Consider the following 56,563-nt stretch of genomic DNA (forward strand, 5'->3'; position numbering starts at 1 on the left):
CACAACATGGCTGAAAGCTTAATACTTGAAGGGCGAAGGGAAAGAACATTCCCTAGAACAGTTAAGCCTAGACCACAACGGTATGCTAAGAACAAAAATGCCGTTCACTCTTAAGTGAACGGCATTACTGCAATGCAGGCCTTATTCGTTCCAGATACAGGATGACTTTGTCCTCCCCTCACAAACTGAACCTTTGTGGTGTTCTATTTCCAGCATGCGCTTGGGGCGGATTCGTTGGTTGATTTCAATGTCATGACCTTATCGCTGGTAAGGCACTCATCCTTGTCTTGGCCTCTGGTGCTCTGCGCCGTCGCGGTGATGGTGTAGCTACTGGTTGCGGAGCTGGTGACTGAAAACTGATAGCGTTCAGCATCGCTTTCACAGATGACGCAATTTCCCCCTGAAATGATCCCGCTCCAGTCATAACCCTTATCGTAGTGATGCTCCAGTTCCAGTTGAATTCTCCCCATATCGGCGAGAGCGGTGGTTCGGTGTCCTTTTAAAACGTGCTTGGTATAACTTGGATAAGCGATTGCAGACAGTACGCCAATAATCACAACCGCAATCAATAATTCGATCAATGTCATCCCGAACGACCGCCGGTTGTGGTTGTTGCATTTAGAATTTCGAATCATCACGTGGAGTTCCTTGTTGATTTACCCGCTATTTTTATTAGGTGATAGCATTCGCGCAAGGTGAATTTTGTTTCATATTTTAATTACATAGGAATTTGGGAAATGGCTCGCGGGTTTACTTTACTTGAGCTGCTTATCACGGTTTCCGTTTTGTCTATTTTACTCACGATAGCGGCTCCCAATTTCAAACAAGTCAGTGATACGCAAAAGATGCAACGTTTAGCGGGTGAGATTAATGGCTTGATGATGAGCGCCCGTTCGGAAGCAGTAATGAGAAAGCAGCCGCTATGGGCGCATATTGTCATGTCGGGTTCGGTTAATAGCCAAGGTGAATGGCAAATCGTGCTGACTAATTCAGGAACCTATCCCGGGGGGCAAGTGATTTCATCGCTATCGGGGCAACCTTATCGCAATATTGAATTGGGGGTGAATTACCCGTCAAATCAGATCCATTTTGAAGCCATTAATGGCCGAGCTGTAAATGGGAGCCTTGATTTTTCAACACACCAAGGTGCACTCAAATTCACGACCTATAGACCTTCAGGACGAATGCGCCTATGTGGTAATGGAGGAGACTATTTTGGTTTTAAGCAGTGCAGCTAACATACCGAGAGCAAAAAAGCATACCTATAAAGCTCATATCGCTGAAACCAAGCAGATGGGGGCAACGTTAATTGAGTTCATGGTGGCATCCATGCTTGGCTTGATTGCGATAGCCATTATCGGCTCTGTATTCATCACTGGGCAGAAGGTAGCGACCGAAAGAGGCAAGGAGCTACTGCTACTGCAACAAGTGACGGGCGCGCTGCAATACCTCAAACAAGATATTCAACGTGCAGGTTATGATGGCGGTCATGGTAACTCAGTCACGTTATTGGATAGCGATGATATCGTTTTTGTTTCGGCCGACCAATCAACGCTCGCGTATGCCTACCTTGATGATACAGGGGCAACGAAACAGATCAGAAATGTTGGGTTTGTCATGACTTCTGGCGCGTTGGGTGTCTGTGACAGGCCGACGTCTGTGATTTCAGGGGCCAAAACCGTTTCCCAAGCGACGGCTGGTTGCTCTGCTATTTTTGATACTAACCAGATTAATGTGACTCATTTTCAAGCCCAGCGAGCATCATTAGCGGCGAATGGTGTGAGCTCAGCCTACATGACGATCTCTATGGCAGCAGAGCTGGTGGGGGATAGCCGTGTATCAACATCATTTGGAGTGGCAATAAAACAAAGGAATTGGCAGTAATGAAGCAAGCTCAGCAAGGCGCTGTAACGTTATTGATCACCACGCTTTTGTTGGTGCTCGCTTTAATGGTGGCATTAGGCTCCTACCGTTCGCTCTTTTTTCAGATCAAACGAGCACAAAATGAGATGCAAGCGAGGCAACAGCACTGGCGAGCAGAAGGGGGGCTTGAGTGTGGTTATAGCCATATTGTGAACAATAAAAATAGTTCAATTCCAAATAACCTCAATACCTTGTGTGTCGATTTAGAGTTAACGTACCTCTCTGCAGACCCTACTAACGCCAGTACACTTATGTCCCAGTATCAAATGACGACGTTGAAAAAGAACATTCTGTTTCAACGTGGGAGAAGTCCAGGAGCCATTCGTTCTACTTCAGACTTAATAGTGTTTGGCTCTACACTTATTTCTCCACCAGATCCCGGGCCCAAAAATAGTGATGGGAAATATGAATGCGCGGCTATCGCCGTTGCTAAATATGTTATTGCTACGGCGGGAGTGACAAATAATGGTGTTGGGAGTGCTATTCAAAAACCAAGCGCTGTTTTTGACAATAGTGCCGATTGCGCGCCGACGCATAAAACGAACAGTAGTTCACAAAGCGGTATTTGGAAAAATAGTAGCGGTCTTTATGAAGCAGTCGATGTCAAAAATGATATTTACCGAGATGAAACGCTAAACCCATTTAAAGATCTCTTTGGTTACGAACGGGGAGAATGGGAAAAAGCACGCGACGATACTGAATTTAAGTTCTTGAGTTACACAATGACCAGTGGTGATGTTGATTGTGTTTCGAAATTTAAAGGTGCTTTGGTTCTTGGTCAGCCCAATCAAGTATGGATTGATGGCAGTTGTCAACTGAACCAAGCATCGATTGATACAATGTCAACCATACAAAATGCTCATCCTGGGACTTACCTTTTTTTGCTGGTGCATAATGGCGTGTTAGGGATTCGAGGGAGTGGCAGCATTCAAGGGGTGCTCTTTCATTTTAACAGTGGATTTGCCGCTGATACGGCAAATTGGAATGGATTTGATACTGAACTCATCGCGGATCTCAATGCTAATTTTGATGCACCGATAAAAACATTGTACGGCAGCGCTACCACCTTGACGCCAAAGCACGCTACCTACTTACAGTCGGGATCTTTTCAATTTACCGGAGGAATGGCCTTTGATACCCAAGGTCAGATAGCACTATTTTATAACTCGCTACGTTTGCAATATAACAGTGATATTGAAAACAGCTTTTCCTTTTCGGTTCCACCTAGATGGCAAAAAGGTTCATGGAATGATCTCTAAGCAGCAAGGATTTAGCCTAATAGAAGTGATGATATCGTTTGTTCTAATTGGTGTTGGGGTACTGGGTTTGGTCAAATTACAAGTGTTGGTTGAGCAAAAGGCGGATTTTGCCGTTCATAGTATCGAAGCACTACATTTGGCCGAACAAAAGTTGGAATGGTTTCGTAGCCGTGGCGCTTCTGCCGCGATTTCTACTCTCACGCCAGCGAATTTTGATAGTGATATTGTTAACGGACAAGATAACTCACATCCCTTTTATACACTCAGTTGGTCAGTACCAACGGTCTCTTTATCGGGCTCACTGAAAACCATTTATATTGAGTCCTATTGGCATGATCGTCAGGGAAATAAGCAGTCGGTTGAGCTGAAAACCATGATTTCGCAGTTCAGTGAGTTTGATTAGCGTCTCGATGCTTATATAAAAATGAAATATTTGATTTTGCAAATTGGTTACTGATTTGTAGGAAAAAAGAGCATAAGAATGTGTTTGGATTGTTGTGGTGGAATGCTATTTTTGCAAAATATGTCCCCGTTTTTGTAAAAAACTGTAGAAGCTTGTGCTTTGGTTGAGGCTTTTTTATAGAATAACCGACGATTAATAGGTCGGCTAAATAAATTGATATAGGCCTACAGCAGCAACATCACATATGGAGTTACGAATGAGTAACCAAGTCGTAAAACAAGCACCATTTCCGAAGCCGAGCGGTATGGATCGCTTTTTAAATTTTATTGAACGTGCAGGAAATAAAATTCCTGACCCTGCGATTTTGTTCTTCTGGGCATTGATTATTGTTTGGGTTTCATCGGCACTGTTATCGAATGTGACATTTGATTTGACCAACCCTCGAACGGGTGAAGCATTGCAGGTGAATAACCTACTGACAGGTAAAGCGCTCGCGAGTTTTCTAGCCAATATGGTGACCACATTCACCAGTTTTGCGCCGCTAGGTATCGTGCTGGTTGCCATGCTCGGTGTGGGAGTGGCTGATTCTTCTGGGTTTATCACTACAGGCCTTAAGAAAATGCTAAATTTCACGCCAGCGAAACTACTAACACCGATGCTGATTTTGGTGGCGATAGTGTCGCATACGGCTGCTGATGCCGGTTATGTATTGGTTATTCCTCTGGGTGGGATTATTTTCCATGCAGCAGGGCGCCATCCACTGGCCGGTATTGCAGCCGCATTTGCTGGTGTTTCTGGTGGCTTTTCAGCGAACTTTATCCCTTCTGGTATTGATCCTTTGCTCGCTGGTTTTACACAAACCGCCGCACAAATTTTGGATCCTCAATACATAGTGAATCCGCTGGCGAATATTTTCTTCACAGGTTTATCTTCGGTGATCATCGTCGCGATTGGTTGGTATGTGACTGAGAAAATTATTGAACCTCGTCTAGCGAATATGCCTGTCGATGAAGATGCGGAAATAGCGCCTGATCTAGGAACATTCAGCGCAACGGAATCGAGAGCATTTCGTTTTGCTGGCTGGGCAATGGTGGTAGGTATTGCATTACTAGTAGCGGCTTTGATCCCAGAAAACTCAGCGCTGCGTTCGCCTGATGGTGAGCTAACGGCCTTTTCTGCGCCAGTGATGAAGTCGATCGTTCCTTTGATTTTTATCTTGTTTATTATTCCGGGAATTGTGTATGGCCGAGTGGTTGGCACCTTTAAAAACAGTAATGACGTGATAAAAGCGATGTCTGGCACCATGGCTACGATGGGCGCATACATAGTGATGTCGTTCTTCTGTGCTCAGTTCCTATCAGCGTTTGGTCAGTCTAATATTGGTACTATGTTGGCATTGTATGGCGCTGAAGGCTTAAAAGCGATGGACTTACCCGGCCAAGCAACGATTGTGGGGATGATTTTACTCACGGCTAGCGTTAATTTGCTGGTGGGTTCGGCCTCGGCAAAATGGGCATTGATTGGTCCAATTTTGGTACCTATGCTGATGGCGGTAGGGATTTCTCCCGAGCTATCGCAAGCGGCTTACCGCGTGGGCGATTCAGTTTCTAATATTATCTCCCCACTGATGGTCTTCTTCCCATTAGTCGTGGTGTATTGCCAACGTTATGTAAAATCGACGGGCATTGGCACCTTGGCTTCAATGATGATGCCTTTCTCCATTGCGATGCTGATTGGTTGGACGCTGTTCCTGCTTGCTTACTGGGCTTTTGGTATTCCGCTAGGGGTGCAAGCGCCTTACACATACAGCTTGTAGCGTTAACGTTATTTATCGAGTCTGAATTTAAAGCCCGCGAGTGTATCGCGGGCTTTTTCAATCTCATTTGTGCAGATGTTGCGCGTGAAATGTTAAGTGATCATCAATGAAACTTTGAATGAAAAAATAACTGTGATCATAACCTTTATGCATTCTTAACGAGAGTGGGCTATTGCTCGTTTGTGCAGCGGCGAGTAAGCGTTCAGGTTTAAGCTGTTCGTGTAAAAACGGGTCTTCCTCTCCTTGGTCAACCAAAATGGGTAAGGATGATGAGTGAGTGGTGAGCAATTCAACCGCATCGTATTGTTTCCAATCTTGCTGGTTATTACCAAGGTAGTGGCGAAATGCTTTTTTCCCCCAAGGGCAGTGTATTGGGTTGCTTATCGGGCTAAAGGCTGAAATCGAACGATAGCGTTGAGAGTTTTTCAATCCGATGGTTAATGCACCATGGCCACCCATACTGTGTCCTGCAATCGCTCGCTGTTGGTTTACGGGAAAATGTTGCTCTATTAAGGCTGGAAGTTCTTGCACAATGTAGCTGTACATTTGGTAGTGCTTATCCCAAGGCGCTTGAGTTGCGTTGAGGTAAAATCCTGCGCCAAGGCCAAAATCATACGCTCCTTGCGGGTCGTCAGGAACACCTTCACCTCTTGGGCTGGTATCGGCGGCAACAATCGCGATACCGAGCTTAGCCGCGCTTTGAAATGCGCCAGCTTTTTGCATGAAGTTTTCATCGCTGCATGTTAAGCCGGATAACCAATACAACACCGGAACCGATTGATAGGCCGCTTGAGGTGGAAGATAAATAGCAAAACGCATACTGCACCCTAGTACTTGTGATGAGTGCGTGTACTGTTTATGCCAGCCTTCAAATACTTTGGCTTGGCTAATGTTTTCAATGTGCATAGCAAGTTTCCCCCACCCAGCCCTTTAAGAAAAAAGGGCTGGCTATTAAGGCTTATTGGTCAAAATGAATCACAGAACGAATACTTTCGCCTTTATGCATTAAATCAAAGGCTTGGTTTATATCCTCTAAACCCATGGTATGGGTAATAAACTCTTGCAAACCAAATTCGCCCGCCAGATAGCGCTCGACAATGTGTGGCAGTTCCGAGCGGCCTTTTACGCCGCCAAATGCACTACCACGCCATACTCGGCCCGTCACTAATTGGAAAGGGCGAGTTGATATTTCTTGGCCCGCGCCAGCCACACCAATAATGACCGATTCTCCCCAGCCTTTATGGCAGCATTCTAACGCTTGGCGCATTACATTGACGTTACCGATGCACTCAAAAGAAAAATCAACACCGCCATCAGTCATCTCAATAATCACTTCTTGGATTGGTTTAGTCAGAGTTTTCGGGTTCAGGCAGTCCGTTGCACCAAGCTGAGTAGCAAGCTCAAACTTATTCTCATTGATATCAATGCCAATAATACGGCTGGCACCAGCCATTCTTGCGCCAATAATGGCGGAAAGCCCGATGCCGCCTAGGCCAAAGATGGCCACAGTATCACCTTGTTTAACTTTGGCCGTATTGAGCACCGCACCCATGCCCGTTGTGACACCACAACCGAGCAAGCAGACCTCTTCTAATGGCGCCGCTTTATTGACCTTAGCCAAGGAAATTTCTGGCAACACGGTATACTCAGAAAAGGTGGAGCAACCCATATAATGGAAAATGGGTTGGCCGTCTTTATAGAAACGTGTAGTTCCATCAGGCATTAATCCTTTTCCTTGCGTTTCACGTACTGCTTGGCACAGGTTGGTTTTACCTGATTTACAGAATTTGCATTCACCACACTCTGCGGTGTACAAGGGAATGACATGATCTCCTACCTCGACGCTGGTTACCCCTTCACCAATCCGCTCAACGATACCGCCGCCTTCGTGGCCGAGGATAACCGGAAAAATCCCTTCAGGGTCTTCACCAGATAGCGTAAAGGCATCGGTATGACAAACGCCGCTCGCAATAATACGCACCAACACTTCGCCTTTTTGGGGCAACATAACGTCAACCTCCTCGACTTTTAGTGGTTGATTTGGCCCCCACGCAATCGCCGCGCGAGATTTAATGAATTGATGTGATGACATAAGATTTTCCTTTGCACATTACTTGAAGTTTCAAGTGAGTTGGGGAGAGTGACAGTATATTCCCTTCTTGAAATTTGATAATCGGTCTAAAATAAGAATCACTTTTACTTATCAGTAATAATTAAGATGGCGAGTTGGGAAGGCATTCATGAATTTGTTGCGGTGGCTGAAACTGGAAGTTTTACCGCAGCAGCGCACAAACTATCGACATCAGTGGCGAATGTCAGTCGACGTATTGCGCTATTAGAAGAGCGCTTGGCGGTAAAGTTGCTGCAACGTACCACGCGGCGAGTCTCCCTGACCGAAGCGGGTCAACTCTATTATCATCAGTGTCGGCAATTGGTTGAAGGCTTAGCGCAGGCTGATCTTGCTGTCACGCAGATGCAGCAAACGCCGTCAGGTTTACTGAAAGTGACCGCTCCGGTGACTTATGGTGAGCAGAAAGTCGCGCCTTTGCTGCATGAGTTTTTACAGTTACATCCTCAATTGGAGTTGGAACTGATACTCACTAACCAAAAATTGGATCTGATTGCGGAAGGAATTGATGTCGCCGTACGATTAGGGCAGTTAGATGATTCGAGTTTTATTGGCAAAAAGTTATCCAACCGACAACTGTTTGTCTGCGCTAGCCCTGACTATTTGGTGAAATATGGCACTCCCTATTCATTGTCAGAGTTGGTTCATCACCAATGTTTACAAGGCACTATGAACTATTGGCGATTTAAGGATCAGCAACGCTCCCGTGAAATCGGTGTTAAAGGAAAAATTAAATGCAACAGCGGTGTGGCGTTATTGAATGCCGCGTTGCAAGGGATTGGAATCGTACAATTGCCCGACTATTATGTAGAGCCGTATTTGCTCTCGGGTGAGTTGCAAGAAGTGCTACATCAGTACCGAGATGATCGTGAAGGTGTATGGGCCTTATACCCACAAAATCGCCATTTGTCCTCAAAAGTTAGGCTGCTGGTGGATTTTCTGGCAGAACGGCTATCGTCCGCTAACGGCAAAGGCTAGTGAAAGAGAAAATAGGATATATGAATACACAGTTTACCGTTCAAGATCAAAAGTTTATGCGCCGAGCCATCGCGCTTGCCAATCTTGCAGAACAAGCAGGTGAAGTGCCTGTGGGCGCAGTGCTTGTTAAAGATGGCGAAATCATTGCTGAAGGTTGGAATGCCTCTATTGGTCAACATGATGCAACAGCGCACGCTGAAATTCAGGCTTTGCGTCAAGCAGGTCAACGGTTACAAAATTATCGTTTGCTTGATACTACCTTATACGTCACTTTAGAGCCCTGTCCAATGTGCGCAGGCGCACTGCTGCATAGCCGAGTCAAAAGGATTGTCTTTGGCGCTCCAGATCTCAAAGCTGGGGCGGCCGGTACGGTGCTGAATTTATTTGAAAGCCAAGCCTCCTATCATTATGCGACGGTCGATAAAGGATTGTTAGAAGAGGAGTGTCGGGAGCAACTGCAATCTTTTTTTAGACGAAGACGCGCAGAGATACAGGCAGAAAAACAGCGGAATAAGCAACAGAGTGATGGGCTTTAGCAAACATCCACTTTGAGTAGATGTTTGCCGCTGAAGGTTAAGCAGAGATTAATTGCATAAATGCACGGTTACGCCAGATAATTTTCTTTTTATTATTGGATAACATACGTTTACGACGGTTCGCTGCCACCGTTTTATTAAGGTGTTTTGATAGCTTTTTACGTTTAAGCATAAACAACCTCCTACTGCTGAGTTTTGACAATGATCCCTAATGGTTTAGGGTGCCTTATGACAATCTTAATCTGCCTTTATAGTGCAGGATTGTTACCATAATATGAAACTTAGGAAACGATCTTTTTCACGTTTTGATGTATGGGCTGCACACTTGGAAATCAAGTGTGCAATTTTCGTTCAACGTGGAAGATTTAGCTATTGTTATGCTTATTGAGCTAAGGGGTCGAGATACTGATTATCCTGCGCCTCATCGGCCGATTCCATCGCTTCTAACGCGGCTTCCTCCTCCTCAATGCTGATCACAACCAAATCATCAGTACCTGAACTATTGTCTATCTGCTTTTGTTGATCAACATGGCCAATAATACTTTGATAATAGCGACGAATATTTTCAACGTAGGCCTTGGCTTCGTCACCTCGCGCGTAGCCATATCGAGTCTGGCTGAAGTATTTCTTTTGTCTCAGTTGAGGGAGGCGTTCTTTGACTTCAGTCCATGAATCAGGGTTCGCACCTTGTTGCTTGGTTAAGCGTCTTGCATCCATCATATGCCCATAGCCGACGTTATAGGAAGCGAGAGCAAACCAAATTTTCTCATGTTCTGGGATGGAGTCTGGTATACGCTGTACCATCCGACGCAGGTATTCGACACCACCACGAATCGATTGTTCCGGATCGAGTCGATTGGCGACACCAACACTTCTTGCCGTAGGGAGAGTCAACATCATCATACCGCGGACCCCGGTGGGGGATTTAGCTAACGGATTCCAGTGAGACTCTTGATAAGCTAAGGCGGCAATCAATCGCCAATCAAACTCGTCAGAATATTGTTGGAAAAGAGGGGCCCATTTTGGTAAGCGGATATCGAGTGCTCTAATAAAGGCGCGCGTATCGACATAATCAAACGTGCCCACGTGACCAATATATTTCTCTTCCAAGGCCGCTAATTGACCAGATTGTTTAAGGTTGCCAAAAAACTCAATCATCAAGGCGTATAAACTTTCATCTTCAGAGCGACGCATATACCAAGCGATAGGCTGATCTTCAGTTAATTCAAAGGCGACGGCTAAGTCAGGGTAGATTCGCTGCGACAGCGAGACTTCGACCGAATCAGCCATGGTAAATAGCAGTTCGCCATTCGAAACCTGTTTTAAAAGGTCGTTAACGTCGGCGTTATTATTCACATTGTACTGAAACTCTGGGTAGATCTGTTTAATGTCGCTGAGTGTATTCTCAAAGTGGGATTCATTCACGATAGAAAAAACGCTGTCACCTTCATGACCAGCAATCAGTTCCGGTTGTTTTTCCAGTAATTGTTTTAAATTTCTTGGACGCCAGTTGCCTTTCTTATAGACGACTTGTTGGCTGACATAGTAATAAGCGGGCCCTGTTCTGTACTCATTCAAGCGTTGATTCGATTGACTTAACCCCGCTGCAACAACGTCGATTTCCCCATTTTTCAGTGCAGGAAAGAGACTAGACAACCGATAAGCGGGTTTCATCTCTAGTTTAACCCCAAGCTGATTGGCAAATTCGCGTGCTAGTTCGTAGTCCAGCCCTGCAGGGCCATCTGGGCCAATGTAGTAGGAGAGTTGATTGTTCAACGTACCCACTCGCAATACGCCACGTTCACGAATATGGTCAAGCTCGCTTTTAGGATCTGAATCGATTTGGCAACCGACTACAAAAAGAGTGAGTAGGAAAATGGACAATGAGCGATGAAGCTGAATCAGATAATACTTTGGCATTTATGAGCGATCTCTTACATCAATTACTGCCTTTATATCAAAGGCGGCCATATTGGCAAAGTTTCAGATCAAAAACGGATGAAAAAGTGTCGGCGACCACGCTAATGTGGCTGTATTTCAAATTTGACAAAAAAAATGACGCAAACGGTTGCTTTTGGTGTTACGTCACAAAAAGAATTCCTTTATAATGCGTTCGAAATCACGAGGTGAAATTGGTATGTATTCAGTTTTCTTTTATTAACTTATTGTATTTTAATGATTTTGAATTCATTCCAATTACACCTCAACCCACTGTATAAGAGACCTAAGCACATGAGAATTTTGCGTGGCTCCCCAGCGCTTTCTGAGTTTCGTGTTAACAAACTCGTTGAACTTTGTCGTGAACAGCAACTGCCTGTATCGGGTATTTACGCGGAGTTCATGCATTTTGCTGATCTCTCTGCGGATTTAGACGCTCAATCCCTTGAAAAATTAGAGAAACTACTCACTTATGGCCCAACGATTCAAGAACATGAGCCACAAGGTCTTCTTTTACTGGTCACTCCTCGCCCTGGAACCATCTCGCCTTGGTCTTCCAAGGCGACGGATATTGCGCATAACTGTGGTTTGAATGAGGTGAAGCGCTTAGAGCGAGGCACGGCTTACTACATCGAATTAGATCGCGAACTTTCTCAACCGCAACTTGTTACGCTTTATTCCCTGTTGTACGACCGAATGATGGAAGTCGTGTTTACCGATTTCGAATCAGCAACCTCACTGTTTAAAGTCGCTGAACCTGCTCCCGTAGCGTACGTCGACTTGCTGAATGGCGGCCGCTCAGCGCTTGAAAAAGCAAACGTTACCCTTGGGCTTGCATTGGCTGACGATGAAATTGATTATTTGTTCGAAAGCTTCGTCACTAAGCTTGAGCGTAATCCAACCGATATCGAATTAATGATGTTTGCTCAAGCAAACTCTGAGCATTGTCGCCATAAAATCTTCAATGCCGATTGGACTATTGATGGCGTTAAGCAAGATAAATCGCTGTTTAAGATGATCAAAAACACTTATGAAGTGACTCCTGATCACGTGCTGTCTGCCTATAAAGATAATGCCGCCGTCATGGTGGGTTCAGAAGTTGGGCGTTTTTTCCCTGATCCAGAGACACGCCAATATGGTTATCACCATGAAAAAGCGCATATTTTAATGAAGGTGGAAACACACAACCACCCGACGGCGATTGCTCCTTGGCCGGGCGCTTCAACGGGGTCCGGTGGTGAAATTCGTGACGAAGGTGCAACGGGGATTGGTGGAAAACCTAAAGCCGGGTTAGTCGGTTTTACTACTTCAAACTTGCGTATTCCTAATTTTGTGCAGCCTTGGGAAACGGATTTTGGTAAACCGGGGCGCATTGTCACGGCACTCGATATTATGCTGGAAGGCCCGCTCGGTGGCGCGGCTTTTAACAACGAATTTGGTCGTCCAAACTTGTTAGGTTACTTCCGTACTTACGAAGAGAAAGTTAACTCTCACGCTGGTGAAGAAGTGCGTGGTTATCACAAACCAATCATGATTGCTGGTGGGATGGGGAATATCCGCGACGAGCATGTGCAGAAAAAAGAGATCCCAGTTGGCGCGAGCTTAATTGTGCTTGGTGGTCCGGCAATGAACATTGGCCTTGGTGGGGGCGCCGCTTCTTCTATGGCATCTGGTCAATCTGCGGAAGATCTTGATTTTGCGTCGGTACAGCGTGAAAACCCAGAGATGGAACGCCGCTGCCAAGAGGTGATTGATCGCTGCTGGCAACTCGGTGAGGCGAATCCGATCGCCTTTATCCATGATGTGGGCGCTGGTGGTATCTCAAACGCATTGCCTGAGCTTGTTGATGATGGTGAACGTGGCGGTATTTTCCAACTGCGTGATGTACCTAACGATGAGCCGGGAATGAGCCCGCTTGAAATTTGGTGTAATGAATCACAAGAGCGTTACGTACTGGCTGTAGCGCCAGAAAACATGGCGCGCTTTGACGCCATTTGCCAACGTGAGCGCGCGCCTTATGCTGTTGTGGGCATTGCCACTGAAGAGCGTGAACTGAAATTGGAAGATTCACATTTCGACAATACGCCAATTGATATGCCGATGGACGTATTGCTTGGCAAAACACCTAAAATGTATCGTGATGTGAAGACGCTGAAAGTTAATAATCCAGCACTTGATCGCCGTGATATCGAATTGAACGAAGCGATTGATCGTATACTGCGTCTCCCTGCGGTTGCAGAAAAAACCTTCCTCATCACCATTGGTGACAGAACCGTCACTGGTTTGGTCGCTCGTGACCAAATGGTTGGTCCATGGCAAGTGCCAGTAGCAAACTGCGCGGTCACTGCGGCAAGTTATGATACTTACCACGGCGAAGCGATGTCGATGGGTGAGCGCACGCCAGTTGCCTTGCTGGATTTTGGGGCATCGGCACGTTTAGCCGTGGGCGAAGCGATCACCAATATTGCCGCTACCCATATCGGTGATATCAAACACATTAAGTTGTCGGCGAACTGGATGTCACCAGCGGGTCACCCAGGTGAAGATGCTGGTTTGTATGAGGCAGTAAAAGCGGTCGGTGAAGAGCTTTGTCCTGCGCTCGGCCTGACTATCCCAGTGGGTAAAGATTCGATGTCGATGAAGACCAAATGGGATGAGAATGGCGAACAAAAAGAAGTGACCTCTCCGCTATCCTTGGTGATTACGGCATTTGCTCGTGTTGAAGATGTGCGTAACACCATTACGCCTCAGTTAAGAACCGATAAGGGCGAAACCTCACTGGTTTTGATTGATTTAGGTAATGGTAAGAATCGCTTGGGCGCAACGGCGTTAGCACAAGTCTACAAACAGTTGGGTGATAAACCCGCAGATGTAGATAATGCGGCGCAGCTTAAAGCCTTCTATGAAGCGATCCAAACCTTGGTCGCGAATCAGCAGATTATTGCCTATCACGATAAAGGTGACGGTGGTTTATTCGTTACTCTAGCTGAAATGGCCTTTGCGGGTCATTGTGGCGTGAAAGCCGATATCGCCGCGCTAGGTGATGATGCGTTGGCCGCGTTATTTAATGAAGAGCTGGGCGCAGTCATTCAAGTTCGTCACCACGATTTAGAGACGGTGCTCTCGACGCTAACGGCGCATGGTTTACAAGCGTGTTCACACGTTATCGGTCGTGTTGACGCTTCTGATGAGCTAGCCATTACTGCTGGTGAACAACCTATTGTTGTGCGTAACCGCACCGAACTTCGCACCATTTGGGCTGAAACCACGCATAAGATGCAAGCGCTACGCGATAACCCGCAGTGCGCGGATCAAGAGTTTGCAGCAAAACAAGATAACAGTGATAAAGGTCTTAACGTCAGTTTGAGCTTTGACGTGCAACAAGATGTTGCGGCACCGTATATTGCTAAAGGCGTGAAGCCAAAAATGGCTATTTTGCGCGAGCAAGGGGTTAACTCACACGTTGAAATGGCGGCAGCGTTTGATCGCGCAGGCTTTGAAACAACCGATATACACATGAGCGACATCTTAACGGGTCAAGCGGTGCTTGAAGAGTACCAAGGCCTCGTCGCATGTGGTGGGTTCTCTTATGGTGACGTATTGGGCGCGGGTGAAGGCTGGGCGAAATCAGTGCTGTTTAATGTACAAGCTCGTGAACAGTTCCAAAGTTTCTTCCAACGTGAAGACACTTTCTCGCTAGGAGTGTGTAACGGTTGTCAAATGCTGTCGAATTTGAAAGAGTTAATCCCCGGCGCTGATTTATGGCCGCGTTTTGTGCGCAATGAATCAGAGCGTTTTGAAGCGCGCTTTAGCTTAGTGGAAGTGCAGCAATCAGATTCACTGTTTTTTAATGAGATGGCTGGCTCGCGCATGCCGATTGCGGTTTCGCATGGCGAAGGGCGCGTTGAAGTTCGTGATACGGCACATTTAGTGGCGATTGAACAATCAGGCACTGTTGCGCTGCGTTTTGTGGATAACAACGGCCATGCCACACAGCAATATCCGAACAACCCAAATGGTTCACCAAATGCCATTACAGGCTTAACGACTCAAGATGGCCGTGTGACGATCATGATGCCGCACCCAGAGCGCGTGTTCCGCACGGTAGCGAACTCTTGGCATCCTGATTCTTGGGGTGAAAATAGCCCATGGATGCGTATGTTCCAAAATGCACGTAAGAACTTAGGGTAACTCACCTTGTCGCCAGTGAGAGAAACGACTTAGTCTTGTTATTCCAGCCGCTGCAACTCAGCGGCTTTTTTGTTTACTTTGAGGATGAATTTTTTGTAAAAAATGCAGAAAAAAATTGTGATTTGTGCTCTAATGCCGCGCTTACCAAGGGATGGTGTTCAACATCCGCCGCCATATAATATAATGGCGCGCGACAAACGTTGATGAGTAATCCCTTATTATTCCCTTAGGAAAACGAAAATGTCAGAAAGTAAAAAATTTACCATCAAAGTGACTGAAAAGCGCAATGGTTGGGCGGCGGAAATCGTACGTCAAGTGACCTCTCGCAGAAGTGTTGTTTCAAAGCGCGAAATGGGTTTTGAAAGCGAAGCACAAGCACAAGCTTGGGCGGAAAAAGAGCTCAGTGGCTTTATTGAGAACCAAGCGAAACGCAATGAGCGTAAGGCTCTGGCAAGAAAAGAGAAAAAAGCTTAGTACAAAAAATCTGAGTGCTGTGTTTTAAGAACTGTTATTTGAACGAAAACCCGCTTTAAATTAGCGGGTTTTTTATGCCTTAACGAAATTGACCGATTTGCGGTAAAAACTCAAAGCCTGCACTGGCTAAGCGAGCTTCTAATGCCGCCCGATCGATATCAAAGTCATCCGCCAGCTTATCAAGATCGCCATTAAAATCATCACGTAGCTTCATATTGATGATGCTCATCAGCATGATTGGATCCATTGTGGCAAAATTGGCTAAATTCATCACTTATCCTCGAAATCAGAAATCAGCAAGTTAGCTGCCGCAAAGGCTGCTTGCTCTCGAACCGCTTTTGGCAGCGATTCGTCTGCTGCGACATCATTCAAGGTTTTGATGGCGCAGGAGATTGCTTGAGGAATATAAGCTTGATCACCACTGCCTATCTGCGCATAAAGCTCGCGCACTAATTCACAACAACCGTAAACTTGCATAGATTAAATCCTAACTAATGATAATGGCTCTCAATATACACATTACGTTTGGCAAAGACAAAATCAGAACTTGCGTTTGCGCAAGCTCTGATTGCATGTGATGAAACTTTAAGCGTTCACTTGCTGCTCTAGCGCCATAACCAGATCGTCGGCTAGCTGTAGTTGCTTAGCGAGCTCGTTCAGATACGCTTTTTCCATGAAATTTTGTTCATCGGCGATAAGTAAAGAGGCCAGATAAAGCTCACTCGCTTGTGCGGGCGTTGTGGCTAACTGTGCAATAGCCGTGGGATCGAGCGGTTTATGCAGCTCATTTTTTACCAGTTGCTGCAATTGGTTATCTGCGCCCATTTCAGAGATGGCTTGCTCAATTTTCGCCATTTCTTGTTCATCCACATGACCATCAGCTTTTGCGGCGGCAATCATCGCTTTTAGGATCAGCGTGCTGTGGCTAGCATCATTAGGGTCAAAGCTAGACTGCGGTTGAGTGGTCGTTTGTTTTGCTTGCCAGTCATTATACGCTTTATAGGCTAGTGCGCCGAGCGCCGCTGCTCCACCAATCCCTATCACTTTAGTGCCTATTTTTTTTGCTTTCTTCGAGCCCATCAATAAACCGATTAGGCCACCACCGAGTGCACCAGCTCCTAAGGTTTTGAGTTTACTTGAATTTTGTGTGATAGCGCCGAGTTGGCTTGAACCTTGTTTTACGATGTCTGAATTCAATGCTTGGTTAAGTAAACTTTTTAGATCCATAGGTCACCTCCATTAATAATGGATTAAAGAATAGATCACCGTAGATGAATCGAAGATTAATATGCTTGAAAAAGCTTGTGTGGCTAGTGACAAAATAAAAAAGGTTGCCATTTAGGCAACCTTTTCAATAGCACACTTTATTAGGCGATTTGAGCATTAATAAAGGAGACTATTTCATTCATAGCGACGGCCGACTTCTCACCACTGCGGCGATGTTTATATTCGAAGTTGCCCTCATCCATACTGCGATCGCCAATAATGATGGTATGTGGTACACCGATCAGTTCCATATCTGAGAACATTACACCCGGGCGCTCTTTACGATCATCAAATAGCACTTCAATACCTGCTGCGGTCAGTTCCGCATACAGTTTTTCAGCAGCTTGTTGGACGCGCTCTGATTTGTGCATGTTCATGGGGACAATCGCCACTTGGAAAGGTGCGATCGCGTCAGGCCAGATGATGCCGTATTTATCGTTGTTTTGTTCGATGGCTGATGCTACAACGCGTGATACACCAATGCCGTAACAACCCATCTCTAAAATGGTGTTTTTACCATTGGAATCAAGAACGCCACAGTTCATTTTCTCAGAGTAGTTGGTACCCAATTGAAAAATATGACCCACTTCGATACCGCGTTTGAGCATTAGTGTCCCTTTGCCACATGGGCTTGGGTCGCCTTCAACGACGTTACGGAGGTCTTCCACTTTCGCTAGCTCAACGTCACGGCCCCAGTTGATGCCAAAGTAGTGTTTGCCATCGATGTTGGCTCCTGCGCCAAAATCGCTCATGACGGCTACGCTGTGATCAACGATAAATGGCAATTCAAGACCAACAGGGCCAAGAGAGCCTGGGCCTGCACCAATCAGCGCGCGAATCTCTTCTTCGCTAGCCATTTCTAGCGGAGCGGCAACTTCAGCGAGTTTCTCGGCTTTGATTTCATTGAGTTCATGATCACCACGGATGATCAGTGCCACGATAGAGGCATCGATCTCATCAGATGCTTTTACAAACAGTGTTTTAACTGTTTTCTCAATCGGTAGGCCATGCTGCTCAACCAATTCAGCGATGGTTTTGGCGTTTGGCGTATCAACCTGCGTCATCTCTTGAGTTGGCGCGGCGCGCTCAACGACTGGCGCAATAGCTTCCGCTTTTTCGATGTTGGCGGCGTAATCCGATTCAGTTGAGAAGGCGATGATGTCTTCACCACTTTCAGCCAATACATGGAACTCATGAGAGCCGTTACCACCGATAGCGCCGGTGTCGGCTAATACTGGGCGGTAATCAAGCCCCATGCGATCGAAGGCTTTACAGTAAGCTTCGTGCATCGCTTGGTAAGATTTCTCTAAGCCTGCTTTATCAATATCAAAGCTATAGGCATCCATCATGCAGAATTCACGAGCACGCATCACACCAAAACGAGGACGTCTCTCATCACGGAATTTGGTTTGAATCTGGTACAGGTTCAGCGGCAATTGCTTGTAAGAGCTGACTTCGTTGCGTACCAAGCTGGTGATCACTTCTTCTGCTGTTGGACTAAGCACAAACGGACGAGTATGGCGGTCAGTAAAGCGAAGTAGCTCAGGGCCCATTTTCTCAGAGCGGCCTGTCTCTTCCCACAGTTCAAACGGTTGCACAACGGGCATCAAGGTTTCGATTGCACCGGCATTGTCGATCTCTTGACGAACGATGTTTTCGACTTTACGCAGCACACGTAGACCAGTAGGCAGCCAGGTATAAAGACCTGAAGCCAGCTTACGGATCATACCTGCACGTAACATGAGCTGATGGCTCACGACTTCTGCGTCGTTTGGAGTCTCCTTCAAAGTAGAAAGAAGATATTTACTGGTACGCATTCTATGGTATCCGTTTCATGATAGTTAAAAGCGCTCTCCAATGAGAGGCTAGAATTAAGCCGCTAATAATATCAGCCAATCGGCTTTGTCAAAAGCGTTCTATTGCGGTTACTGAGACTAAGTTGTTTGCGATAGTGAATTTTACGTTCAGATCGAACAGATTTACCGCATATTCTTTATAATCGATTTTGTGTTTTTTATAGGCTGGGCGAGGGTCTTGAGCCAGCACTTGCTCAATGACGGCTTTAACCATGTCGTGATCTGCTCGCGCATTCAGTACCGTTAACGCCGCTTGGCTAAAGGTCACTGCGATCTTGTCGGGCTCGCTCTCGGCATAGCCACCGCCGGCTGTGGCTATCGAATCGGAATAGGGAATATAGGGTTTGATGTCAATGATCGGTGTGTTATCGACTAAATCTACGCTGCCTAGTTCCAAATAAACCTGATCACCTTGTTGAGTGACGCCTTTCAATTCAACGGCAGACATACCGATGCCGTTAGGTCGAAACGTAGCCCGTGAAGCAAATACGCCGATCCGCTCATTTCCGCCTAAGCGCGGTGGGCGCACGGTCGGTTTCCAACCAGCATCGAGGTTTTGGTCAAACAGAAAAAGTAACCAGACATGGCTAAATTGTTCGATACCTCGCACCGACTCTAAGCAATTAGCGTGACCGATGAGCTTGACTCTCGCGCTTGCGCTCGCCACTAAGCGAGGTTGGCGAGGAACGGCAAATTTTTCTTTATAAGGCGTTTCAATAGTGCCAATCGGAGCAATGGTGTGCATATCCGTATCCGTCTTTTTTCACGTTGGTTGAGAAAAATATCACATTTAAGCTTGCTTTTCTTCTTGGTAATGATTATTAATTGGCATGTTATAACATAACAATTTAAGCGAGGGGAAATTGATGAAAGACGGAATTCATCCGCCATACCAAAAAGTGGTTTTCCACGACACCAGTGTGGATAAGTATTTTATTGTGGGTTCAACGCTAAAAACTGATCGGACGATCGAGTGGGAAGATGGCAACACCTATCCTTATTTCACCTTAGATGTGTCGTCTGAATCGCATCCGTATTACACCGGTAAGCAGCGAGTTGTTCAAAAAGAAGGACGAGTGGCGAATTTCAATCGTCGCTTTGCTCAGTTTGGTAAGGAGTAAACTATGAAAGTATTAAGTTCATTAAAAAGCGCAAAATCACGTCATCCAGATTGTCAAATCGTCAAAAGACGCGGTCGTTTATATGTAATTTGTAAAACTAATCCAAGATTTAAGGCGGTTCAGCGCTAATGAAGAGGAACGGTTGGACAGGCTAGTGATTGTCCAACCGTCAAAACGTGGTTATTTGTTCGCTTTAGCCAAAATGCGATCCAAATGGTTGGCAAATTCGCGCCGTTCTGTTTGAGAAAGCGCACTTGGTCCGCCAGTTTGGATACCGCTTGAGCGCATAGTGTCCATAAAATCTCGAATATTGAGGCGCGCCTTGATGGTCTCTTTGGTATACAGCTCACCACGAGAATTGAGTGCCAAGCCACCTTTGGTTATCACTTCATCGGCCAGCGGAATATCGGAAGTAATTACCAAATCGCCCACTTCTACCCGTTTGACGATTTCGTTATCGGCAACATCAAAACCACTGGGGACTTGCAGTGAACGAATGTTGGATCGTTGCGGAATCGGAACGACATGATTGGCCACAAAAGTACATTCAACGCCCGTCCTTTCGGCTGCGCGGACAATGGTTTCACGAATTACTTTCGGACATGCATCGGCGTCCACCCAAATTTTCATCATTCAATTACTTCTCGGTTAGTTGTGCCTCTAGGGCTGCTACTCGGGCTGACAAAGCGGCTAGTTGCGTTTCAAGTTCGGCTACCTTGTTCGCGCTATTTTCCGTACTAACGCTCACTTCTACTTTGGGAACTCGGTGTGCATTTTTCCAACTTTTGATGGTTGCAATCAAGGCTGGCATTGGCACTGAGGTGCTAAGACGTGACTTTACTAAGGCCACACTCGGTTCCTTTCCCTGTTGTTGTAAGAGAGTCAAGATGCTTTCTAGTTCTTGAGTGACATCTTTTGTGAGCATAGGTTGTCCTTTTTGTGAGTTGCTGTGATCTTACCTTTTATTTACCAAGAGCAAAAGTGGCGAAGTGTTGTAAGAGATCTCGCACATTGTTTGTAAGAAATCACAGTGTTTAACGCAGTGTTTGGTGGTGATTTTTTTATAACTATTTGTTTTTAATTAATATATCTATTTCTTTAGGTTGTTTTTTTAAAAATGATATTTTTAGGTGATTGTTTCTTAAAGCCAAACGAGTAAATTGAACCCTGTCGGAAGGATTCTGACAAGGAATTACAAAGCACCAAGGTTTGGTCTCTTCAGGAAGAAGACAAGGTTGTTCACGAAGAATAACCACGCAGGATGCTAGGACAGCGTAAGGATACAACAGTTGGCAGGATGCGAGCTGCATGGATTGGCGATGGACACCTTGTGGATAAGGCAGGACAACATCAGGATGATGTTATGGACACCGCTCAAGGAACAAGTGATGAGTATTGACCGGAGTGTTAGTACCATGGAAAGTTTGGACACCGCTAGGATGGCGATGCAGGATGAGCCGAAGAATTGGCCACTATTATGGATGATGCATGGAGCACACAATTTAGTAGCTGGACTGCTGCGAGTAAGACTTTAAGCCTCGACACATGCGTGTTGAGGCTTTTCTTATTACTTGCATTCTGGCTTTAGCGTGTTGTTGCTTCAAAAAAAGTTCATATGATAAGTGCAGCAAAATAATAACAACAAAAAAACAATCTAGATCAATTACCTCATCGTTCGGTTGGTTTAATTTTCGGCTTCTTTGCAAAAATAGAGTACCAGATTTTATCTGGGCTAAGGCGTATTGCCCTGAGCCTAGTTGAGTCTTTCGGTATTATTTTGCGGCTAACAAGGATTGTACGTGACAACCGTAACAAGAAGAACACTTCTTCTCCCTTACACCGATTCGTTAGAGTCTGATTTTTTGATGCTCAATTGTTGCGCCAAAAATCGGGCACAGATGAATGGCCCTAAAACGGTCGCTTCAGCAAAACAGCTTTTTCAACGAGTGCTTCATGATCCTCATTTGTACGCAATGGCGGTGTTAGATAATTATAACCGCGAATACATGGGGCATTTGTTCATTGAACTTGACGAAGAGCGAGCAGAACTCGGTTTTCTGTTTGATAAATTGTATTGGGGCAAAGGCATTGCAACTGAGGCATTGAAGGCTTTTTTACCTAAAGCGGCCTACCAATTGCAACGACAAAAAATTACAGCCACTGCTAATATTGGCCACCATGCCTCTATTGCGGTACTCAAAAAACTCGGCTTTGAGCTGTTGGGTGAGAAAGAAGATGTTTTTGGCCCTTATTGGGAATTTGAGTTTACATACGATGAGGCGGCAAATGAAAAGCAGATGGCCTAAAGCCTATCATTTGTAATTCACCTTGGTAGCAGTCGTCACCTAGTGCAGAAAACTCAAACCAATAAACGGTATGCCAACGCCAGAGTCCTTCTGGCGTTTTGAATTTGTGGCGTCCAAAAGCCACGCTGATCAGCTGTAAGTCGAGTTGTTCGCATTTTCGACTGATCGCCGCTTTTGCCAATTCGGCTTGGCGACGCTGTTGCCAGAAAAGAAAGCAGCCCAAGCTGAGTAATAAAATAGCCAATAGATCGCCTAGCATAAACATTCCAGTTATTGAGCTTTAGTTGTTTGTTGTAAGCGAATTAAGGCATCGGCTAATTCGATCGAAGGGCTAGAATGCAGCAGTGGCAGCAGTATCATTCGCAGTTCTGGCAGCATCACTAAATCAGCAAAGAGCTGGTTAAAGAGGGCTTGATTGCCTGTTTGCGCCAAGCGTAATAAAAACGTTTCGGCAAGTGATGGGTTAGACAATACATGCCACGAGCGCCCTGCAATGGCAATTAATATCTCTTGATGGCTCAAGCGTGGGCTTTGCAGAATACGTTCAACCAAGGTCGCGGTGAGTGCATTATTCGCACCTGATAAGGCTCGTATTAAAGCAGAGAGTAAGAACAGATCAGGTTCGTGGCTTTCGATGTGCAACATTGCCATCTCTTGCAAACGCAGCGCCAACTTATCATTCAACGGTGCACTATGTTCGAGTGCCCCAAGCAGGGCATACAAAGGCTGAGCGGGGAGGTGGTTTAATGCTTTCCTTAGTAACACGCTATTTTGTTCTTTGCTTAAACGAGCACAAATATCAGTAATGCCTTGTAAGCCGACCGTCTGCCAGTTTTCCCAGCCTAAATCCCCACTAAAATAGTGTTGTGCATGCTCATAATATTGGCTTGATGGTAGGTTCAACTGGGCGCGTATTTGGCTGTGGAATACCGCCATTTTGTCGTCGCTCGGTTTAAAGGTATAAGGATTATTGGCAAGCTTTTGTTGCTGCTCATCGCTGAGGTCTTGATGCAAACGTGACCCCATCGCTTCAAGTACAAACTTGATGAAGTTACCTATCTCAGCTTGTTTGAGTAGGCCTCGTTCATCCAAAGAGAATTTAAGAAACCAGATCCAAGGTTGTTGGGCTTGGTTCCAATACGCGATGGCAAGATGAGCATGACGCTGCAATGGATAGGGATACGGTTGTTGACCTTTTTCTACTTGAGAAAAGTGTGTATTTTCAATCGGGCAGATGCGTCTTCCTAAATCAAAGATCCGATATTGGCTACCACTATTGGTGAGCAATTGGCTAAGCGTATGAATGGTATCCATGGATAAAGTGGCCTTAACTTGTGTTCTTGAATAACTATTTTTGATCAATAACTCTCTTTGAACAATAAATGGTACTCTATAGCCCATTTTCAAGGTCACTTAGCAAATTAACTTGGTGAATAATGACAGTAAGCACAGAACTGACCCACCTGTTGAAGCAATTAGAAACTCAGCTACGCAATACTCAGTGCTGGCAATCTCAGCCGCCAAGCGAAAGCGCATTGATGAGCACAGAGCCTTTCTCCATCGATACCCTCACTCCGGAGCAGTGGCTGCAGTGGATTTTCATCCCCAAAATGTTATTGGCAATTGAGCAGCAAACAGAGCTTCCTCAAGGGTTTTCGCTCACTCCCTATTTTGAAGAGGCATGGCAACATCAAGCGGAATTGGCTGAGGTGATTGCGCTGCTACGTTTGATTGATGAGGTAAGCCAAGCATGTTAGATATTCTGTATCAGGACGATGATTTGGTCGCCGTGAATAAACCCGCAGGAATGCTGGTGCATCGCTCATGGCTAGATAAACACGAAACGCAATTTGTGATGCAAACGCTGCGCGATCAAATTGGCCAGCATGTGTTTCCCCTACATCGATTAGATAGGCCAACTTCTGGCGTGCTCGTGTTTGCGCTCTCCAGTGAAGTGGCGGCGCAAATGATGCCGATGTTTGCCAACCATCAAATGGAAAAAACGTACCATGCGATTGTGCGTGGTTGGATTGAACAAGGGGATGTGCTTGATTACCCACTCAAAATCGAGCTAGATAAAATTGCCGATAAGTTTGCCAAACAAGATAAAGAAGCCCAAGAAGCGATCACCGCTTATCAACCATTAGCGACAGTAGAAGTGCCGTATTCAACCGGGCGTTTCCCAACCAGCCGCTACTGTTTGGTGGAAATGAAACCGCAAACGGGCCGTAAACATCAGTTGCGTCGTCATATGCACCATTTGAGTCATCCGATTATTGGTGATACCACTCATGGTGATGGCAAGCACAACCGCCTATTTCGCGATCATTATGACGCGCAGCGTCTGATGCTCCATGCCTCTGAATTACGTTTTACTCATCCGTTTACTGGCCAAGCATTAGTGCTTAAAGCTGGTTTTGATGAGGTATGGCAAAGGCTGTTTACTCAGTTTGAGTGGAGCCAGCCGATATAAAAACAAAACCCTCGCGATGCGAGGGTTTTGAGTATTGGGATGTAACTGAAAGTGATGTAGTTCATCAAGACATTCAGTTCATAAAAGTCGGCAGCGAACAAAAAACGAGCTACTTCGCTAGATACTCTTGAATGGAACGCTCGATGCCTTTGGCATCTAAACCTAATTCTGCATGCAGCTCTTCTTGTGTACCTTGAGCGATGAATTGATCAGGCAAACCTAAATTGAGTACTGGTTTTAGGATTTTCTCTTTCATCATCAATTCAATGACGCCGGCACCCGCACCACCTGCAATCGCATTCTCTTCCAAGGTCACTAGCACATCATGTTGCGCAGCCAGTTGGCGAATGAGTGTTTCATCAAGGGGCTTAACAAATCGCATGTCAGCTACTGTTGCATTTAGCTTATCGGCTGCTTCAAGCGCGTTTGGTAGGAAAGTACCAAAGTTGAGGATCGCGATTTTTTCATTCGCGATAGCGGTGTCACATTGGCGCATAATGCGTCCTTTACCAATCTCTAACGCACTAAATTGGGTTTGAATTTCGACTCCCATTCCATTGCCACGAGGATAACGCACTGCGCTTGGCCCTGTGTGTTTATGGCCGGTATAGAGCATTTGTCGGCACTCATTTTCATCGGCGGGTGCCATGATCACCATGTTGGGAATACAGCGCATGAAGCTTAAATCAAACGCACCTTGATGAGTTTGGCCATCAGCTCCGACTAACCCTGCGCGGTCAATGGCAAACATAACGGGTAAATTCATGATGGCAACATCGTGGATCAGTTGATCATAACCCCGTTGTAAAAAGGTTGAGTAGATCGCCACTATCGGATGATCTCCCGCAATCGCCATACCTGTCGCAAGGGTGACGGCATGTTGCTCAGCAATCGCCACATCAAAATATTGTTGTGGGAACTCTTTTGAAAAGCGAACCATGCCAGAGCCTTCGCGCATCGCGGGTGTAATCGCCATTAATTTTGGATCTTGCGCGGCCATATCGCATAAAAAATCGCCAAAGATTTTAGAAAAAGTAGGTTTAGCATTGCTGCTTTTTGGCAGGCTAGTGTGGCTCGGGTCAAATTTAGGAACGCCATGGTAACCAATCGGATCTTTTTCGGCGGGCTCATAACCTTTGCCTTTTTTGGTCATGATGTGCAAAAACTGCGGGCCTTTGAGCTCGCGCATGTTGCGTAATGTCTTGATAAGTTCAATCACATCATGGCCATCTACTGGGCCGATATAGTTAAATCCAAGCTCTTCAAACAAGGTGCCGGGTACGACCATGCCTTTCAAGTGCTCTTCTGTGCGGCGTACCAGCTCTTTGATAGGCGGTATGCCAGAGAGCACTTTTTTGCCCCCTTCACGGATTGAGGTATAAAGGCTACCGGAAAGCAGTTGCGCTAAATGGTTATTCAGTGCGCCGACGTTTTCAGAGATCGACATTTCGTTGTCGTTGAGCACGACTAACATATCCGGATGAACGTCGCCAGCATGGTTCATTGCTTCAAAGGCCATGCCTGCGGTGATAGCACCATCACCAATTACGCCCACTACTTTGCGATTTTTCCCTTCTTTACCTGCACTGATCGCCATCCCTAAGGCGGCACTGATTGAGGTGGACGAGTGGCCGACAGAGAGCGTGTCATATTCACTTTCTTCACGCCAAGGAAAAGGGTGAAGACCGTCTTTTTGACGAATGGTCGACATTTGCTCGCGGCGACCAGTTAATATTTTGTGCGGGTAAGCTTGGTGGCCTACATCCCAAATCAGCTGATCAAAAGGGGTGTTATAGACGTAGTGTAGGGCAACCGTTAATTCAACCGTGCCTAAGCCTGACGCAAGGTGGCCACTCGACTGACTGACGGAATTAAGAAGGTAGTTTCTTAATTCATCACACAACGTTGGCAGAACCTCTTTCGGCAGACTGCGCAGTTCATCGGGTGTATTTGCTAAAGCCAGTGTTGGGTATTTTGAAATATCAAGAGTCATAATTTTGCGCGCTTATAGTTTAGTTCTTGCGCTCGACGACGTATCGGGCGAACTCTTCGAGTGATTCTGTATTGTAGGGTATTGCTTCCAAGGCTTGAAGAGCTTCCTGTAACAGACTTTGTGCTTTATCAATAGCACCTTGTAACCCTAGCAGTGCTGGGTAGGTACTTTTATTGAGTTGTTGATCCGAGCCTTGAGGTTTACCTAATGTCTCGGTATCGCTAACGATATCCAAAATATCATCTTGAACTTGGAATGCGAGACCAACGGCATCGGCATAGCGATCCAATTGTGGTAGTACCGCAAGCCCTTTTTCACCAGCCGCAAGCGCACCTAAACGGATTGCACAACGCATCAAGGCTCCCGTTTTATTGCGATGGATCTCTTCTAATTCCTGCACTGAGACCAGACGATTTTCCGCTTGCAGATCCAACGCTTGCCCTATGCACATACCTTGAGCACCGGAAGCTTGAGCCAACATTTGGACCATCTTAATGCGGTTGACTTGCGCATGCTCGGCGAGTTGACCTTCTGCCAAAATAGTAAAGGCCAGTGTTTGCAGGGCATCGCCCGCTAAAATCGCGATGGCTTCGTCAAATTCGATGTGACAAGTGGCTTTACCGCGACGCAATTCATCGTCGTCCATCGCGGGAAGGTCATCGTGGATCAATGAATAAGCATGAATACATTCTATTGCGCAGGCTGGGGTATCGAGTTCATCTGGCGTACAACCAAGCATTTGCCCTGTGATATACACCAAATAAGGTCGAGCTCTTTTGCCGCCAAGTAACAAACCGTAGCGCATCGCGTCAATCAACGGTTGTTTTTGGTGCGGTAAACGGCCTAACCAAAGGTTTAATTGGTCAATATTTCTTTGCTGATAGGAGCTCAGAGCCTCAATCATAGGGCACTCTTTCTACTAAGTTGTGGTATCTACTAGGTTACGATCGACCGTTTTCCTGTGACTTAATTGACAGGTTCATGTCACATAGCGAGCGATGAGATCGATAAATATGAGTCAGTAATAAGTATGTATCAGTAATACGTGCCTATTACTCAGGTAGTTCAGTAAAGTCAGAGAGTGGCGCGTCATCGCTCGCACTGAGCAAAATACTGACTCTCTGCTCCGCTTCACTTAACTTACTTTGTCCAGCACGAGCAAGGGATATTCCGCGCTCGAATTTTTTTAGCGCATCATCTAAGGCTAAATCGCCATTTTCTAGCTGTTCCACTAAGCTATCAAGTTCTTCGATTGTCGCTTCGAAGGACATATTTTCAGGTTTCTTGCTCGCCATAATCTTTTTATCTTGGTAAATATGCACGAAAGTTACCTTAGGGCGTAGTGATGGTCAAATTTAACCAACGATTTTTGTCTGAAAAGTCCCTCTTTTGGAACTGTCACTATCACAAATAATAAAAATAATAATACGATACTTAGCAACCAGACCGATATTTACTGAAATAGTGACGGTGACTCAGAATCTTGGTCATATCAGTGTGCTGGCAACAGTGCATCTTTGCTCAGTTTAGGTATAAACTGAATAGAGAGAATTTCGGTATGATCCAATAATTTACTTAAAGATTTGAATCTATTGCCGATAACGAGTTTAAACTCATTATCGCGGGTAAGCAGCATGAGGAGTGCTTTGTGGATTTAGCAACGCTGATAGGCCTGATCGGAGGCCTCGCTTTCGTTATCATGGCGATGATTTTAGGCGGAAGCCTAATGATGTTCTTCGACGTCACATCTATCTTGATCGTAGTGGGTGGGTCAATGTTTGTTGTATTGATGAAGTTCACGATGGGACAATTCTTCGGTGCAGCCAAGGTGGCAGGTAAGGCATTTATGTTCAAATCCGATGAACCTGAAGATTTGATCGCGAAAATTGTAGAAATGGCTGATGCGGCGCGGAAAGGTGGTTTTCTTGCATTAGAAGAGATGGAAATTACCAATAGCTTCATGCAAAAGGGGATCGATTTGCTGGTGGATGGCCATGATGCTGACGTGGTGCGCTCTGCGTTGCAAAAAGACATTGTATTGACTGATGAGCGTCATTCACAGGGAACTGGCGTATTTCGTGCTTTTGGTGACGTAGCGCCAGCGATGGGCATGATCGGTACTTTGGTGGGTTTGGTTGCCATGCTGTCTAACATGGATGACCCCAAATCAATTGGTCCTGCCATGGCCGTTGCCTTATTAACTACCTTGTACGGCGCTGTTCTCTCGAACATGATTTTTTTCCCGATTGCAGACAAACTTGCTTTGCGCCGAGATCAAGAAAAGCTTAACCGTCGTTTAATCATGGATGGCGTTCTGGCCATTCAGGATGGACAAAACCCACGGGTCATTGATAGTTATCTCAAAAACTACCTCAATGAAGGCAAGCGTGTTTTAGATGTTGATAGCGAATAACGGAGCCTGTAATGGATGATGAAGAAGGCTGTAAATGCCCACCTCCCGGCTTGCCGTTGTGGATGGGAACCTTTGCCGATTTAATGTCGCTGTTGATGTGTTTCTTCGTACTGCTGCTCTCTTTTTCCGAGATGGACGTACTGAAGTTTAAACAGATAGCGGGCTCGATGAAGTTTGCTTTTGGTGTGCAAAATCGTTTGGAAGTGAAAGACATTCCTAAAGGGACAAGCATCATTGCACAAGAGTTTCGCCCTGGCCGCCCCGAACCGACACCGATTGATGTCATCATGCAACAAACCATTGATATCACGCAGCAGACACTTGAGTTTCAAGAAGGGGATTCAGATCGAGCGGGTGGTGTTCAGCGTGAAGAAGGTCAATTGACGGGGGGGCAATCCCCTGAAACTTCAACGCAAAATAATCAAAATACTCAATCGGAAATGCAACAACAGCAAGCAGAATCTATGTCGCAAGAGATGGAAATTGTTGAACAGGACATCAAAAAAGCGTTAGCAAGAGAAATCGAACAAGGCGCTATTGAAGTTGAAAACTTAGGTCAGCAATTGGTGATCCGTATTCGTGAAAAAGGTGCGTTTCCCGAAGGCTCTGCATTTCTACAACCTAAGTTTCGTCCATTGGTTCGTCAAATTGCCGATCTGGTTAAAGATGTGCCGGGCATTGTGCGTATTTCTGGCCATACCGACAATCAAAGTGTCGATTCTGAATTGTATCGCTCAAACTGGGATCTTTCGGCTCAACGAGCGGTTTCTGTGGCGCAAGAGATGGAAAAGGTTCGTGGGTTTTCTCATCAACGACTCAGGGTGCGTGGTATGGCCGATACCGACCCAGTCGGCTCTAACGATACGGAAAGTGAACGTTCACGCAACCGCCGAGTAGAAATCAGTATCATGCAAGGTGAACCGCTGTACAGTGATGAAGTTCCATCCGTTCAGTAAGTTACGTTGGATTATGTAAAAACACATAGACGAGCGCTAAGGCTCGTCTTTTTTATGGTTATCACCTCGTGTATAATCCTGCGCCCTTAGCGGTGTATCAGTAGCAAGCAGAATGCGACCCATTGATTCACCACGTTGCCCAATCAGATTGCGAATAGAACTATGAAATTTATTGTTAAGCCCCATCCGGAAATTTTTGTTAAAAGTGACTCAGTACGCAAGCGCTTCACAAAAATTTTAGAGTCCAATATTCGTAATATCATCAAACGAAGAACAGAGTCAGTCGCGGTATTTAACCGTCGCGATCACATTGAAGTGGCTGCGCAAAGTGACCAATACTATCAAGAAGTCCTTGAAATTCTGACTCATACTCCAGGCATCCAGCAAGTGCTCGAAGTGCAGCAATCTGAGTTTAAGGATATGCATGACATTTACGAGCAAGTGTTAGCGCTCAGCCGTAATAACATCGAAGGAAAAACTTTTGTCGTGCGTGCTAAGCGTCGAGGAAAGCATGATTTTACCTCAATCGATGTTGAGCGTTATGTTGGTGGTGGTTTAAACCAAGCAGTTGAGAGTGCAAAAGTTCAACTTAAAAACCCGGACGTTACCATCAATATTGAAATAGCCGATGAATTGCTCAATCAAGTGATTGCCCGTTATAAAGGTTTAGGTGGTTTCCCTCTTGGCACTCAAGAAGATTTATTGAGTTTGATTTCTGGTGGTTTTGACTCGGGTGTATCAAGCTATTTACACATCAAACGTGGCTCAAAAGTGCATTATTGCTTCTTCAATTTAGGCGGTCCAGCGCATGAAATTGGTGTAAAGCAAGTGGCCCATTATTTGTGGAATAAATACGGTTCTTCAGCCAAAGTGCGTTTTATCTCGGTCGATTTCGAGCCTGTGGTGGCTGAAATCTTAGAAAAAGTAGACGATGGCCAAATGGGTGTGGTGCTAAAACGTATGTTTATGCGCGCCGCAGGCATGATAGCTCATAAGTTAAATATTGAAGCTTTAGTGACCGGAGAAGCGTTGGGTCAAGTTTCGAGCCAAACTCTAACTAATCTTCGTCATATTGATGGTGTGACAGATACTTTAATTTTACGTCCTCTCATCAACTGGGACAAAGAAGAGATTATTAAAGTGGCGCGCGAGATTGGAACAGAAGATTTCGCCAAAACGATGCCAGAATACTGTGGGGTTATTTCAAAAAGCCCAACAGTTAAAGCGGTGAAAGCGAAATTAGAAGCCGAAGAAGCGAAGTTTGATTTCTCAATCCTAGAGCACGTAGTTTACAACGCTCGTCAAATGGATATTCGTGATATTGAGAAAGAGAGCCAAGAGCAAGCACCTGAAGTTGAACAAGTGACCGCTATCGAAAAAGATGCGGTGGTACTTGATATTCGTAGCCCAGATGAAGAAGATGACAAGCCACTGCTGATTGAAGGTGTGGAAGTAAAACATTTGCCTTTCTACAAGTTATCGACTCAGTTTGGCGATTTGGATCAATCGAAAACATATCTCTTATATTGTGCGCGCGGTGTGATGAGCCGGCTTCAAGCTTTGTATTTGAAAGAGCAAGGCTTTAACAACATCAAGGTATATCGACCTTAATCGTTATCTCGATACAGAATCGACCGCTCACGTTTTCGTGAGCGGTTTTTTTATGGCTCCGACTTAATCACAGACATAAAAAAACACCGCCCAAGGGCGGTGCTAAAGAATTTGACAGACAGGTCAAACAATAAATACAGGAAGTATATGTTTTGGTGCAGGGGATAACTGCACAAAACAGGATGGTAGAATTCTACCTCACTCGAAATACGAGTTTGCAAACACAACATCGCAACAAAAGCCAATTGATTCATAACTGAATCAAGCCGTTCAGGCCTTGTTGCGGGGTGAAATATAGAATTTCTCTAGCCGCTCGGCAATGGACAATTTATAATGTTTCAGATTAAAAAAACTAATCTAATTTTTGAGTGTACCTATGTCCAGAAGATTGCCACCATTAAACTCGCTGAAAGTGTTTGAAGCGGCAGCTCGCCAGCTGAGTTTTACTCGCGCTGCGGAAGAGCTATTTGTGACACAAGCCGCAGTCAGTCATCAAATCAAAGCGTTAGAGGAATTTTTAGGGTTAAAGCTATTTCGCCGTCGTAATCGTTCTCTGCTATTGACAGAAGAAGGGCAAAGTTACTTTCTCGACATTAAAGATATCTTCACCGCACTCTCTGAAGCCACCGATAAGGTACTAGAGCGCAGTGAGAAAGGGGCATTAACCATTAGTTTACCGCCGAGTTTTGCGATTCAGTGGCTCGTGCCGCGTCTGGCCGATTTTAACCAGCAAGAGCCGGATATTGATGTGCGTATCAAAGCGGTTGATATGGATGAAGGTTCGTTAACCGATGATGTGGATGTGGCGATTTATTATGGCCGAGGTAACTGGCCAGGATTGCGTGCGGATAAGTTGTATCAAGAGTTTTTGATCCCACTCTGCTCTCCTTCTCTGCTGTTAGGTCCTAAGCCTTTAGCAACACTGGACGATCTAACACGGCATACTCTGCTACACGATACTTCTCGTAAAGATTGGAAACAGTTTGCTAAAGAGAACGATCTTGAAGGGGTGAATGTCAACCACGGCCCCATCTTTAGCCATTCGACCATGGTGCTGCAAGCGGCGGCGCATGGGCAAGGTATCGCTCTGGGGAATAACGTGTTAGCTCAGCCAGAGCTGGAAGCGGGTCGCTTGATTGCGCCTTTTGACGAAGTGCTGATGACTAAAAATGCTTTCTATGTGGTCTGTCACGAGAAGCAGGCCGATATGGGGCGCATCGCTACTTTCCGTGATTGGATGCTCAAAAAAGCCAGACGTGAACAAGAGGTATTGTTAGATGAAGAGTAAGTTATTGCTCGCTATCGCGGCTTTTATGGCGGGCGTTGGTGTCGCTCTAGGGGCTTTTGCCGCGCACGGCCTAAAAGCGTATTTAACCCCTTACTTGCTTTCGGTGTTTGAAACGGGAGTGCAGTATCAATCGATTCACGCTTTAGCCATATTAGCGTGTGGTATTTTGCTGCATTGTCGTTTGGGATCGAAAGCACAAAAATATTTTTTCATTGCGGCAATTTGCTTTATCATCGGCGTCCTTTGTTTTAGCGGCAGTCTTTACGCTTTAGCACTCACGGGCATCAAGTGGTTTGGCCCGATCACGCCATTTGGTGGCGTGTTCTTTATGCTAGGGTGGGGAGTGTTTGGCTATGCAGCACTTAATATTCAAGAGGTGGACCAGTGAAACACGTAATGCTCTATTGTCGTGCAGGCTTTGAAAAAGAGTGTGCCGGAGAGATCCAAGATAAAGCGACTAAGCTAGAGGTTTTTGGTTTTCCTCGTGTGAAAAATAATACGGGTTATGTGTTGTTTGAGTGCTATCAGGTCGGTGATGCCGATAAGCTGATTAAAGAGGTCGATTTCCAATCGCTTATTTTTGCTCGTCAGATGTTTGCGGTAGCGGCGGAATTTAGCGATTTACCTAAAGATGATCGTATTTCGCCTATCTTATCTGAACTCGCCGAACTCGAGGATTTTCCGCGTTGTGGTGACATTCGTATTGAAACGCCAGATACCAATGAAGCGAAAGAGTTGCTCAAATTTTGTCGTAAGTTTACCGTGCCATTGCGTCAAGCGTTACGTGGCAAGGGGATTCTGTCTAACAAAGAGTCGGCGAAGAGACCCGTGCTACATGTCTGCTTTATTCAACCCGGACACTGCTTCGTTGGGTATTCGTACACCAACAATAACTCGCCTTTTTTCATGGGTATTCCTCGTTTGAAATTCCCAGCCGATGCGCCAAGTCGTTCCACTCTGAAGTTGGAAGAGGCTTTCCATGTGTTTATTCCTCGTGAAGAGTGGGACGAACGTTTGGCTCCGGGAATGTGGGCGGTAGACTTGGGTGCATGCCCGGGGGGCTGGACTTACCAACTGGTGAAGCGTTCGATGTTTGTTCATGCTATCGACAACGGTCTAATGGCTGAAAGTTTGATGGACACAGGACAAGTGAAACACCATGCCGAGGATGGTTTTAAATTTGAGCCGCCACGCAAGAACGTGACTTGGATTGTGTGTGACATGATTGAAAAGCCAGCTCGTGTTGCGCATTTAATGGGGCAGTGGATCCTCAAGGGTTGGGCGAAAGAAGCCATCTTCAACTTAAAGCTGCCAATGAAAGGGCGCTATGATGAAGTTTTACAAGATATTGAAAATCTGAAAGTTTTTCTGATTAAAAATGATGTAAAGTTCCGCATGCAGGCAAAGCATTTGTATCATGATCGTGAAGAGATCACAGTGCATGTCCAATGCTTGTCGAACATCTCTCCGCACTAATGCTCCAATAGGTTAATTTAACGCTCCTTTCTAGGAGCGTTTTGCTATTCTGGATGGGATACTTGCGCTGAAAAGCGAATGTCTTGCAAATTAAAACCGAGCTCTATATCGGTCTTTAGTGTGGCAATGTGTTTGCAGACTCGCGCCATATCGATCTGCTCATCAAATTTTTTACGGTATTTCTTGGCCAAATCAGCACTGGCGTAGGCCGCTTCTATGTCGGGAAATTGCGTTAATATCTCTTTTGCTGCTTTTGGACCAATGCCGGCAATGCCGGGAATTTGGCTTGAACTGATGCCCGTTAATCCCCAAAAATCGGTTAATTGGCTCGGCTTTACGCCAAATTCCTGTTCAATAAAGGGTTGATCTAACCAACGATGTTGAAAGTAGTCACGAATTTGTAAAGTGGGGGAGAGCAGTTGGCAGTAGCCTTTATCGGTTGAAATGATCGTTACTTTTTCATCGTGGCTTGCCACTTTCGTGGCTAAGGTGGCCACCAAATCATCGGCTTCATCACCTTCCGAGAGCAGTGAATCAATCCCTAATTCCCACCATGCTTGCTGAATGGCGTCTAAGCCAAGTTGCAGTGCTTCTGGCATCGGCTTCCGGTTCTGCTTATAAGTCGGTAGAAGTTGTGCTCTCCAGCCCCGGTCTTGTAAGTGATGATCAAACACGGCGATGATGTGGGTCGGTTTAGCTTCATTGATGATACGGTGCAAGGTGCGCGAGGTTGTCTCTATGGTTCTTGCCATATCGTTAGGATCGGGTTGTGCGGAGTGCACCCGACGGATCAAATTCAAAGCATCAATGATGACAAGGTGTAAAGACATAACGACCAAAAAATAAGGGCTTAATAAGCCCTTATTGTAATGATCTCACTTAATATTGCCACTCATCCCCGGCATAAGTTATTTTTGCCTTTAATGGTTAATGGTTAATGGTTAATGGTTAATGGTTAATGGTTAATGGTTAATGGTTAATGGTTAATGGTTATTGGTTGCAATTTTATAGCAAGGTTCATAAGCACTGCCGCCGGGCAGCTTCATTCGGTGTTGTGCAACGAAGTCTTTTAGCAATAGATCCATTTTTTTCATCAATTGGGCATCGCCATCAATGATGAATGGGCCGTGACGTTCAATTTCTCGAATGCCTTCCGCTTTCACATTACCAGCGACAATGCCAGAGAAGGCGCGACGCAAGTTAGCAGCGAGTACTTCTGGTTTTTGGTTTAGGTGTAAATCCAAGTTGGCCATACTGTCGTGAGTCGGTTCAAAAGGCAGTTGGAACTCAGGCTCGATTTTGAGGGACCAGTTGAAACTATAAGCATCACCACTATCTTTACGATGCTGACGAACCAGCGGCATGGCTTGGCTCATGATACGCGCCGCTTTTTCTGGATCATCAATGACGATTTGATAATGTTGGCGTGCTTTTTCACCTAATGTTTCGGCAATGAATGTGTCGATTGAACGGAAGTAGGCTTCGCTCTCTTTTGGACCAGTCAGTACAATTGGCATTGGTTGGCTTGCGTTATCTGGGTGCATCATGATACCCAAAATGTACAGCAGTTCTTCCGCTGTTCCTGCTCCACCGGGGAAAATAATGATGCCGTGCGCCATTCGCACAAAAGCTTCTAGGCGTTTTTCAATATCCGGCATAATCACCAATTCGTTCACAATCGGATTTGGTGGCTCGGCGGCAATGATCGATGGTTCGGTTAAGCCAAGATAGCGTTGTGCGGTATAGCGCTGTTTAGCGTGTCCAATGGCGGCTCCTTTCATTGGCCCTTCCATAGCGCCTGGTCCGCAGCCTGTACAAATGTTCAGTTCACGCAAGCCCAGTTCATGGCCCACTTCCCGCGTATATTGGTACTCAGTAGGGTTGATAGAGTGTCCACCCCAACAAACCACTAAGTTAGGTTCAAGACCGGGAACCAAGGCACTGGCATTACGCAAAATACCAAACACTAAGTTGGTGATGTGAATGGCATTGGTAAGATTTAGGCGCTGATTATCCGCCAGATGCATGTTGACATAAACGATATCGCGTAGGACCGAAAACAGATGTTCTTGAATTCCTTTAATGATCTGCCCATCAACAAAGGCATGTTCTGGTGGATTCGTCAGCTCTAGCTTGATACCGCGTTCACGGCGCATGACAGTGACATCAAAAGATTTATATTTTTCAAGAAGTTCTTTTGAGTTATCCGTATGGCTACCAGAGTTAAGTACCGCCAAAGTGCAGTTGCGATACAGTTGATATAGATCGCTCGACGCGGTCTTTTTTAGACGCTCAACTTCAAGTTGAGAAAGCAGATCCATGCTGCCTGTAGGGCTGATATGAGTAATCATACTGGCCTCCTTAGTTGAGAAGTAAGGAAAATGTCCACGCTACGACTAAAGTTGGTTTTTATATATACCCGCTTAGTATGGAGTATAGGTCATGGTTCGTTTAGTGACGGATGTGCGATAGGACGACATAACTGATTGAAATTACAGTATCAATCTAGTTCTTTTCTCGATTGTTAGGAAATGTTTATGCAAGCAGAGTGTGATGTAAAGCACGCTTTAGTTTGGTTTTGTTCAAATAGCGACCAGTTAAGGCCGCGATTTGAATGGGTTTCTTTTGTCTACATCCGATCTGGACTTGTGTTTATTTCCAAACTACTTGGTTAGGGCCGAAACTCTTGGCTTCTAGTAACGAGCGGCGTAAACGTTCAAGTACTTCCTCTGGCGTATCGGAGTCTTTAAAACAGGTACTCGCGGCTGAAAGTGTAATCGTAATACTCTTGTCTCTGAACTTGAAAGGGAGCCTCGATACATGACGTTGAATGTTTTTTACCACCTTGAAACAGTGATTATCTTCTTGATCGGGAAGTAAAATAATAAATTCTTCACCAGAGAAACGTGCCACGGTATCCGTATCGGATGCTTCTTTGGATATGGTGCGGGCAATAATTTTAAGGGCTTTATCACCTGCCGTATAGCCAAAGCTATCGTTGATAGTTTTGAACTTATCAATATCAAAGATTACGATTCGGAAAGTGTGTTGAGCTCTTATCCAGCGCCGATATTCCAGCTCAAGGTGGTCATTAAAGGCCGTGCGATTATAGACTTTTGTCAGTGGATCAAGCAGCAAGCGCTGAGACTGATCTTCCAATCGACGGCGATAATCTTGGGTGAGCTCAAACAGAGCTTCCATTTGATTTTTGCCATAATTTAAGCGTTCAATTAGTGCCTGCTCGCGTTGCTCTGCATGACTTAAGCGTTCAGAAAGTGACGCCATTTCGCATAATATAGGTGAAACGGAGAGCTTAAGATCGTCAATCGCCACAGAATCTTTGATTAGAGTTTGGCTTTGGGTAATCAAAGCGGCGAGTTCAGCATTCATCTCTTGGCGATGTTCAAAGTAACTCTGGCTTTGGTCTGCGTTGTGAGTGCTACTTTTAATGTGTTTTGTGAGTGATGAGTTGACCTGTTCTAAAAACTTCTCAGATGTTTTGCGCTCACTGTTGGTGCCATCAATCACCAGTTTTAGAATCTCTAACGTCAACTCTAAGAGCGTTGATGTCGATACGCCAATCAACAGCTTGGCACGAATATCTACCAGTAGTTCCCCTGATTCACCTTCAAAATCCAATTCAGTGATCAGGTGTTGCAGTTCATCGGATAGCTTGGTCAATAGCTCTCTATCCGCGACATGCAGCTCGCTGATGGCCGTGTTCGGGTTCGCTGTTATTATTTTGATTGCACGTTCATAAATCCCAAGCAGTTGAATCGCTTGTTCGGCTTTAGGCTGAGCTTCTGAAAAACTGAGCAGATCACGCAAATCACGCTTAAGTTTGGCGGGTAGGCCAGCAACGCGAAGTAATGTTTCCCCACAATGTTTGATTTGAGAGTCCAAATGAGAGTTTTCTTTTTCCATAACCAAAGTTTGTTGCTTCAACATGCGCTCCAATACGGCTAAGCGAGGTATGAGCGTGCTTACGTCTTTTTGTTGCTCTAGAGCTTCACGAAGATCTGATAAATTAATATTTAGCTGATGATCATTGCCCTGACACGCCAAGCTTAATGATGCGACGATCCGTTTTAGGACAGTATGTTCTCGTTTAAATTTGAACGAAGTGTCCCTGTGTGTCAAACGAACCTGTTCCAACTGAGTTTTCAGCTGCTGTAACTGTGTTTGAATATCCTGTTCGAGAGCGCCCATGTACAACTAAACTAAACTGCGAGGATCGTTATGATCCTATTAATTGATTTATCGATAATAACAAATTAATTGCCCACGTCACTGCTTTAACACATTGAATGCCGAGTAATTACCCATCTTTTAGGAGTTTTTTGATGCTCTCCTCATTCTTATAAGAAGAATGCACTTTTATCAACCCTTGATTGATGGCGTGCTTGCATGATTTGCGAATATTGTTGGAGGCAAAACTAGCGGCTGGAGCGTTATCGATCGCTTTTAAGTAGACCCAATGGCTTGCTCCTTCTCTCATGCTTAGCTCACGAGCCGTGTTGGTTGCCATCAGCAGAATATCGAGCAGCTCTTTATCATTAATCGCCATATAAGCTCTTGGCAAAAATGGGTAGTCGGCGATGCCCATCCGTATTGTACGGTTTAAGCGACGTTCAGGTTGAAATTCATCTATCCATTGCTGAATTTGATCGAATGCGATTTCAGGCGGTGTATTGCGATCGGCATTCGGTTCGATATAGAGCAGATTGGAATCTGAAAAGTGATAAATCCGATTCGGTTCTTTGATTTTCGATTTTAAAAACTGACCAAATTGATGCTCCAATTCTAAGCCAGCTGAATAGCCATGTTCTAAGTACATGTTGCGCAGAAAGGGAATATCAATCATCACAAAGCGGAGGCGATCACTCAGTGGCTCGTGGATGAGTTCACCAATATACCACGGCTCAAAATGACGGCTGCTTTTTTGCATCGCTGAAGGAAGCTTAGCATTGAGCATGCGCAAGTTACGCAAGCGAGAGCGAGAATGGGTAAAGAGCGTGCTGTTGAGTTCATCGATTTCTTCATTTTGCAACTGGATAAGGTAGCCTCTACGCAGTAGCAGTAAAAATAAAATGATGGAGATGATAAACAGAATAAAGGCGATCTTTTTGAATTTATTATACTCTTCTTGAGTTTTGAGCAGCGCTTTTTCTTGCCCAACCAGATGTAGGGTTTGTTCTACAAACTCTTTTTGCTGACGAAAAGCATCTTCACTGATTTGGTTGAGTTTTTCTTGGCGTATTTGCGATAGTGCATTGCTGCGTTTTATATTCTCTAAGGCCTGTGCGTAATGACTGTTTTGCTCATAACCCAAGGCCAGTAACCGATAGGCATGCTCTTCAATCTCTTCATCTTGCATCGTTTTAGCAACGCTTAAGGCGTGTTGAGCGTTGCTGATAACCACATCGGTTTGCTTTTGGTGAAAGGCTAATCCTGAATGCAGTAAGTAAGCCTGTGCCTTTAAACGAGGATAATCTTTCAGCTCAAGCAAGTCTTCAGCGCGAGTGAGATATTGGTCAGTTAATGGGTAGTTATAGAGATTAAGGTAGGTCGCCGCCAAACTAATACGCACTTCAATGATTTTTTCCAGATCATTGCGGCTCGTTTCGTGATCGATCACGTTGAAGTAGTGAACGAGCGCTAGATTGTATTTACCTTGCTGGTAATAGACATCGCCCATACGTTGCAATACATCAGCCAAGGCTGGCGACTTGTTATAGCCGTCATAAAAATCGGCGGCTTGAGACAAATGCTCTAAAGCCTTATCGAGCACTTTTCTTTCAAAAAAAAGCTGAGCCAGCAAGGTATTAGTTTTAGCGAGTAGGGCGCTTGAGTTGTTTTCAATCGCGCCCCAATAGGCAACTAGCAACTCAGATAAAGCACGATTGTAAAAGCCATGAGTGAGAAAATGTTGACCGATAACAATCTGATATTCAATCACGGTTTTCGGTGAGGAGATCGAATCAATGTAAGGCTTTAGGTCAGCAAAAAGCTTATTGGCCAGTTCGATATCATTGGCTTTTGAGGCAATTTCTGCTTTGAGCAGGGTAATTTTATAATCGAGACCTTTTGCCAATTGATCCGCATTTTTGATGGCATCATATTGATTGCTGATCGCGCGTAGCGCCTGCCGAGCGGCGCTTGCATCATTATTATTGAGCCAAATTAGACGAGTTTTGAGTATTTGTACATCCGTGGCTAAATAAGGCAATTGATAGTGTTGCGTGAGCTCTTCAGCAAGTTTTAACGCGGCCAGTGCGGCATCCATATTGTGCAACTGGAACTCTGCTTTGGCTAAAATCTTTAACGCATCAACGCTGCTGCCCGGTGTTCTAATCCGACTGTCGCTTTCATCGCGCGCCATCACTGATGATGATTTTTCTGATTTTTCGGCCAACTTGCGCTGAGTCAGATACTCAGTGGCTAGGGTTTTGGCTTGATTCGGTGAGATATCAATCAACCCATTGGCTTCATTTAACATTGGCGACGAGTAGATAGTGGCTTGTGAAGCCAATGAAAACAGAGCCAGAGTTAAACTGAGCAAAAGTGTCCAGCGCACGTTGATCATCCTAATGCTAATCCTTATTGACGGGCCATACGTTGGTTATGTGTTGGCCGTTCTTGTTCGGTTGAGCGAAATGGGTTGATATCCAAACCGCCGCGGCGAGTGTATCGAGCGTATACCGTTAACTTTGTCGGTTGGCAGTATTGCATAATGTCGGTGAAGATGCGCTCTACACACTGTTCGTGGAACTCATTATGTTCACGAAATGAGACGAGATAACGTAACAGTGCTTCTCGATCAATTTGTTGACCTTGATAATGAATTTCGACGCTGCCCCAGTCGGGTTGATTGGTGATTAAACAGTTCGATTTCAGTAAATGGCTGTGCAGTGTTTGATTGACTTGCTCACCACGCGCGGCACTTTTCAGTAAGCTGGCATCAAATTGGTAACTTTCAATCTCAATATCTTGTCCATCAATGCATTCACCTTGCATAGTCACAATCGCTTGGCCAGTGTAATCGGTCACCGGGTTGAGAGTGACACTGACTGGCGCGCCGGCACAGGCCGATAAATCGTTGGTTAAGCGCTGCGTTACTTCATCCCAACTGGCTATTTTGCTTTGGTTATAGCTATTGAGGTAGAGCTTAAAGGATTTAGATTCAATCAAACTAGCACTTGTCGCAGGGATAGAAACCTCGCCAATTGCCACTTGTGGTAACCCTTTTTCATTGAGCCAAGATAGCTCGTACAAAGTCCAAATGTCACAGCCTTTAAACGGTAAGCTATCCCCCAAATGCAGATCATCACGGTTTAAGCTACGAGGGACAGGTTGCAGTAAGCTTGGATCGTACTGTTTGGCGTAGTCGGTTTTTTTGCCAAGGGTTAACCCTGCCAGCGCTTTGGCATCGGAATATTTGCTCATACTTTCACGTCAATTCGATTAGAATAAGCAGAATTTTACGCAATCCTAGGGTTGCTGTCATCACACAAGGCAGCGACTCATCAATTTTGGAGCACTTCATGGCACAAACTGCCGAGCAAGCCTTACTTTCATTTACTCAACGTTATCTTGACGCTTACCAAACAAAGCATGGCGAGTCTCCTCGTAATGATGAGTTGGCTGAGTTGGATTCCCCTTGCGCAGTGATGAACGACCAAGACAGTGTGCTGTGGAAGCCCGTCGTCAGATCGGTTGCAGCTGATTTTTCTAACGTAGAAGCAGCGATTGAATTGACTCTACATTCTGATATTAAAGCCTTTTATGGCGTACAGTTTTGTGCGGACATGCCAGCTAAATGGCAAGGCAACGAGCTCGCTCTATTGCAAGTGTGGAGTGAGGATGATTTTGTTCGTTTGCAGGAAAATATCCTAGGTCATTTGGTGACTCAGCGCCGACTAAAACTCAAACCAACCGTGTTTATTGGTGCAACCGATGCGGAGATGGATGTAATTTCGATCTGTAACCTTTCTGGACATGTGATTTTAGAACGTTTAGGTACCGATAAACGCGACGTGCTGGCCGAAAGTGTGGCCGAGTTTTTCGCTAATTTAGAACCTGTGGTGTAACGATGTACGTGGTTGAATTGCAGTTTGAGTGTTTTGATAACACGACTATCTCGGCGGTAGATAAAGCGATTAATGGCCTAATGGATGCTTTACGCTATAACGGTCAAGTGCTTGGGCGTGAATTCCCCATCGTGATGGGAGAGGGCGAGTTCTTTGTGCGGGTGGTTTGCCCAGAGCAAGAAAGCTTACACCCTAAGTATCATTCTGATTTTGTTAGGGTGTGCCTGAGTCGCTTGACGGAGGCTAGTTTGCTGGCTCCGAAAGCCCGTTTGTTGGGGCGCGATCTTAATTCCGAGCAAGCCGCTGATGATGTTTTGCCTAGCTGGCAGATACTTTACACCACTTATGTACACACTTGTTCTCCGCTGCGCAGTGGTGACACATTGCTGCCGATCCCTTTATATCGTAATTCTGCGACCTTAAATGGCGATCATAAAGCAGTGATCAAATGGCAAACAGAGTGGCAGGCGTGTGATGAGCTTCAGATGGCGGGTGGTTGCCGAGCAGAACACGCTGCATTGCACGAGATTTGCGATGTGGACAGTGTGCTGTTTATTCGAGGATGGGATTTACGAGGACGAATTGAGTTTTTGACCCACATCCCTACTTATTACTACCAGTATCGAGTTGGCGGCCAGAGCCTAGCGGACGAACAAGCCAGAAAATGCCCGAAATGTGGGGGAGAGTGGCTACTCGATGAACCGCTGCACGATATCTTCCATTTTAAATGCGATGAGTGTCGTATTGTGTCCAATATGTCTTGGGATCATATTAAGTAAACAGATGCGTGTTGTTGATACGAAAAAGCCGATACATCGCGTATCGGCTTTTCTGTTTTTATAGGCTTTTTTGCACAGGTAATAGGCTTATTAATTACCAGCCTTTTACTGCGCCACCGTCAAAAATTTTCGAAGCGGCTTGGTAGACTTCTTCTGTTTGGTAGGCTTTAACAAAGTTAGTCACGTTTTCAGCATTCAGATTTTCTGCACGAGAAACAATGATATTGACATAAGGTGACTCTTTATCTTCAACGAACACACCATCTTTTTCAGGCGTTAGATTGATTGAGCTGGCGTAGGTCGTGTTGATGATCGAGAGCGTAACGTCGTCAAGTGAACGAGGCAGTTGCGCGGCATCTAACTCAACAATAGTGATGTTTTTTGGGTTGGCGACCACATCACGTACCGTTGCCAGTAGGCCTGCTCCGTCACGTAGAGTAATAAGGCCTTGCTGTTCTAGCAGCAGTAAAGAGCGACCAAGGTTGGTTGGATCGTTAGGTACCGCAATACGAGAGCCATCTTGAATCTCATCAACCGATTTCACTTGTTTTGAATAGCCAGCAATCGGGTAAACAAAGGTGTTACCTGCAATCGCTAATTTGTAACCGCGGTCAGCGATCTGTTGATCAAGGTATGGCTTGTGTTGGAATGCATTGATATCAATCGAACCATCATCCAGTGCCGCATTAGGGGTAACATAGTCGGTAAACGTCACGAGTTCTACATCTAGGTTGTATTTTTCTTTTGCAATTTTTGCTGCAACTTCAGCAACTTGTGCTTCAGCACCGGCAATGACACCCACTTTTATTTTATTGTTGTCGACCGCTTTTTCACCACAGCCTGCCAGCACGAGTGCTGAAGCGCTAACGGCGAGGGTAAGTAGAGCTTTAAGGCTAAATTTCATGATTAACTCCTTGTTATAAAACGAATCTGTGTTTTAACTTTATTGTGATTTAACGGTGGTCGACACGGCGGACAAACTTATCGCCAATCGATTGAATAATTTGTACTAAGACAATCAACATCGCCACGGTGACCGTCATGATGCCTAAGTCGTAGCGATGAAAGCCGTAACGAATAGCGACATCGCCCAAGCCACCGCCGCCAACGGTTCCGGCCATGGCAGAGTAACTTACTAGAGTGACCATAGTGATGGTGACTGAGTTGACAATCGTTGGTAGCGCTTCAGGAAGCAACACTTTACGAATAATTTGGATCGGCGTAGCCCCCATTGACTGCGCAGCTTCGACCAAACCAGTGGGCACTTCCAGCAATGCACTTTCAATTAAACGAGCGACAAATGGAATTGCGCCAATCGTCAGCGGCACAATGGCCGCCGTGGTGCCAATAAACGTACCGACAAGCAGTTTTGTCACCGGAATAATGGCCACCATGAGCACCAAAAATGGCACAGAGCGACCAATGTTGACGATGGCACCAAGAATGCGATTCAGCTGAGTGTTTTCGAGAAGGCCGCCTTTTTTGGTGGTATGTAAAATAACCCCCAGTGGAATACCAACCACGAAACCGACGATGCCCGCGACAGCGACCATGTAGAGTGTTTGCCAGGTTGCCATCAGTAGAAGATCGCCATTCAAGTTTAACCAAGCGGTGATGGTGTTAAAGGACATAACCAAGTACCTCTACTTTTACGTTGTTTTCGCGAAGAAATTCAAGAGCGGCCGTATCGTCCGACTCATTACCAAACAGTTCAGCGACCATCATGCCGAATTTAACGCCACCAGCGTAATCAAGGTCAGAACTTAATATACTGACATCAATATTAAATTTACGGGCAATTTGTGTCATCAATGGAGCATCAACCGTTGCGCCTGTAAACTCTAATCGCACCAGCGGGTAGCTACCTTTTACGCGAGTGGCTTGCAGGCGAGCTTGGTAATCTTCCGGAATTGATAAATCGAGCGTTGAGCGAATAAATTGATGAGCCAAGGCGGTTTTAGGGTGAGCAAAAATCTCCCCAACTGTGCCTTTTTCAACCAGTTCACCGTCGCCAATAATCGCCACTTCGTGGCAAATACTTTTTACCACATCCATTTCGTGAGTAATTAGCAAAATGGTGATATTGAGTGTGCGGTTGATCTCTTTCAATAGCTCTAAAATTGATTGAGTCGTCGCAGGATCAAGCGCACTGGTGGCTTCGTCACACAGCAATACTTTGGGATCAGAGGCGAGTGCTCGCGCTATTGCAACACGTTGCTTTTGACCACCACTCAGATTTGCAGGATAAGTTTCGCGCTTATCCGTCAGGCCGACCAGTTGCAACAGCTCTGACACTTTCTTTTCAATGCTATTTTTTTCGACACCAGCCAGTTCAAGTGGCAGAGCAACGTTGTCAAATACCGTACGTGATGAAAGCAAATTGAAGTGTTGAAAGATCATGCCAATGTTGCGACGAGCTTGGCTGAGTTCTGATTTGCTCAGTTGAGTTAAATCAACGCCATCAACCACAACCGAACCTGTTGTTGGAGCTTCCAGCATGTTGACACAGCGAATCAGCGTACTTTTCCCTGCACCTGACGAGCCAATTACACCAAAAATAGTGCCTTGCTTAATGTGAAGATTAATCTCTTTCAAAGCATGAATTTCCTTATTGCCTTGATAGAAAACTTTATTTACTTGATTAATTTGAATCATCGGAAAACCTGTGCAGGGATAACAGAATAAAATGTTGAACTCTCTCTCACTTGTTGGACGATGCTATGGCTTAACTTGATTTAAGTCAATAGGTATTTTTACGTCTAGACGTCTAAACGCCTTGGTGAATTAGGTAGTGATGAAAAAAATAAAGCGTGTAATAATCATTACATCTGGCGTGATATGAGAGAGTTATTTTGGCTAAACCTGCAGTGTTTTTAGATCGCGATGGCGTGATCAACGTTGACCATGGCTATGTTCATGATGAGCATGATTTTGAGTTTATTGATGGTGTATTTGAAGCCACTAAGAAGTTTCAAGACATGGGGTATTTGCTGGTTTTGGTGACCAACCAATCAGGTATCGCTCGTGGGAAATTTAGTGAAGAGCGCTTTTTATCTTTAACGCAATGGATGGACTGGAATTTTGCCGATCACGGTGTCGAGTTTGATGGTATTTATTACTGCCCGCACCATGCAGAGCACGGTGAAGGTAAGTATAAAGAAGAGTGTGATTGCCGCAAACCCAAGCCTGGTATGTTTATCTCCGCACGGGACTTTCTTGATATCGATATGGAAAAATCCGTGATGATAGGCGATAAAGCTGAAGATATGATGGCTGCACAAGCCGCAGGTATTGGTACTCGTGTGTTAGTGCGTACGGGTAAACCCGTTACTGAGCAAGGTGAATTACTCGCCACCGTGGTACTTGATAGTATTCGCGATGTCCCTGCTTTTCTTGCACCGTAAAAATTCCCCCCTTTGTGGAAGGCAATATGAATAAATCATTTCTTTTTGTTGGATTCAGTGTTGGTTTTTTAGCGGCATGCTCACCACACTACGCGAACGATTCGCGCGTTGAAAGTGAGAACCTGTTCCAGCATTATCAATGCCGTTCTGGTGAGCATTTTGATGTTGCGTATATTGAGCAACAGTCAGCCGTTCTCCGTATTGCCGATCGCGAATATACATTAATACAAATTCCAGCCGCCTCTGGCGCAAAGTATGTGATCGACGATAGCGAGCAAACTCAGCCTCAAACCGTGCTTTTACATACGAAAGGCGATGAGGCTTTGCTCGAAGTGGGATCAACGACTTATCAAGGCTGTACCACTCAATAATTCATTTAAGATAAGCGCATGCTATCTTCCATTTTTATTTACGCTATTTAGGTTCGCATGAGCAGAAAACTGACTATCTTGGATATTGCAAAACTGTCTGGTGTTGGTAAATCGACGGTTTCTCGTGTATTGACGAACGACCCAAAAGTGAAGCCTGAAACACGAGCAAAAGTGGAACGCGTTATCCAAGATTCTGGATATGTGCCACTGAAATCGGCTCAGTTAATGCGTGGTGGCAGTGAGAAAGTGATTGGCGTGATTATCTCACGCCTTGAGTCACCGTCTGAAAACCGCGCCGTGGGGCGAATGCTACAGGTGTTGTATCAAAATGGGTACGATGTGGTGATTATGGAAAGCCAGTTTGATCGCACTAAAACGAACGAGCACCTTGAGGTTTTACATAAGCGTAATGTGGATGGTGTGATTGTATTTGGTTTTACCGATCTCGATATCACACAACTCAACCTATGGGCATCGCGAGCGGTTGTGATTGCGATGGATGCCGATAAAGTCTCATCGATTAACTATGACAATTATGGTGTTATTCAAGGCGCGCTTGCTCATTTGACTGCGAAAAATCGAGTTCATATTTCCTACATTGGGGTCGATCCTAGCGATAAAACGACAGGTAAATTACGTTTAGATTCGTACTTAGATTGGTGCAAACAAAGTGGATGCACTCCCAATTATCGCACTGGGCGTTTGCATCATGAAAGTGCCTACCAACTGGTTGATGAAGTGCTGAATGATCAGACTCAAGCTATCGTGTGCGCCAGTGACACTCTGGCACTTGGCGTGATTAAACGTCTCCAAGAATTGGGCCGAGATGATATCGCCGTCACTGGTGTGGGTGGTAATGAACTGCTCTCTTTTCTTTTCCCTAATATTTACAGTATTGATCCTGGCTATGCTCAAGCGGGAGAAAAAGCAGCTAATTTATTGATTTTACAGCTTAATAATGAAATGAACCCTGCACACATCACTCAACAACCGCTAACAAGCTAACTCCTTATTTCTTAAAGTGAATTACAATTAGTCTGTGATCTTATTCAATTAATGGGATTGTTCCCATTTTTACCTTTTATTATTTATGTCAATATTGCACTTGTAGGTGGGAATGTTCCCATTAAAAAGAAAAAATAGACAGTATTCCAATATAGGGTGGGCAAAAGTATGGCCAAGATAGCGAAGCAAGACGTGATACGTCTTATCGAGCTGGTAGGTGGTAAAGAGAACATCGCCAGTGTGAGTCACTGTTTGACTCGTTTACGCTTTGTTTTAAATGATACCGACAAGGCGGATAAAAAAGGACTAGAACAGCTGAGCATGGTTAAAGGGTGTTTTACCAATGCTGGGCAGTTTCAAGTTGTGATTGGTACTGAGGTGGACGAAGTTTACGCCATCTTAATCGGGCTTTCAGGCAAAGAAGCCGTTTCTAAAGATGAAGCGAAGAAAGCCGCTCGCCAAAACATGAACTTTTTAGAACGTGGCATTTCGCATCTTGCGGAAATCTTTGTTCCTTTGCTGCCAGCGATCATCACCGGCGGTTTAATCCTCGGTTTTCGTAATGTCATTGGCGACATTCGTATGTTCGATGGCAAAACCTTGGTTGAAATTAGCCAATTTTGGGCCACGGTTCATTCTTTCTTATGGTTAATTGGCGAGGCTATTTTCTTCTTCCTACCGGTTGGTGTTTGTTGGTCAACGGTGAAAAAGTTGGGTGGAACACCGATACTAGGTATTACTTTGGGTGTGACTCTGGTTTCGCCTCAATTAATGAATGCTTATCTGATCGGTAAGCAGATGCCCGAAGTGTGGGATTTTGGCTTGTTTGTGATAGAGAAAGTCGGCTATCAAGCTCAGGTGATTCCTGCGATGTTGGCGGGTGTTGCTCTGGCGTTTATTGAGACAAACTTAAAGCGCATCATCCCTTCTTATCTTTACCTCGTTGTTGTGCCATTTATCTCTATCATATTGTCCGTTATTTTGGCCCACGCTTTAATTGGTCCATTTGGGCGCGTATTGGGCGATGGCGTCGCGTTTGCGGCTAAAGCTGCAATGACTGGCGATTTTGCGGTTATCGGTTCAATGGTGTTCGGTTTCTTGTATGCGCCACTGGTCATTACCGGGATTCACCACACCACCAACGCGGTGGATCTGCAGTTGATGCAAGAAATGGGTGGTACGCCAATTTGGCCACTGATTGCACTGTCAAATATTGCTCAAGCGTCTGCGGTCGTCGGTATCATCTTTATCAGTAAAAAACACGGTGAGCGAGACATCTCTGTTCCTGCGGCTATTTCGGCTTATTTGGGTGTGACAGAGCCAGCGATGTATGGTGTCAACTTAAAGTACAAGTTCCCAATGCTAAGCGCCATGATTGGTAGTGCTATTGCAGCCGCAATTTGTGGTAGTGCAGGGGTGATGGCGAATGGCATCGGTGTGGGTGGTTTACCAGGTATTCTTTCGATTCAACCACAATACTGGGGTATTTACGGCATCGCGATGCTGGTGGCGATGGCCGTCCCAATTCTGCTTACTCTGTTTTTATACAAACGAGCTCAAGCTAAAGGCGAGCTAGAGCCAGCAAGTGCATAACCTTTCATTCGAGTGGTGAGTTTTCACCACTCATTTTCATTTTGGTAAGTGAGTTGTCAATATGGTTATAACCAAGAGTGATAGTCAGTGGTGGAAAACTGCGACCATCTATCAGATTTATCCCAAAAGTTTTTGTGATAGCGGCAATAAAGGAACGGGAGATATCAAAGGGATCATCTCTAAACTGGATTACTTGCACCGCTTGGGAATTGATGCCATTTGGCTGACACCCATTTATTCATCTCCGATGGTTGATAACGGTTATGACATTTCGGATTATTACAGTGTCAATCCTCAATTCGGTAGCATGCAAGATTTTGATGAACTGCTGGCTCAAGCTCATCAAAGAGGTATCCGCATTATTATGGATATTGTGGTTAACCACACCTCAACCGAGCACGCTTGGTTTCAGTCGGCGTTGGGTGATAAATCAAGCCCGTATCGTGACTATTATATTTGGCAAGACCCGATTAATGGTCAGGCTCCAAATAATTGGCAGTCAAAGTTTGGTGGTAGTGCATGGGCGTTAGATGACGCAACAGGGCAATATTATTTGCACCTATTTGCCAAAGAGCAGGCGGATCTAAATTGGGAAAATCCTCAAGTTCGTGAGGAAGTGGAGCAAGTGATTCGTTTTTGGGCCGAAAAAGGGGTGGATGGTTTTCGTCTCGATGTGATCAATTTAATCTCAAAAGCGCAGGATTTCAGTGATGATCACCAAGGTGATGGACGCCGTTTTTATACCGATGGCCCGCGCGTGCATGAATTTTTACAAGAGATCAGCCAAGCTGTTTTTCAACAATACGGCAGCGTCACTGTGGGGGAAATGTCCTCAACAACGCTTGAACATTGCCAACAATATTCACGCTTGGACGGCAAAGAGCTGTCGATGGTGTTTAACTTCCACCATTTAAAAGTGGATTATCCGAACGGTGAAAAATGGACGAAAGCGCCATTTGATTTCTTGCAATTGAAGCAGATTTTCAACCATTGGCAAACGGGTTTAAATGGTAAAGGGTGGGGAGCACTTTTTTGGTGTAACCATGATCAACCTCGTATCGTGAGCCGTTTAGGGGATGATCAACGTTATCGCGTTGAGTCGGCAAAAATGTTGGCCGCATCGATTCATATGATGCAAGGCACGCCTTATGTTTATCAAGGTGAAGAAATTGGCATGACCAATCCCGGCTACACCGCTATTGAACAGTACCGAGATGTGGAAAGTACTAACATTTACGACATCATGGTGAACCAGCAAGGGGTAAGTCATGAAGCCATGATGGCCATTCTTGCACAAAAATCCCGTGACAATTCTCGCACGCCAATGCAATGGAATGCAGAGCGCTTTGCTGGTTTTAGCCAAGGTCAGCCTTGGCTAAACATTGCCGAAAACTATCAAGAATTGAATGCGCAATGTGCGTTAGCTGATGAGCAATCGGTGTTCTATTTCTACCAAGAGTTGATAGCGCTGCGCAAAAAAATCGGTGTAATTACCGATGGCGATTACACCGATTTACTCCCCGATCATAAAGAGATTTTTGCCTACCAGCGACGCAACGCGAAACAGGTGCTGATCTGTATCAATAACTATTATGGCGTTGACACCGAATGCGTGCTGCCAAAAGAGTTACCGATTGAGAAAGCAAAATACCTGTTAGGTAACTATACAGATATAAAACCACTCAAAGTTTTGGAACATCAAGTGCTTCGTCCGTATGAAACACGCGTAATTTTGTTCGATTTAGTATCCTGATTGAGTCCTACCCCTATAGGTTCAGTCATTTTTCAGCCCCGAATTTTCGGGGCTTTTTTATCGACTCTGTTTATGAGTCACGGCCCAATGGCACTTTCTTCGTACTCTTATTGATTCAACGCAGTAGGCTCTGCTGTTGATGATTTGTTTAATGTTTTAACAACACCACAACTTTGTTGCTTGGTCACAATTAGTCACACAAAGATGAAACACAATCCGCTATAGTTTGCGTTCTTAGCAAACGGATGTGAAACACAATGAACAGTACTCTCTCCCCCTCTTATCGAGTGGTTCTCGTTGAAGACGATTTAGAACTCTCGGAACTGATCAAAGATTTTCTCAACCACTATGAATTTTGTGTCTCAACGGTTGCGGATGGGATTCAAGCCGTTGATCGGATTTTGGATGAGCAACCTGATTTAGTCATTCTGGATATTATGCTACCAGGGCAAAGTGGTATGGATGTCTGCCGCGCTGTCCGAGATCAATACCACGGTATGATTTTAATGCAAACGGCGTTGGACGATGATATTGATCAGGTGATGGGGTTGGAACTGGGTGCCGATGACTATGTTGTTAAGCAGGTTAAGCCCCGTTTGTTGCTGTCACGTATTCGAGCTTTACTTCGGAGGCAAGCAAGAGGAAGTCAAAGTGACAAATACGAATTGTGCATAGGTAACTTGTGGATGAATTTACAGCATCGAGCGGTATTACTTGAGCAGCAGCCCATAAAACTCACGACCAGCGAGTTTGAGCTTTTGTATCTACTCGCCCAACATGTCGGCACCATTGTCACGAGAGATGATATCGCTCAGCATGTGCGTGGTTTTGAATATGATGGTTTAGATCGCTCAATTGATCGTCGTATATCACGCTTGCGGCGTGCGCTCGGAGATGATCCTAATGAACCTAAGTTGATAAAAACGGTTCGAGGTAAAGGATATCAGCTCTGCGCTGTATCGGAAGGGAAGTGGTCATGATTCGATCTTTTTGGGTACTCTGGGTAGCTGTGTTTCTGCCGATCTTATTACTCAGTATTCCCACGCAATTTAATCCGATCCCATATCTTAGCCGCAGTATCTCTGAAGAGTTTTATAAGCCTGTCTATCAGAGTAACTTTACGTTTCTATCTGAAAAATTGCGTCAAGCGCCTCAAGCTGAGTGGACAACGATTATTGACGGCTATGCTAAGCATTTCAGCTACCCACTTCGATTAGAGGCATTAGACAGTTACCACGCCTCCCTAGAAGTTTATCAAGCGTTGCAAAAAGGCGAGATCATTTTTCAAGATGGTGATCCTATGGCACTTTTGCAAAGAGTGTTGAACAGTGACAAAGTGCTCTATTTCGCGATCAATGAACCGAGAGAACTCGCTGCGCTTAACCAGTCCAGAGGTACATTATACCTCGCGGTAGAAGATCTCCGTAGCCAACCTAGTACTCAATGGCAAACCAGTATTGCTGAGCAAAATAGCCGAATACCTTTAGAGTTAAGTCTATTGCGAGAGCAAGATTTGTCACCCATCGAGCGAAGTAAATTGTTGGCTGATGAAGAGCAGATGACCAGTTATATCAATCAACAAGGCAGCATGATCTTATTGGCTGCGGTGGATGAGAATACGTGGTTACGCGTCGAGGACAATATTTCCTACCAAACCCAATTAAAGCTCACCACGGCTATCGGCGGTTTCTTTTTTTTAGCCATTTCTGTGGCCTTAGTTATGTGGATTTATCCTTTATGGCGAGATCTGAAACGTCTGGTAAAAACGGCGAATGAATTTGGCCAAGGAGTATTATCTCGTAGAGCGACGACGTCTCGGCTGTCCGTGGTCTCTCAGCTCAGTCATTCTTTTAATAACATGGCGAATAACATCGAAAAGCTGATTGCCAGCCAAAGAACCTTAACCAACGCCGTGGCGCATGATTTACGAACACCGCTCTACCGTTTACGCTTTGCATTTGAAATGCTTGAGGATGAAGACATTGCCTTAAGCCAGAAAGAAAAATACCGCCAAGTGATTCACTCCAGTATTGAAGATCTCGATCATTTGATTAACCAGACACTTGTTTTGTCGCGCTATAACCGTATCACAGATATTCGCCATTTTTCTTATTGCCACTTTGCCGACAATTTGGTTGCAGAAGCGGAGCATTTCCAGCTTGAAAACCCGCAACTCACATTGCGTGTCAGCGTGTTGGATTCGTTGCGACAGCAAACGATATTTGTCGATAATCGAGCTTTATTGCGGGCCGTTAAAAACTTGCTGAGTAATGCCGCGCGATTTGCGCAGCAAGAGATCCATCTCTCGTTGAACGAATCTGATGGGCAACTTTTTTTGGTGGTCGAAGACGATGGCCCCGGTATTGCGCCAGATGATATTGAACGTATTTTTGAGCCCTTTACTCAAGTGAATAATCAAGAGCGTAATAGTGAAAAAGGCCATGGTCTTGGGCTGGCGATTGTTAAACAGATCACTCGTTGGCATCAAGGCAAGGTTAGAGTAAAAGTAAATGGTTCAGCATTAGGGGGCGCATGTTTTGAACTGCAATGGCCGAAACAGATTTCTTTACCTAATGTGACCAAACTGGATACAAATGGTCAATAAACTGCTGACGATTTATTTATATTGAGAATGCTACCTTGAATGGGTCGGTGAATCAGACCGCTCACAAGGAGTAAGCATGAATACCAAATTATTAGCGCTGTTTTTAAGCGGCGTATTTTTCTCATCTACCAGTGCCACTAAACCGATGGAATGGATCTCAGCCTTCAGCGATGGGGTTCGCTTAAATGACCAGCTCAGCCAAACCAATACGCAATCGAATGTGATGATGGATTACGCGCAACAAGATGCTGCAATGTATTTGGACGGTAGTGAAGTCGCCTTTCTTTCCATCAGTACCAGTTACCTCTTCTAATGCTTAATCACAGGAAAATATTATGTTTAAGTTAAACCAGTTGTTCGTGATCCTGAGTGTGCTCGCACTTATCGTGGGATGTAAAGCCGATGATTTGAAAGATGCGGATAAGCTGACTAAGCCTACGGTTAATGCTGGTGCTGATCAGATGTTAATACTGCCAGTAAATAGTATTACGTTGAGCGGAACGGCGAAATCTGAGTTATCAATATATGAAATTAAAACGAAGTCTTGGCGTCAAGTTTCTGGGCCTCAATCGCTTACTTTGATCAATGCAGATTCTCTGAAAGCAACGGCGTTTTATCCTACGATTGCTGGCACGTATATTTTTGAATTATCAGTCAAAGACAGTGGTGGAAGAAGCAACAGTGACCAAATGCAGGTGATCATTCAGGCGGCCGCGCAAAGCATGCAGCGAGCCTATATGCAGCAGGTTGATATCGTTGCTTGGCAGTATGCTGATAGGAACCAAGGCATGCTGATCTTTAGTGATTTAGATTCGGTTTCTTTAACCGAAGTGGACACTCAATTAGAGCATGCGCTGACCTCACTCAATAGCGCTGCTGAGTTTGAGCTGAATTTTGCCGCCAATGCTGGGGGAAATATACAAACGGCTTTGTTGTTATTAAATGCCCTTTCTGCTCAAGGAGTTCCGATTTGTTTAAGTGAAAGTTCATCTTGCCACTCTTTGGAACAAGGGTTTTTATTGCAGACTGAACTGCCAGAGAGTATCAATTGCAGTGATGCACAAAGCTGTGTTACCGCTCTACTTCAGTATATTGAGGGTTAACTAGACTACTTAGTGACGTCAGTTTATAGAGCTATGATGTAAAGAAACGAAAAAGCCAGCTCGAAAGCTGGCTTTTTATCGTTCTCAATCGAGAAAATATGGTGGAGGGGGACGGATTCGAACCATCGAAGGCGGAGCCGGCAGATTTACAGTCTGCTCCCTTTGGCCACTCGGGAACCCCTCCGGGTGTTTTCCTATTCTAAAAATAGGCTTGAATGATGTTTTCCCAACGTATCAATCAAGGTTTCTCTTACGAGAGAATATGGTGGAGGGGGACGGATTCGAACCATCGAAGGCGGAGCCGGCAGATTTACAGTCTGCTCCCTTTGGCCACTCGGGAACCCCTCCGGGTATTTTCCTATTCTAAAAATAGGCTTGAATGATGTTTTCCCAACATATCAATCAAGGTTTCTCTTACGAGAGAATATGGTGGAGGGGGACGGATTCGAACCATCGAAGGCGGAGCCGGCAGATTTACAGTCTGCTCCCTTTGGCCACTCGGGAACCCCTCCGGGTGTTTTCCTATTCTAAAAATAGGCTTGAATGATGTTTTCCCAACGTATCAATCAAGGTTTCTCTTACGAGAAAATATGGTGGAGGGGGACGGATTCGAACCATCGAAGGCGGAGCCGGCAGATTTACAGTCTGCTCCCTTTGGCCACTCGGGAACCCCTCCAGAGGGTTTTCATACAATGTGATTTATAGTGCTTATAAGGACACTATTGGCTCACAGTATGCTTAAACAACGTTTTCCCAACGCATTGCTCAAGTGCGGAGCGCATGATAGCAAACTCGCTCTCTCTGTAAAGCCTTTTTCTTATGATTTTGAATTGAATGCTGCCTTTTTGGGCAAAGGGGGGAGGAATGGATAGTTTTGCTCTATTTATACCCTTCCCACTTGAAGCTCCAGCGGTGTTGGCTACGTTCGCTCACCCCAATCACATAGTTTATCTATGCTCATGGGGATGAACTTACTTGCCGCCTACCTGCAACTTCAAGTTGTTTGGGTATAGCCTGTGTGTGACGCCTAAAAAGCAGCCGGAAGTGGCTAAGTTATGACGCACGTTACAGATATTTAATAAGATTTACACTCCTTGACGTTCGAGCGTCGTATAAGCAGTTACAATTCAATCAGTCTATTTATTGTTGAATAAAAACTATGAAAAACACGTCTATTCTTTCGTTAATGATGGTTACCTTGCTTACCACACCGTTAAGTGCTTTCGCTGCGCAAGCACCACAAGCCGTTGCGGTGGTCGCAGAGCGTGTGGCAACTCATCAAGTGTCTCAGTCTCTTTCACTGATTGGTAAATTAGAAGCTGAACGAGCAGTGGAGATCTCATCTGAAGTTTCGGGAAAGGTCAGTCATATTGCGATTAAAGCCAATCAAGAGGTCAAGAAAGGTCAGCTCTTAATTCAGCTTAATGATGATAAAGCCAAAGCCGCACTTTCAGA

At 45.2% G+C, this 56,563-nt stretch carries 57 protein-coding genes and 4 tRNA genes (1 of these 61 cut by a window edge); 32 read left to right on the top strand and 29 right to left on the bottom strand.

The window, feature by feature from the left end; all coding sequences use genetic code 11:
* Positions 1–203: 203 nt before the first annotated feature.
* Positions 204–635 carry a type IV pilin protein gene (locus AACQ75_RS09945; RefSeq protein WP_170888688.1) on the bottom strand — a complete coding sequence of 144 codons (432 nt, stop codon included), beginning with the start codon at positions 633–635 and terminating at the stop codon, positions 204–206.
* 102 nt (positions 636–737) lie between these two features.
* Here AACQ75_RS09945 and AACQ75_RS09950 point away from each other — a divergent pair, with 102 nt between their 5' ends.
* From AACQ75_RS09950 to AACQ75_RS09970, 5 genes are all read left to right on the top strand, one after another.
* A complete protein-coding gene (locus AACQ75_RS09950; protein WP_017043370.1) occupies positions 738–1,238 on the top strand; it encodes a GspH/FimT family pseudopilin in 501 nt (166 codons plus the stop codon).
* A complete protein-coding gene (locus AACQ75_RS09955) occupies positions 1,216–1,884 on the top strand; it encodes a PilW family protein (RefSeq protein WP_170888567.1) in 669 nt (222 codons plus the stop codon). Before AACQ75_RS09950 ends, AACQ75_RS09955 begins: the two co-directional genes overlap by 23 nt.
* Positions 1,875–3,182 carry a hypothetical protein gene (locus AACQ75_RS09960; RefSeq protein WP_170888568.1) on the top strand — a complete coding sequence of 436 codons (1,308 nt, stop codon included), beginning with the start codon at positions 1,875–1,877 and terminating at the stop codon, positions 3,180–3,182. Before AACQ75_RS09955 ends, AACQ75_RS09960 begins: the two co-directional genes overlap by 10 nt.
* Positions 3,172–3,585: a type IV pilus modification PilV family protein gene (locus AACQ75_RS09965; protein ID WP_170888569.1), complete on the top strand. Its 414-nt coding sequence runs from the start codon at positions 3,172–3,174 to the stop codon at positions 3,583–3,585. Before AACQ75_RS09960 ends, AACQ75_RS09965 begins: the two co-directional genes overlap by 11 nt.
* 256 nt (positions 3,586–3,841) lie before the next feature.
* Positions 3,842–5,401, top strand: coding sequence for an AbgT family transporter (locus tag AACQ75_RS09970; RefSeq protein WP_170888570.1), 1,560 nt, complete (start codon positions 3,842–3,844; stop codon positions 5,399–5,401).
* A 63-nt stretch (positions 5,402–5,464) separates the two neighbouring features.
* Here AACQ75_RS09970 and fghA read toward each other — a convergent pair whose 3' ends face one another.
* Both fghA and AACQ75_RS09980 read right to left on the bottom strand, forming a co-directional pair.
* On the bottom strand, positions 5,465–6,307 hold the full coding sequence (fghA, locus tag AACQ75_RS09975; protein ID WP_170888571.1) for an S-formylglutathione hydrolase: 843 nt from the start codon (positions 6,305–6,307) through the stop codon (positions 5,465–5,467).
* Between the two features lie 52 nt (positions 6,308–6,359).
* Positions 6,360–7,493 carry an S-(hydroxymethyl)glutathione dehydrogenase/class III alcohol dehydrogenase gene (locus tag AACQ75_RS09980; protein WP_013857421.1) on the bottom strand — a complete coding sequence of 378 codons (1,134 nt, stop codon included), beginning with the start codon at positions 7,491–7,493 and terminating at the stop codon, positions 6,360–6,362.
* A gap of 126 nt (positions 7,494–7,619) precedes the next feature.
* On the opposite strand from AACQ75_RS09980, the gene AACQ75_RS09985 reads away from it, so the two are divergent.
* Together AACQ75_RS09985 and tadA are read left to right on the top strand one after the other, a co-directional pair.
* Entirely contained in the window at positions 7,620–8,507 is an 888-nt protein-coding gene (locus AACQ75_RS09985) for a LysR family transcriptional regulator (RefSeq protein ID WP_017045589.1), read from the top strand.
* Positions 8,508–8,527: 20 nt separating this feature from the next.
* Positions 8,528–9,043: a tRNA adenosine(34) deaminase TadA gene (tadA, locus tag AACQ75_RS09990; RefSeq protein WP_170888572.1), complete on the top strand. Its 516-nt coding sequence runs from the start codon at positions 8,528–8,530 to the stop codon at positions 9,041–9,043.
* Positions 9,044–9,080: 37 nt separating this feature from the next.
* On the opposite strand, the gene AACQ75_RS09995 is transcribed toward tadA, so the two are convergent.
* Both AACQ75_RS09995 and mltF read right to left on the bottom strand, forming a co-directional pair.
* On the bottom strand, positions 9,081–9,215 hold the full coding sequence (locus tag AACQ75_RS09995; RefSeq protein ID WP_254917022.1) for a hypothetical protein: 135 nt from the start codon (positions 9,213–9,215) through the stop codon (positions 9,081–9,083).
* A gap of 209 nt (positions 9,216–9,424) precedes the next feature.
* A complete protein-coding gene (gene mltF / locus AACQ75_RS10000; RefSeq protein ID WP_170888573.1) occupies positions 9,425–10,963 on the bottom strand; it encodes a membrane-bound lytic murein transglycosylase MltF in 1,539 nt (512 codons plus the stop codon).
* Between the two features lie 312 nt (positions 10,964–11,275).
* On the opposite strand from mltF, the gene purL reads away from it, so the two are divergent.
* Both purL and AACQ75_RS10010 read left to right on the top strand, forming a co-directional pair.
* On the top strand, positions 11,276–15,172 hold the full coding sequence (purL, locus tag AACQ75_RS10005; RefSeq protein WP_170888574.1) for a phosphoribosylformylglycinamidine synthase: 3,897 nt from the start codon (positions 11,276–11,278) through the stop codon (positions 15,170–15,172).
* 240 nt (positions 15,173–15,412) lie between these two features.
* Positions 15,413–15,646: a DUF3622 domain-containing protein gene (locus AACQ75_RS10010; protein WP_010319076.1), complete on the top strand. Its 234-nt coding sequence runs from the start codon at positions 15,413–15,415 to the stop codon at positions 15,644–15,646.
* 79 nt (positions 15,647–15,725) lie between these two features.
* Here the strand turns inward: AACQ75_RS10010 and AACQ75_RS10015 are convergent, their stop codons facing one another.
* The 5 genes from AACQ75_RS10015 to tsaA form a co-directional block, all read right to left on the bottom strand.
* A complete protein-coding gene (locus tag AACQ75_RS10015) occupies positions 15,726–15,917 on the bottom strand; it encodes a DUF4250 domain-containing protein (RefSeq protein ID WP_026028112.1) in 192 nt (63 codons plus the stop codon).
* Positions 15,917–16,123, bottom strand: coding sequence for a YaeP family protein (locus AACQ75_RS10020; protein ID WP_010319078.1), 207 nt, complete (start codon positions 16,121–16,123; stop codon positions 15,917–15,919). Before AACQ75_RS10020 ends, AACQ75_RS10015 begins: the two co-directional genes overlap by 1 nt.
* Positions 16,124–16,231: 108 nt before the next feature.
* Positions 16,232–16,873 carry a tellurite resistance TerB family protein gene (locus tag AACQ75_RS10025; protein ID WP_170888575.1) on the bottom strand — a complete coding sequence of 214 codons (642 nt, stop codon included), beginning with the start codon at positions 16,871–16,873 and terminating at the stop codon, positions 16,232–16,234.
* Between the two features lie 140 nt (positions 16,874–17,013).
* Positions 17,014–18,729, bottom strand: coding sequence for a proline--tRNA ligase (locus AACQ75_RS10030; protein WP_013857412.1), 1,716 nt, complete (start codon positions 18,727–18,729; stop codon positions 17,014–17,016).
* An 88-nt stretch (positions 18,730–18,817) separates the two neighbouring features.
* Complete coding sequence (gene tsaA / locus AACQ75_RS10035) at positions 18,818–19,513, bottom strand: tRNA (N6-threonylcarbamoyladenosine(37)-N6)-methyltransferase TrmO (protein WP_094143050.1); 696 nt, start codon at positions 19,511–19,513, stop codon at positions 18,818–18,820.
* Between the two features lie 121 nt (positions 19,514–19,634).
* Between tsaA and AACQ75_RS10040 the strand changes: the two genes are divergently transcribed.
* Both AACQ75_RS10040 and ykgO read left to right on the top strand, forming a co-directional pair.
* Positions 19,635–19,889: a type B 50S ribosomal protein L31 gene (locus AACQ75_RS10040; RefSeq protein WP_010319081.1), complete on the top strand. Its 255-nt coding sequence runs from the start codon at positions 19,635–19,637 to the stop codon at positions 19,887–19,889.
* 3 nt (positions 19,890–19,892) lie between these two features.
* Positions 19,893–20,018 (top strand): type B 50S ribosomal protein L36, encoded by a 126-nt coding sequence (gene ykgO, locus AACQ75_RS10045; RefSeq protein ID WP_010319082.1) that lies wholly within the window; start codon positions 19,893–19,895, stop codon positions 20,016–20,018.
* Between the two features lie 51 nt (positions 20,019–20,069).
* On the opposite strand, the gene AACQ75_RS10050 is transcribed toward ykgO, so the two are convergent.
* Positions 20,070–20,519, bottom strand: a complete 450-nt coding sequence (locus AACQ75_RS10050) for a YaiI/YqxD family protein (protein WP_026027673.1) — start codon at positions 20,517–20,519, stop codon at positions 20,070–20,072.
* A 7-nt stretch (positions 20,520–20,526) separates the two neighbouring features.
* Entirely contained in the window at positions 20,527–20,814 is a 288-nt protein-coding gene (locus AACQ75_RS10055) for a hypothetical protein (RefSeq protein ID WP_013857408.1), read from the bottom strand.
* A gap of 868 nt (positions 20,815–21,682) precedes the next feature.
* On the opposite strand from AACQ75_RS10055, the gene AACQ75_RS10060 reads away from it, so the two are divergent.
* Positions 21,683–22,195, top strand: coding sequence for a GNAT family N-acetyltransferase (locus AACQ75_RS10060; RefSeq protein ID WP_013857407.1), 513 nt, complete (start codon positions 21,683–21,685; stop codon positions 22,193–22,195).
* On the opposite strand, the gene AACQ75_RS10065 is transcribed toward AACQ75_RS10060, so the two are convergent.
* Together AACQ75_RS10065 and AACQ75_RS10070 are read right to left on the bottom strand one after the other, a co-directional pair.
* Entirely contained in the window at positions 22,155–22,454 is a 300-nt protein-coding gene (locus AACQ75_RS10065; protein ID WP_017045584.1) for a DUF3301 domain-containing protein, read from the bottom strand. The genes AACQ75_RS10060 and AACQ75_RS10065 overlap by 41 nt on opposite strands.
* Positions 22,455–22,465: 11 nt before the next feature.
* The gene (locus AACQ75_RS10070; protein ID WP_094125083.1) at positions 22,466–23,509 is read right to left on the bottom strand and encodes a DUF3549 family protein; all 1,044 of its coding nucleotides are present in this window, start codon (positions 23,507–23,509) and stop codon (positions 22,466–22,468) included.
* A 122-nt stretch (positions 23,510–23,631) separates the two neighbouring features.
* On the opposite strand from AACQ75_RS10070, the gene AACQ75_RS10075 reads away from it, so the two are divergent.
* Positions 23,632–23,952, top strand: coding sequence for a YqcC family protein (locus tag AACQ75_RS10075; RefSeq protein WP_094125081.1), 321 nt, complete (start codon positions 23,632–23,634; stop codon positions 23,950–23,952).
* Positions 23,946–24,668 (top strand): tRNA pseudouridine(65) synthase TruC, encoded by a 723-nt coding sequence (truC, locus tag AACQ75_RS10080; RefSeq protein ID WP_094125080.1) that lies wholly within the window; start codon positions 23,946–23,948, stop codon positions 24,666–24,668. The genes AACQ75_RS10075 and truC overlap by 7 nt, the downstream gene beginning before the upstream one ends.
* Before the next feature lie 109 nt (positions 24,669–24,777).
* Here truC and dxs read toward each other — a convergent pair whose 3' ends face one another.
* The 3 genes from dxs to xseB form a co-directional block, all read right to left on the bottom strand.
* Positions 24,778–26,661 carry a 1-deoxy-D-xylulose-5-phosphate synthase gene (gene dxs, locus AACQ75_RS10085; RefSeq protein WP_013857403.1) on the bottom strand — a complete coding sequence of 628 codons (1,884 nt, stop codon included), beginning with the start codon at positions 26,659–26,661 and terminating at the stop codon, positions 24,778–24,780.
* Positions 26,662–26,680: 19 nt separating this feature from the next.
* Positions 26,681–27,565: a (2E,6E)-farnesyl diphosphate synthase gene (gene ispA, locus AACQ75_RS10090; protein ID WP_013857402.1), complete on the bottom strand. Its 885-nt coding sequence runs from the start codon at positions 27,563–27,565 to the stop codon at positions 26,681–26,683.
* Positions 27,566–27,713: 148 nt separating this feature from the next.
* Positions 27,714–27,956, bottom strand: a complete 243-nt coding sequence (xseB, locus tag AACQ75_RS10095; protein ID WP_010319093.1) for an exodeoxyribonuclease VII small subunit — start codon at positions 27,954–27,956, stop codon at positions 27,714–27,716.
* A gap of 353 nt (positions 27,957–28,309) precedes the next feature.
* On the opposite strand from xseB, the gene pomA reads away from it, so the two are divergent.
* The 6 genes from pomA (at position 28,310) to rlmM (ending at position 34,405) form a co-directional block, all read left to right on the top strand.
* Entirely contained in the window at positions 28,310–29,074 is a 765-nt protein-coding gene (gene pomA, locus AACQ75_RS10100) for a flagellar motor protein PomA (RefSeq protein ID WP_013857399.1), read from the top strand.
* A gap of 11 nt (positions 29,075–29,085) precedes the next feature.
* A complete protein-coding gene (locus tag AACQ75_RS10105; protein ID WP_017044193.1) occupies positions 29,086–30,030 on the top strand; it encodes a flagellar motor protein MotB in 945 nt (314 codons plus the stop codon).
* Between the two features lie 162 nt (positions 30,031–30,192).
* Positions 30,193–31,641: a tRNA uracil 4-sulfurtransferase ThiI gene (thiI, locus tag AACQ75_RS10110; RefSeq protein WP_026028114.1), complete on the top strand. Its 1,449-nt coding sequence runs from the start codon at positions 30,193–30,195 to the stop codon at positions 31,639–31,641.
* 376 nt (positions 31,642–32,017) lie between these two features.
* Positions 32,018–32,929 (top strand): transcriptional regulator GcvA, encoded by a 912-nt coding sequence (locus AACQ75_RS10115; protein WP_170888576.1) that lies wholly within the window; start codon positions 32,018–32,020, stop codon positions 32,927–32,929.
* Positions 32,919–33,317: a DUF423 domain-containing protein gene (locus AACQ75_RS10120; protein ID WP_017044195.1), complete on the top strand. Its 399-nt coding sequence runs from the start codon at positions 32,919–32,921 to the stop codon at positions 33,315–33,317. Before AACQ75_RS10115 ends, AACQ75_RS10120 begins: the two co-directional genes overlap by 11 nt.
* Complete coding sequence (gene rlmM, locus AACQ75_RS10125) at positions 33,314–34,405, top strand: 23S rRNA (cytidine(2498)-2'-O)-methyltransferase RlmM (RefSeq protein ID WP_170888577.1); 1,092 nt, start codon at positions 33,314–33,316, stop codon at positions 34,403–34,405. Before AACQ75_RS10120 ends, rlmM begins: the two co-directional genes overlap by 4 nt.
* Before the next feature lie 44 nt (positions 34,406–34,449).
* On the opposite strand, the gene xni is transcribed toward rlmM, so the two are convergent.
* The 5 genes from xni to queF all read right to left on the bottom strand — a co-directional run bounded on the left by xni (position 34,450) and on the right by queF (position 41,851).
* Positions 34,450–35,235, bottom strand: coding sequence for a flap endonuclease Xni (gene xni / locus AACQ75_RS10130; RefSeq protein WP_170888578.1), 786 nt, complete (start codon positions 35,233–35,235; stop codon positions 34,450–34,452).
* 153 nt (positions 35,236–35,388) lie between these two features.
* The gene (ppnN, locus tag AACQ75_RS10135; protein ID WP_017044198.1) at positions 35,389–36,756 is read right to left on the bottom strand and encodes a nucleotide 5'-monophosphate nucleosidase PpnN; all 1,368 of its coding nucleotides are present in this window, start codon (positions 36,754–36,756) and stop codon (positions 35,389–35,391) included.
* Positions 36,757–37,057: 301 nt separating this feature from the next.
* A complete protein-coding gene (locus AACQ75_RS10140) occupies positions 37,058–38,614 on the bottom strand; it encodes a GGDEF domain-containing protein (protein WP_017044199.1) in 1,557 nt (518 codons plus the stop codon).
* A 109-nt stretch (positions 38,615–38,723) separates the two neighbouring features.
* Positions 38,724–40,991 carry a tetratricopeptide repeat protein gene (locus tag AACQ75_RS10145; RefSeq protein WP_170888579.1) on the bottom strand — a complete coding sequence of 756 codons (2,268 nt, stop codon included), beginning with the start codon at positions 40,989–40,991 and terminating at the stop codon, positions 38,724–38,726.
* A 14-nt stretch (positions 40,992–41,005) separates the two neighbouring features.
* Positions 41,006–41,851 (bottom strand): NADPH-dependent 7-cyano-7-deazaguanine reductase QueF, encoded by an 846-nt coding sequence (gene queF, locus AACQ75_RS10150; protein ID WP_170888580.1) that lies wholly within the window; start codon positions 41,849–41,851, stop codon positions 41,006–41,008.
* Between the two features lie 98 nt (positions 41,852–41,949).
* Here queF and syd point away from each other — a divergent pair, with 98 nt between their 5' ends.
* Positions 41,950–42,495 (top strand): SecY-interacting protein, encoded by a 546-nt coding sequence (gene syd / locus AACQ75_RS10155; protein WP_047688882.1) that lies wholly within the window; start codon positions 41,950–41,952, stop codon positions 42,493–42,495.
* A gap of 2 nt (positions 42,496–42,497) precedes the next feature.
* Positions 42,498–43,274, top strand: a complete 777-nt coding sequence (locus AACQ75_RS10160) for a Zn-ribbon-containing protein (protein ID WP_170888581.1) — start codon at positions 42,498–42,500, stop codon at positions 43,272–43,274.
* 94 nt (positions 43,275–43,368) lie between these two features.
* Here the strand turns inward: AACQ75_RS10160 and AACQ75_RS10165 are convergent, their stop codons facing one another.
* From AACQ75_RS10165 to metN, 3 genes are read right to left on the bottom strand one after another with little or no spacing between them, the layout of a single operon-like run.
* Positions 43,369–44,178: a MetQ/NlpA family lipoprotein gene (locus tag AACQ75_RS10165; protein ID WP_013857385.1), complete on the bottom strand. Its 810-nt coding sequence runs from the start codon at positions 44,176–44,178 to the stop codon at positions 43,369–43,371.
* Positions 44,179–44,227: 49 nt separating this feature from the next.
* Entirely contained in the window at positions 44,228–44,905 is a 678-nt protein-coding gene (locus AACQ75_RS10170) for a methionine ABC transporter permease (protein ID WP_170888582.1), read from the bottom strand.
* Positions 44,895–45,929, bottom strand: coding sequence for a methionine ABC transporter ATP-binding protein MetN (gene metN, locus AACQ75_RS10175; protein ID WP_013857383.1), 1,035 nt, complete (start codon positions 45,927–45,929; stop codon positions 44,895–44,897). Before metN ends, AACQ75_RS10170 begins: the two co-directional genes overlap by 11 nt.
* 197 nt (positions 45,930–46,126) lie before the next feature.
* Between metN and gmhB the strand changes: the two genes are divergently transcribed.
* The 9 genes from gmhB to AACQ75_RS10220 all read left to right on the top strand — a co-directional run bounded on the left by gmhB (position 46,127) and on the right by AACQ75_RS10220 (position 55,108).
* The gene (gene gmhB, locus AACQ75_RS10180; RefSeq protein ID WP_170888583.1) at positions 46,127–46,678 is read left to right on the top strand and encodes a D-glycero-beta-D-manno-heptose 1,7-bisphosphate 7-phosphatase; all 552 of its coding nucleotides are present in this window, start codon (positions 46,127–46,129) and stop codon (positions 46,676–46,678) included.
* Between the two features lie 26 nt (positions 46,679–46,704).
* A complete protein-coding gene (locus AACQ75_RS10185; protein WP_017044208.1) occupies positions 46,705–47,049 on the top strand; it encodes an MliC family protein in 345 nt (114 codons plus the stop codon).
* Positions 47,050–47,106: 57 nt separating this feature from the next.
* Positions 47,107–48,054 (top strand): trehalose operon repressor TreR, encoded by a 948-nt coding sequence (gene treR / locus AACQ75_RS10190; RefSeq protein WP_088732013.1) that lies wholly within the window; start codon positions 47,107–47,109, stop codon positions 48,052–48,054.
* Positions 48,055–48,222: 168 nt separating this feature from the next.
* Entirely contained in the window at positions 48,223–49,647 is a 1,425-nt protein-coding gene (gene treB / locus AACQ75_RS10195) for a PTS trehalose transporter subunit IIBC (RefSeq protein ID WP_026027679.1), read from the top strand.
* Positions 49,648–49,708: 61 nt separating this feature from the next.
* The gene (gene treC, locus AACQ75_RS10200; RefSeq protein WP_170888584.1) at positions 49,709–51,400 is read left to right on the top strand and encodes an alpha,alpha-phosphotrehalase; all 1,692 of its coding nucleotides are present in this window, start codon (positions 49,709–49,711) and stop codon (positions 51,398–51,400) included.
* A 257-nt stretch (positions 51,401–51,657) separates the two neighbouring features.
* A complete protein-coding gene (locus AACQ75_RS10205) occupies positions 51,658–52,380 on the top strand; it encodes a winged helix-turn-helix domain-containing protein (RefSeq protein WP_013857376.1) in 723 nt (240 codons plus the stop codon).
* Positions 52,371–54,005, top strand: a complete 1,635-nt coding sequence (locus tag AACQ75_RS10210; RefSeq protein WP_170888585.1) for an ATP-binding protein — start codon at positions 52,371–52,373, stop codon at positions 54,003–54,005. Before AACQ75_RS10205 ends, AACQ75_RS10210 begins: the two co-directional genes overlap by 10 nt.
* Before the next feature lie 76 nt (positions 54,006–54,081).
* The gene (locus AACQ75_RS10215) at positions 54,082–54,318 is read left to right on the top strand and encodes a hypothetical protein (protein ID WP_017044213.1); all 237 of its coding nucleotides are present in this window, start codon (positions 54,082–54,084) and stop codon (positions 54,316–54,318) included.
* A 22-nt stretch (positions 54,319–54,340) separates the two neighbouring features.
* On the top strand, positions 54,341–55,108 hold the full coding sequence (locus AACQ75_RS10220; protein WP_170888586.1) for a PKD domain-containing protein: 768 nt from the start codon (positions 54,341–54,343) through the stop codon (positions 55,106–55,108).
* A gap of 99 nt (positions 55,109–55,207) precedes the next feature.
* Here the strand turns inward: AACQ75_RS10220 and AACQ75_RS10225 are convergent.
* The 4 genes from AACQ75_RS10225 to AACQ75_RS10240 form a co-directional block, all read right to left on the bottom strand.
* Positions 55,208–55,292, bottom strand: a tRNA-Tyr gene (locus tag AACQ75_RS10225).
* A gap of 79 nt (positions 55,293–55,371) precedes the next feature.
* Positions 55,372–55,456, bottom strand: a tRNA-Tyr gene (locus tag AACQ75_RS10230).
* 79 nt (positions 55,457–55,535) lie between these two features.
* Positions 55,536–55,620: transfer RNA gene (locus AACQ75_RS10235), tRNA-Tyr, on the bottom strand.
* A 79-nt stretch (positions 55,621–55,699) separates the two neighbouring features.
* Positions 55,700–55,784 (bottom strand) — tRNA-Tyr (locus tag AACQ75_RS10240).
* A gap of 483 nt (positions 55,785–56,267) precedes the next feature.
* On the opposite strand from AACQ75_RS10240, the gene AACQ75_RS10245 reads away from it, so the two are divergent.
* Positions 56,268–56,563, top strand: the beginning of a protein-coding gene (locus AACQ75_RS10245) for an efflux RND transporter periplasmic adaptor subunit (RefSeq protein ID WP_094127336.1). Its footprint extends 757 nt past the window's final position; only the first 296 of its 1,053 coding nucleotides appear in the window; the start codon lies at positions 56,268–56,270; its stop codon lies off the right edge, out of view.

Origin of the sequence: Vibrio sp. B1-2 (assembly GCF_963888445.1) — a bacterium.
In the GTDB taxonomy this organism is placed as follows: Bacteria; Pseudomonadota; Gammaproteobacteria; order Enterobacterales; family Vibrionaceae; genus Vibrio; species Vibrio anguillarum.

What these genes read in the sequence shown, in the direction of transcription:
- AACQ75_RS09980 (WP_013857421.1), bottom strand. Translation starts at nt 7,493, where the DNA reads ATGTCATCACATCAATTCATTAAATCTCGCGCGGCGATTGCGTGGGGG.
- AACQ75_RS09995 (WP_254917022.1), bottom strand. Translation starts at nt 9,215, where the DNA reads ATGCTTAAACGTAAAAAGCTATCAAAACACCTTAATAAAACGGTGGCA.
- treC (WP_170888584.1), top strand. Translation starts at nt 49,709, where the DNA reads ATGGTTATAACCAAGAGTGATAGTCAGTGGTGGAAAACTGCGACCATC.
- thiI (WP_026028114.1), top strand. Translation starts at nt 30,193, where the DNA reads ATGAAATTTATTGTTAAGCCCCATCCGGAAATTTTTGTTAAAAGTGAC.
- AACQ75_RS10160 (WP_170888581.1), top strand. Translation starts at nt 42,498, where the DNA reads ATGTACGTGGTTGAATTGCAGTTTGAGTGTTTTGATAACACGACTATC.
- AACQ75_RS10115 (WP_170888576.1), top strand. Translation starts at nt 32,018, where the DNA reads ATGTCCAGAAGATTGCCACCATTAAACTCGCTGAAAGTGTTTGAAGCG.
- syd (WP_047688882.1), top strand. Translation starts at nt 41,950, where the DNA reads ATGGCACAAACTGCCGAGCAAGCCTTACTTTCATTTACTCAACGTTAT.
- AACQ75_RS10215 (WP_017044213.1), top strand. Translation starts at nt 54,082, where the DNA reads ATGAATACCAAATTATTAGCGCTGTTTTTAAGCGGCGTATTTTTCTCA.
- AACQ75_RS10105 (WP_017044193.1), top strand. Translation starts at nt 29,086, where the DNA reads ATGGATGATGAAGAAGGCTGTAAATGCCCACCTCCCGGCTTGCCGTTG.
- treB (WP_026027679.1), top strand. Translation starts at nt 48,223, where the DNA reads ATGGCCAAGATAGCGAAGCAAGACGTGATACGTCTTATCGAGCTGGTA.
- AACQ75_RS09985 (WP_017045589.1), top strand. Translation starts at nt 7,620, where the DNA reads ATGGCGAGTTGGGAAGGCATTCATGAATTTGTTGCGGTGGCTGAAACT.
- AACQ75_RS10030 (WP_013857412.1), bottom strand. Translation starts at nt 18,729, where the DNA reads ATGCGTACCAGTAAATATCTTCTTTCTACTTTGAAGGAGACTCCAAAC.
- dxs (WP_013857403.1), bottom strand. Translation starts at nt 26,661, where the DNA reads ATGACTCTTGATATTTCAAAATACCCAACACTGGCTTTAGCAAATACA.
- AACQ75_RS10165 (WP_013857385.1), bottom strand. Translation starts at nt 44,178, where the DNA reads ATGAAATTTAGCCTTAAAGCTCTACTTACCCTCGCCGTTAGCGCTTCA.
- ppnN (WP_017044198.1), bottom strand. Translation starts at nt 36,756, where the DNA reads ATGATTACTCATATCAGCCCTACAGGCAGCATGGATCTGCTTTCTCAA.
- AACQ75_RS10020 (WP_010319078.1), bottom strand. Translation starts at nt 16,123, where the DNA reads ATGCAAGTTTACGGTTGTTGTGAATTAGTGCGCGAGCTTTATGCGCAG.
- ykgO (WP_010319082.1), top strand. Translation starts at nt 19,893, where the DNA reads ATGAAAGTATTAAGTTCATTAAAAAGCGCAAAATCACGTCATCCAGAT.
- metN (WP_013857383.1), bottom strand. Translation starts at nt 45,929, where the DNA reads ATGATTCAAATTAATCAAGTAAATAAAGTTTTCTATCAAGGCAATAAG.
- AACQ75_RS10040 (WP_010319081.1), top strand. Translation starts at nt 19,635, where the DNA reads ATGAAAGACGGAATTCATCCGCCATACCAAAAAGTGGTTTTCCACGAC.
- AACQ75_RS10220 (WP_170888586.1), top strand. Translation starts at nt 54,341, where the DNA reads ATGTTTAAGTTAAACCAGTTGTTCGTGATCCTGAGTGTGCTCGCACTT.
- AACQ75_RS10015 (WP_026028112.1), bottom strand. Translation starts at nt 15,917, where the DNA reads ATGAATTTAGCCAATTTTGCCACAATGGATCCAATCATGCTGATGAGC.
- treR (WP_088732013.1), top strand. Translation starts at nt 47,107, where the DNA reads ATGAGCAGAAAACTGACTATCTTGGATATTGCAAAACTGTCTGGTGTT.
- AACQ75_RS10065 (WP_017045584.1), bottom strand. Translation starts at nt 22,454, where the DNA reads ATGCTAGGCGATCTATTGGCTATTTTATTACTCAGCTTGGGCTGCTTT.
- AACQ75_RS10025 (WP_170888575.1), bottom strand. Translation starts at nt 16,873, where the DNA reads ATGGATCTAAAAAGTTTACTTAACCAAGCATTGAATTCAGACATCGTA.
- queF (WP_170888580.1), bottom strand. Translation starts at nt 41,851, where the DNA reads ATGAGCAAATATTCCGATGCCAAAGCGCTGGCAGGGTTAACCCTTGGC.
- AACQ75_RS10170 (WP_170888582.1), bottom strand. Translation starts at nt 44,905, where the DNA reads ATGTCCTTTAACACCATCACCGCTTGGTTAAACTTGAATGGCGATCTT.
- ispA (WP_013857402.1), bottom strand. Translation starts at nt 27,565, where the DNA reads ATGATTGAGGCTCTGAGCTCCTATCAGCAAAGAAATATTGACCAATTA.
- xseB (WP_010319093.1), bottom strand. Translation starts at nt 27,956, where the DNA reads ATGGCGAGCAAGAAACCTGAAAATATGTCCTTCGAAGCGACAATCGAA.
- AACQ75_RS10055 (WP_013857408.1), bottom strand. Translation starts at nt 20,814, where the DNA reads ATGCTCACAAAAGATGTCACTCAAGAACTAGAAAGCATCTTGACTCTC.
- AACQ75_RS10185 (WP_017044208.1), top strand. Translation starts at nt 46,705, where the DNA reads ATGAATAAATCATTTCTTTTTGTTGGATTCAGTGTTGGTTTTTTAGCG.
- truC (WP_094125080.1), top strand. Translation starts at nt 23,946, where the DNA reads ATGTTAGATATTCTGTATCAGGACGATGATTTGGTCGCCGTGAATAAA.
- AACQ75_RS09965 (WP_170888569.1), top strand. Translation starts at nt 3,172, where the DNA reads ATGATCTCTAAGCAGCAAGGATTTAGCCTAATAGAAGTGATGATATCG.
- AACQ75_RS09950 (WP_017043370.1), top strand. Translation starts at nt 738, where the DNA reads ATGGCTCGCGGGTTTACTTTACTTGAGCTGCTTATCACGGTTTCCGTT.
- AACQ75_RS10075 (WP_094125081.1), top strand. Translation starts at nt 23,632, where the DNA reads ATGACAGTAAGCACAGAACTGACCCACCTGTTGAAGCAATTAGAAACT.
- AACQ75_RS10140 (WP_017044199.1), bottom strand. Translation starts at nt 38,614, where the DNA reads ATGGGCGCTCTCGAACAGGATATTCAAACACAGTTACAGCAGCTGAAA.
- AACQ75_RS10050 (WP_026027673.1), bottom strand. Translation starts at nt 20,519, where the DNA reads ATGAAAATTTGGGTGGACGCCGATGCATGTCCGAAAGTAATTCGTGAA.
- AACQ75_RS10145 (WP_170888579.1), bottom strand. Translation starts at nt 40,991, where the DNA reads ATGATCAACGTGCGCTGGACACTTTTGCTCAGTTTAACTCTGGCTCTG.
- fghA (WP_170888571.1), bottom strand. Translation starts at nt 6,307, where the DNA reads ATGCACATTGAAAACATTAGCCAAGCCAAAGTATTTGAAGGCTGGCAT.
- AACQ75_RS10120 (WP_017044195.1), top strand. Translation starts at nt 32,919, where the DNA reads ATGAAGAGTAAGTTATTGCTCGCTATCGCGGCTTTTATGGCGGGCGTT.
- purL (WP_170888574.1), top strand. Translation starts at nt 11,276, where the DNA reads ATGAGAATTTTGCGTGGCTCCCCAGCGCTTTCTGAGTTTCGTGTTAAC.
- xni (WP_170888578.1), bottom strand. Translation starts at nt 35,235, where the DNA reads ATGTCTTTACACCTTGTCATCATTGATGCTTTGAATTTGATCCGTCGG.
- tsaA (WP_094143050.1), bottom strand. Translation starts at nt 19,513, where the DNA reads ATGCACACCATTGCTCCGATTGGCACTATTGAAACGCCTTATAAAGAA.
- AACQ75_RS10070 (WP_094125083.1), bottom strand. Translation starts at nt 23,509, where the DNA reads ATGGATACCATTCATACGCTTAGCCAATTGCTCACCAATAGTGGTAGC.
- tadA (WP_170888572.1), top strand. Translation starts at nt 8,528, where the DNA reads ATGAATACACAGTTTACCGTTCAAGATCAAAAGTTTATGCGCCGAGCC.
- mltF (WP_170888573.1), bottom strand. Translation starts at nt 10,963, where the DNA reads ATGCCAAAGTATTATCTGATTCAGCTTCATCGCTCATTGTCCATTTTC.
- AACQ75_RS09970 (WP_170888570.1), top strand. Translation starts at nt 3,842, where the DNA reads ATGAGTAACCAAGTCGTAAAACAAGCACCATTTCCGAAGCCGAGCGGT.
- AACQ75_RS09945 (WP_170888688.1), bottom strand. Translation starts at nt 635, where the DNA reads ATGATTCGAAATTCTAAATGCAACAACCACAACCGGCGGTCGTTCGGG.
- AACQ75_RS10010 (WP_010319076.1), top strand. Translation starts at nt 15,413, where the DNA reads ATGTCAGAAAGTAAAAAATTTACCATCAAAGTGACTGAAAAGCGCAAT.
- AACQ75_RS10205 (WP_013857376.1), top strand. Translation starts at nt 51,658, where the DNA reads ATGAACAGTACTCTCTCCCCCTCTTATCGAGTGGTTCTCGTTGAAGAC.